Source organism: Candidatus Palibaumannia cicadellinicola (genome assembly GCF_000754265.1).
Classification (GTDB): domain Bacteria; phylum Pseudomonadota; class Gammaproteobacteria; order Enterobacterales; family Enterobacteriaceae; genus Baumannia; species Baumannia cicadellinicola_B.
Map to the genome: position 1 here is coordinate 1 of NZ_CP008985.1, position 57,671 is coordinate 57,671.

Genomic DNA, 57,671 nt, shown 5'->3' on the forward strand with positions numbered 1-57,671 from the left:
TTGATACTCTTATACTCTATAAGACATTCGATTATTTATTATGATAGTATAATCTATACTATATTATATACAACAAGCTAGATCAGATCTATGCAAAATTAGCCCTAGGTCAGAATCTATTATGTAGGAATTCCGTGTATGCAAACAAATAGTATACTTTGGCAGGATTTAATATGATTCTTATAGATTCAACCAAACCACTTCTAACTAATACTATAGATCATGCAAGAGTGGATATAGTACTAATTGGCGGCGGAGTCATGAGCGCTACGCTTGGTACTTATCTACAAGTTCTTGCACCAAGCTGGACTGTTTATATGTACGAATGCTTAGAAAATACGGCTGAAGAAAGTTCTAATTGCTGGAATAACGCTGGTACTGGACACGCTGCTTTCTGTGAGCTTAACTATACTCCACTACAATTAGATGGTTCAATAAATATATCAAAAGCGATATCTATCAACGAATCTTTTGAAGTTTCACGCCAGTTTTGGGCATATTTAGTAAAAAATCAACTTCTAAACAATCCACCATCTTTTATTAATAATGTGCCGCATATCAGCTTAGTCTGGGGCCATGAAAATATTCACTTTTTGCACAAACGTTTTGATGCACTACAGAGTAGTACTCTATTCCGTGGAATGGAATACTCTGAAGATCATCAACAAATTCGTCAATGGGCGCCACTAGTTATGGATGGCCGTGATAAATGCCAAAAAGTAGCAGCGACACGTATGGTAATGGGTACAGATGTAAATTTTGGCGAAATTACCAAACAACTATTAACCTCATTACAGCGTAATCCTAATTTTCATCTATATCTCAAACAAAATGTAATAGATATTAAACGTAACAGAGATAATACCTGGACCATATACGTTGCTCATGGTAACGATCGTAGTTATCAAACAACGGTTGACGCTAATTATGTTTTTATTGGATGTGGAGGAGCATCATTAAATCTATTACAAAAATCTGGCATTGCTGAAGTGAATGGTTATGCTGGTTTTCCAGTGGGAGGAAAATTTCTAGTATCTACTAACCCTACTATAGTTAGAAGTTATAAAGCAAAAGTATATGGCAAAGCTTCCGTAGGAGCACCACCGATATCAGTTCCACATCTAGATACTCGTATTATTAATGGTAATTTAATGCTTTTTTTTGGCCCATTTGCTACTTTTAGTAGTAAATTTATGAATCATGGTTCATGGCTAGATTTATTTCATTCACTAACTCGCAAGAACATGTTACCAATGTTACATGTTGGCATCAATAATTTTCAGCTAGTGAAATACCTAATCGAACAGCTCATAATGTCAGAAAAAAATAGACTAAGTGCCTTACGTGAATATTATCCGCAAGCTCAGTTAAAAGACTGGACCTTGATCCAAGCAGGTAAGCGAGTTCAAATAATACAAAAAGATACTAAAAACGGTGGTATTCTACAATTTGGTACCAAAGTTATTAGCACTCAAGATAGAACGCTATCGGCATTATTAGGAGCATCACCTGGAGCCTCTACCGCAGCATATATTATGCTAGACTTGTTAAGTCTTATGTTTAAAAAACAAGCGAATAGTCAGGACTGGCAACGAAAACTTAAGGAGATCATTCCATCTTATGGTCAAGCATTAAATGGTAATATCAGATTAACAAATTATATCCACCGCTATACCTCTGAAGTTCTTAAACTTACCTATATTCAAACATAAATATTATAATTTTATAAAAATAAATAATATAAATAGATATTCGACTACAGCTGACAGCCAGTGAAAAATATTCTTTTAACAGGAAGGTAACTTTCGCATTAGTACTACAATGATAATAAATCAGCTTCAATCTCAAATTTTATTAATTGTATTTGAGATGATTTATCTTAGTAATCAGTCAATACAAATAATATATTCAACAGATTTTAGTCTGATTAAATTGAATTTTTTAATACATGTCGATGAATTATAAAGATAGTGATAAATTATGGATGTACCGTGCTCTAGAGCTTGCAGAACGTGCCGAAGCTCAAGGCGAAGTACCAGTAGGCGCAGTACTAGTTTTACAAGGTAAAAAAATAGGTGAAGGTTATAATAGTTCTATAACTTATCAAGATCCTACTGCTCATGCGGAAATAATAGCACTACGGGAAGGTGGTCGAACAATAGGCAATTACCGTCTTTCTAATGTAGTCATGTATGTTACTCTAGAGCCTTGTATAATGTGCGCTGGCGCAATAATTCACGCACGTGTTAGTAGGGTAGTTTTTGGTGCACAAGATGCTAAAAATAGCATAGGTATCACAGGATCTAGTATTCTCAACAACCGCATTAAACTTTGCTCAGGTGTGCTCGAAGAAGCTTGTTCCTTACAATTAAAAGATTTTTTTCATAGTAAACGAGCACAAAATTAAAGATAAATATATATCTAATTTAATACTTAGTATTAACTTACATTAAATGAGTAGACTACTTTATATTAAAAGTAGTCGTGATTTTCGACTGAGTTTTCTTTTTTTTATATTATACAATAGTAGAAACTAGATAGTTACCTATTAAAAAAAAGAGAGAGCTTTTGTTATGGAAATCTTACGTGGTTTACCTGCTTTATCAAGATTTCGTATTAATCAGCTGCTATCGAGCTGCAAAACAAACAGCTTACTAGTAGATGATATTTATACTGAATATATTTACTTTGCTGACTTTCACAAGACTTTAAATCCAGACGAGTATCATCTTTTACAAAAAATATTAAAATGTATTCCTTATGTAACTTCTATATATTATCAACAAAAGCATCTTATATTAGTTACACCGCGTATTGGTACTATTTCTCCATGGTCTTCGAAAGCAACTGAAATTGTCCATAATTGTGGATTACAGCAGGTAAAACGTATTGAACGTGGTCTAGCATTTTGGATCAAAGCACCACAACTAAATGATGAGCAATGGCAACAATTAAGAATACTGCTACATGATCGTATGATAGAAACTGTGTTTGAAACGATGGAACAGACAGAACAGTTATTTGCTCAGCATAAATTAGAGCAGTTTCAGCTTATAGACATACTTGGCGTTGGCCAGGCGGCTTTAGAAGAAGCAAATAACATATTTGGCCTTGCTCTAGCGCAAGAAACTATTAACTATCTATTTCAGACATTTACTCGTATAGGACGTAATATCAGCGATGTAGAGCTTTATATGTTTGCACAGGCTAATTCAGAACACTGTCGACACAATATTTTTAATGCTAAATGGGTGATTGATGGTCAGCAGCAACAAAAGTCACTCTTTGAGATGATAAAGTTTACTTTGACTAAAACTCCAGATTATGTGCTATCTGCTTATAAAGATAATGCAGCAGTTATAGAAGGATCTATGATCGGTCGTTTCTTCACTGATGTGCGAACAAGGTTCTATACTTATCATCAGGAAGTAACACACCTTATAATGAAGGTGGAAACCCATAATCATCCTACGGCTATTTCACCATGGCCAGGAGCAGCAACCGGTATAGGAGGGGAAATACGTGATGAAGGTGCTACTGGACGCGGCGCCAAACCAAAAGCTGGCTTAGTAGGATTTTCTGTCTCTAACTTACGAATACCAGGATTTGAACAACCGTGGGAAGGTAATTTTCAGCGCCCAGACCATATCGTGAACGCACTAGAAATAATAATAGATGCACCATTAGGGGGTGCAGCATTCAATAATGAATTCGGTCGGCCAGTAATTACAGGTTATTTCCGTACCTATGAAGAGTTAGTTGATAGTCATAACGGCGTTGAGCTACGTGGTTATCACAAACCAATTATGCTAGCCGGAGGAATCGGTAATATACGTAACCAACATGTACATAAAAGTAAGATTAATGTCAACGCAAAGTTAATTGTGCTAGGTGGTGCCGCGATGAATATTGGTTTAGGCGGCAGTGCAGCGTCATCTATGGTCTTAGGTCAGTCTGATTCCTATCTGGATTTTGCTTCGGTACAGCGTGATAATCCAGAAATGCAGCGTAGATGCCAGGAAGTCATCGATCATTGTTGGCAACTAGGAGATCAAAATCCGATATTATTTATCCATGATGTTGGCGCTGGGGGTCTTGCTAATGCTATGTTAGAACTCATTAAAGATGGTAAGTGCGGTGGTAATTTTCAGTTACGTGCTATCCCTAACGATGAGTTAAGTATGAGCCCGCTAAAAATCTGGTGTAATGAATCCCAAGAACGCTATGTGATAGCAGTAGTGCCAGAGCAGTTAGCAATCTTAGAAGCTATCTGCCGCCGTGAACGGGCACCTTTCGCTGTGATTGGTGAGGCTACAGATACTTTACATTTAAGTCTTCATGACGACTATTTTAGTATGAGACTTATCGATCTACCGCTAGACATATTGCTTGGTAAAATGCCAAAGATGATACGTAATGTGATTAGCCAACAAGCAAATGGACATGTACTAGACCGTAACAAAATCACACTAGTAGAAGCAGTCAAACGTGTGTTACATCTACCGGTAGTTGCAGAAAAAACTTTCCTAATTACTATTTGCGATCGTAGCATTACAGGTATGGTCGCGCGCGATCAAATGGTAGGACCATGGCAAATTCCTGTTGCTGATTGTGCAGTTACTACCGCGAGTTTTGATAGCTATTATGGTGAGGTTATGTCCATAGGAGAACGCGCGCCAGTAGCTTTATTAAACTTTACTGCTTCCGCTAAGCTAGCGGTAGCAGAAGCACTAACTAATTTAGCCGCTACTTATATCGGTGATATTAAACGAGTCAAACTATCTGCTAACTGGATGGCAGCTGCTGGTCATCCAGGTGAAGATGCCGGCCTATACGCAGCCGTCAAAACGATCAGTGAAGAACTTTGTCCTGCGCTAGGGCTAACTATTCCAGTTGGTAAAGATTCTATGTCTATGAAAACTCGTTGGCAACATGGTGCTAAATTATATGAGATGACAGCACCGCTATCGCTTGTGATTACTGCTTTTGCTAAGGTTGAAGATGTTCGTGCTACCGTTACACCACAGTTGCAAATAGATCACGATAATCTTTTGCTACTAATAGATTTAGGTGCAGGTCATCAAGCTTTAGGTGCAACTGCGTTAACGCAGGTTTATCGTAAACTGGGCAATGATACTGCTGATGTTCGTAACATTAAACAATTAGCTAATTTTTTCCAATGTATACAGCAATTAGTAGCTACTGGTAATTTACTAGCCTATCACGATCGATCAGATGGCGGTTTGTTAGTTACGCTAGCAGAAATGGCGTTTGCTGGGCACTGCGGTATTGACGTAGATATTGCTGCACTCGGTGAAGATCACCTAGCAGCACTTTTCAACGAAGAGCTAGGTGCTGTAATCCAGATCGCTGTTGCAAATTTAGATACAGTGGTTCAAATTTTCGCGCAGCAAGGGCTTTCGGAATGTTTGTATATTCTCGGTGCCGCAAGTTCTGGAAATAGTTTTATTATTAGAAATAGTACCAGCATATTATATAGCGAAAAACGGACTATGCTACGTACTTGGTGGGGAGAAACAAGTTGGCAGATACAACGTTTACGAGATAATCCAGAGAGTGCAGATCAAGAGCACGTTGCACGTCAAGATCAGAATGATCCTGGTCTCAACATTAAACTTAGCTTTAATCCGGACGAAGACATCGCTGCACCTTATATTGCTAAAGGAGTACTACCGCAAATTGCAGTACTACGTGAACAGGGTGTAAACTCTCATGTCGAAATGGCTGCAGCATTCCATCGCGCTGGCTTTCATGCTATAGACGTACATATGAGTGATTTAATGTCACGATCCCTAAATTTACAGGGTTTTCATATGTTAGTAGCATGTGGTGGTTTTTCGTACGGTGATGTACTAGGCTCCGGAGAAGGATGGGCTAATTCTATTTTGTTCAACTCTTGGTTGCGCGATGAATTTGAAGCATTTTTTTATCGTCCGCATACCCTTGCGCTTGGAGTATGTAACGGATGTCAAATGATGTCTCATCTCCGTGAATTAATCCCAGGGGTAAAACTTTGGCCACATTTTATTCGTAATAAATCCGAACGTTTCGAATCTCGTTTTAGTTTAGTTGAAGTAACTAATAGTCCATCTCTTTTATTACAAGATATGGTTGGTTCTCGTCTCCCAATTGCTATTTCACACGGCGAAGGACTAGTAAAAGTACATAATCATGAACATTTAACGAAAATAGAACAAATGAAATTAGTAGCATTACGTTATGTTAATAATTATGGTAAGGTCACAGAGAATTATCCTGCTAATCCTAATGGTTCGCCGAATGGTATTACTGCGATTACAAGTATAAGTGGTCGTGTCACACTAATGATGCCGCACCCAGAACGTGTATTTCGTACTGTAAGTAACTCTTGGCATCCTTATGAGTGGGGCGAAGATAGTCCTTGGATGCGTCTTTTCCGCAATGCACGTAAGCAAATAGGATAATAAAACTCAAGTAGACCCTATTCGGCAGAAATATGTTATATATGTATTACTAGTACTAATATTACGATATTTGATTACCATAGTTGTGAGGAGAACAAATGTTAAAACGTGATATAAAGATTGCTAATTACGATGCAGATTTATGGTGGGCAATGGAGCAAGAAGTTATACGTCAGGAAGAACATATCGAATTGATTGCATCTGAAAACTATACTAGCCCGCGGGTAATGCAAGCACAAGGTTCCTTACTAACTAATAAATACGCTGAAGGTTATCCTAGTAAGCGTTACTACGGTGGTTGTGCATTCGTGGATATAGTAGAAAAATTAGCTATAGAACGTGCTAAAGCATTATTTAGTGCTGATTATGCTAATGTACAACCACATTCTGGTTCACAAGCTAATTTTGCTGTCTATACAACATTATTACAGCCGGGCGATACAGTACTAGGGATGAATCTTTCCCACGGCGGTCACTTAACTCACGGCTCACCTGTAAACTTTTCCGGAAAAATGTATAACGTTATCTCTTATGGTGTTGATAAAAATGGTTATATTAACTACGATCAGCTAACTGAACTAGCGATGACACATAAGCCCAAAATGATTATCGGCGGTTTTTCTGCTTATTCTCGTGTGGTTAATTGGGCTAGAATGCGACAAATTGCTGATAGTATTAGTGCTTTTTTCTTTGTTGATATGGCGCATGTTGCCGGCCTTGTAGCTGCTGGTGTTTATCCTAATCCAGTGCCTTATGCCGATGTAGTAACTACTACAACACATAAAACCCTAGCTGGTCCCCGCGGCGGATTGATTATCGCTCAAGGCGGTAGTGAGGAAATGTATAATAAGCTTAATTCAGCAGTGTTCCCTGGTGCGCAAGGCGGTCCAATGATGCATGTAATAGCAGGAAAAGCAGTCGCACTAAAAGAAGCTATGGAGCCAGAATTTAAAAAATATCAGCAACAGGTAATAATAAATGCCAAAGTAATGGTTAATATTTTTTTGAATCGTGGTTTTAACGTAGTATCTGGTGGTACGGATAACCACCTCTTTTTACTAAATTTAGTTGATAAAAATATCACCGGTAAAGAGGCTGATTTAGCTCTAGGTCGTGCTAATATTACTGTTAATAAGAACAGTGTTCCAAATGATCCAAAAAGCCCATTTATAACATCTGGTATTCGTATTGGGACTCCGGCTGTGACCCGCCGTGGTTTAAATGAAACAGATGTACATAATTTAGCTAGCTGGATATGTGATGTGCTAGAAAATATTAATAACGAATCTGTGATTCAGTCTACTAAGAAAAAAGTGCTGGATATCTGCGCTCGCTATCCAGTCTATGCGTAAGCGTAGCTTAATTTTACATTAGGGATTAAGCATAGATTTTACTACACGCGGATTACCAGCAACAACATTCCCAGAAAGTAGATGATTATTTTCACCTGTGAAGTCGGTCACTAAGCCGCCTGCTTCTCGCACCAGCAACTCACCGCTGGTGACATCCCACTGCTTTAAGCCTATTTGAAAGCAGCCATCTACTCTACCGGCAGCAATATAAGCTAGATCTAGTGCCGCTGATCCTGTACATCGAAAATCTACGGACTGTACGAATAATTTACTTAGTAAAGTCATATAATTCATAAAATGTTGTTTTTGTTTTAAAGGAAAATTAATAGCTAGAATAGTATTCTCTAGATCTTTCATAATACCACAACGTAGGCGATAGCCGTTCATCTGAGAACCTTGCCCACGGGTAGCACTAAATAGTTCATTACGTATCGGATCGTAGACTACGGCTACTTCAGTATGGCTTTTTACACGTACTGCGATGGAAACAGCAATATGAGGAATACGGTTAATAAAGTTATCAATCCCATCCATAGAATGAATAATCCATTGGATATCGTGAGTCGTGCCAAGTAGTGCTCCGTATTTTTGACTGATAACTGTATGCTGAGGATAATACTTACGGATGATTTCAATTATCAAACGTTCTGCTTCGTGGTTAACCTGAATTAAAAAGTCATTCTTACTTTTGTGATTCGCTTCAAAAGTATCAGGTTTTTCATAATTTTTCGCGATAAAATTACCTGCTTTTCGCGCTGCGCGAATAGTGATATTCAGCATAGGATGCATGTTTGTCGTCCAATAAAAATAGTTGAAAACAAACCTAACATATGTAAAAAAATAAAATTATTCAGTATCAGATTTATCATGACAGTAGTAAAATATCTATACTAGTTATTAGTTTGTATTAATATCTAATTACATAGCACAATAAGTATTCAAATTAGGTACCACTCATACGCTAGCAACGCTACTACAGAATAGAGTATTATTTGATGTTGCATAATTAGTAAACAACAAATAATAAATATTACTGATAAAAATCATAGGAATATGATACTCCCTATTTGTAATTTTTATAGTACTTGGAGTTAATTAATCATGAAATTACCGGTCTATCTAGACTATGCTGCCACTACTCCGGTCGACCAAAGAGTGGCAGAAAAGATGATATCTTATCTCACTATAGACGGTATTTTCGGCAACCCTGCTTCTCGCTCTCATCGCTATGGTTGGTTAGCTGAAGAAGCCGTTGATATTGCTCGTAATCATATTGCAGCTATGATTGGAGCTGATTCTCGCGAAATTATTTTTACTTCTGGTGCTACTGAGTCAAATAATCTAGCTATAAAAGGAGTTGCCCAAGCTAGCCATGATAAAGGTCGTCATATTATTACTAGTTTGACTGAACACAAAGCGGTTCTAGATACTTGCAAGTATCTAGAACAACATGGATACAGTGTAACCTGGTTGTTACCTGATAAACATGGCTTAATTTCGCTACAACAACTTAGTGATGCTCTACGAGATGATACTATCCTAGTGTCCCTAATGCATGTTAATAATGAAATAGGTATTATTCAGAATATCGCTGCGTTTGGACAAATATGCCAAAATAATGATATTATATTCCATGTAGATGCTACCCAGAGTATAGGTAAACTACCGATAGATGTGACAGTACTTCCTGTCGATTTAATGTCATTCAGTAGTCATAAACTATATGGTCCTAAAGGTATTGGTTGCTTATATATTAGTCGTAAACGCAGGGTACGTATTGATGCACAAATTCATGGTGGAGGGCATGAACGTGGAATGCGTTCAGGTACTTTACCAGTGCATCAGATTGTTGGTATGGGAGAAGCTTATCGGATTGCGAAAAAAGAAATGGCTAATGATATGTTACGTTTACGAGTATTACGTGACCGCTTATGGGAAGGTTTACAACAGATAGAAGGTGTAACAGTAAACGGAGATTTAGCACACTGTGTTGCTACATTACTTAATGTAAGCATTAGCCATGTAGACGGTGAATCACTAATTATGGTTTTAAATGATCTGGCTGTTTCATCAGGTTCTGCTTGTACTTATTCTAATTTTGAATCATCCTATGTACTACGTGCAATAGGTCTCAATGATGAACTATCCCATAGTTCAATCCGCTTCTCTCTAGGACGTTTTACCACAAAAGAAGAGATAGATTACGCTATTAAAAAAACTCAGCGTGCTATTATTTGTCAGCGTGCCATTGCGCGGAATATCTGATTCAAAAAAAAATAATAAAAATAATTCAGGATAAAAATTATATGACTATAGAACGCACGCTTTCTATCATCAAACCTAATGCTGTTGCTAAGAATATCATAGGTGCCATAATTAATCGCTTTGAAAGCGCCGGTCTAAATATTGTAGGCATGAAAATGCTACAGCTAACCCGCAAGCAGGCCGAAGGTTTTTATAGTCAGCACAAAAATAAACCTTTTTTCGAATGTCTAATTAATTTTATGATTTCTGGTCCTATAGTAGTACAAATACTAGAAGGTAAAAATGCTATACGTTGTAACCGTGATATAATGGGAGCAACTAACCCAGTTGATGCTCTAGCCGGTACTTTACGATCAGACTATGCTGATAGCATCATAGAAAATGCAGTCCATGGTTCTGAAACAGCAGCTGCTGCCATTTGTGAAATCGCTTATTTTTTTACGATAAGTGAAGTTTGTGTACGTATGCTTTAATCAAAGACTCACTTTAATATTTGATTACATTCATAATAATATATTAGTTATTTTGGTTATCATTAAGCCTGATGTGTTTTTAATTTTGACTATTAGTGAATATAAATTATCCTTAACATTTTGTGGCAAATAATATGTTTATGAATAATTATTCTAATATTTAATCTTATTTTAGGCAATACTTTAATTAATATTAGTATTAGTAATAATTTTCAGTTACATACGTTAATACTCTTCAGATAAGTATTGAGTTAAAAGTCATGCATGATTCTATACCTATTCACCGTCGTAAATCGAAACGTATTTATGTTGGTAATGTACCAATAGGCGATGGAGCGCCAATTACGGTACAGTCTATGACGAATACTAATACCATTGACGTTGCAGCTACGGTGAAACAGATTCAAGCCTTAGAACGCGTTGGAGTAGATATTGTTCGTATATCCGTACCGACTATGAATGCTGCAGAAAAAGTGAAACAGATTAAGGAACAAATTAATGTTCCTTTAATTGCAGATATACATTTTGACTATCGTATAGCACTTAAAGTAGCTGAATATGGAGTAGATTGCCTACGTATTAACCCTGGTAATATTGGCAATGAAAATCGTATCCGCTCAGTAGTAGATTGTGCTCGTTACAATAACATTCCTATCCGGATTGGTATTAACGCTGGTTCTATTGAGCGTGATCTACAAGCTAAGTACGGTCAGCCTACTCCAGAAGTACTACTAGAATCAGCTTTACGTAACATAGATATTCTAGATAAACTTAATTTCGACCAATTTAAAGTTAGTGTAAAAGCCTCTGATGTATTCCTTGCAGTACAGTCTTACCGCCTGCTTGCCTCGCAGATTGATCAACCATTGCATCTTGGTATTACTGAAGCTGGTAGTGCGCGTAGCGGCGCAGTTAAATCTGCTATCGGATTAGGATTATTGCTCAGTGAAGGTATAGGTGATACTTTACGTATTTCTTTAGCTACAGATCCTATAGAAGAAGTAAAAGTAGGATTTGACATCCTTAAGTCCCTTAGAATCCGTGCAAGAGGCATTAACTTTATAGCTTGTCCGACCTGTTCTCGTCAGGAATTTGATGTCATCGGTACAGTTAACACCTTAGAACAACGGCTAGAAGATATTGTTACTCCGATGGATGTCTCGATTATTGGTTGCGTAGTCAATGGTCCGGGGGAAGCACTCATGTCAACGATCGGAGTAACTGGAGGACATAATACAAGCGGTTTTTACGAAGACGGTGTTCGACAGCATTATCGTTTGGATAACGAATTCATTATTGATCAGCTTGAAGCTCGTATCCGTGCGAAAGCGATGATACTAAATGATAACAATAAAATTGCAATTAATCTAATTGATAAATAATCTAGGAATATAAATCTTCGATATGGTTAAAAGAATACAAGTCATTCGTGGTATGAACGACTATTTGCCTGAAGAGACTATATTCTGGCAGCATCTCGAAAACTTATTAAAACAAGTGCTCGTCAGTTATGGTTACCGTGAAATTCGTCTGCCAATTATTGAGCAAACTTTGTTATTTAAACGTGCTATCGGTAAAGTAACAGATGTCGTAGAAAAAGAAATGTATAGCTTCGAAGACCGGAATGGCGATCACCTTACCCTACGTCCAGAAGGTACGGCTAGTTGTGTACGCGCTGGTATAGAACATGGTTTATTATACAACAATATAGAACAACGCTTGTGGTATATTGGTCCAATGTTCCGACATGAACGGCCACAGAAAGGCCGCTATCGTCAATTTCATCAGTTGGGCGCTGAGGTATTCGGCCAGCAAGGTCCTGATATTGATGCCGAATTAATTATGCTCACTATGCGATGGTGGCAAACATTAGGTATAAGCGAACACGTAAGACTAGAACTAAATTCTATCGGTTCTTTAGATAATCGTGCTCGTTACCGTAAAGCGCTGGTAACATTTTTAGTACAACATCAGAAACATCTTGATGAAAACTGTCGTAGCCGTATGCATACTAATCCTATGCGTATACTTGATACTAAGAATACTAATATTCAGAGATTGCTTAACGATGCACCTGTTTTAGCCGACTATCTTGACGATAATGCTTGTACACACTTTTCTGGTCTATGTAAATTTTTAGACATAGCAGGAATTAATTATACTATTAATCCGCGTTTAGTACGCGGCTTAGATTACTATAACGACACGGTATTCGAATGGGTTACAAATAATTTAGGTTCCCAGGGAACTCTTTGTGCCGGGGGTCGTTATGATAGATTGGTAGAGCAACTTGGGGGACGTGCTACACCAGCTATTGGAATAGCTATAGGACTTGACCGTTTAGTACTACTAATGCAAGGATTAAATCCTGGCTTTTCAGTAAAATCACGGGTAGATGCTTATCTAGTAGCTGTAGGTGAAAATATACAGTTTGCTGCAATGCTACTAGCAGAAAGAGTGCGTGATGCATTACCTTTCTTACGTCTCATGATAAATTGCGGAGGTGGTAGTTTTAAAAAGCAGTTTGGGCGCGCAGACAAATACGGCGCCCGCATAGCTTTAGTTCTAGGCGAAAGCGAAGCAGCAGCACAGGAAGTCATTCTCAAAGATCTTACGACCGGTAATCAAGAAACCTTAGCACAGAGTGATGTTGCTGCTCGTATAGCCTTTTTTATTCCACACCGTAACTTAATCTAGTAAACCATAATTCAATAGATGGTAACCTAGATGCCCCGCCATCTATATCACATGGTCGTAATAAAACACTATTGATAAGTTCATTACAGTAGTATCTATCTAGTAAATCTAAAATAAGTCAGTCGCTCAAATTTTATTACTTTAGTTATAGCTATTCTAGGAAGTGATAAAATATATATAGACAAGGCAAAAAGAGCATAGTTTATATGTTTGAAACTACTCATGATAAATATGACGAGGAATATGACAATGATACCAGTTGTTGCGTTAGTCGGGCATCCTAATGTAGGTAAATCTACTTTATTTAATCGATTAACACACACGCGTGATGCGCTAGTTGCCAATTTTCCAGGGCTGACGCGTGACCGAAAGTATGGTCATGCTAAATGGCAAGGTTACAAATTTATCGTGATCGATACCGCAGGTATCAGTGGCGCTAAAGAAGGAGTAGCAATCCATATGACTAAACAATCGCTAATAGCGATGGAAGAAGCAGATGTTATACTATTTATAGTAGATGGTAGAATCGGGTTGATACCAGACGATCAAAACATTGTAATGCATCTACGTAAGCGGCAAAAACCAACGTTCGTAGTAGTAAATAAAATTGACGGCATCGATACAATTAAAGCTATAGGAGACTTTTACTCTCTTAATATGGGAAACATTTTTCCCATTGCTGCATTGCATGGACGCGGTATTAATATTTTGTTAAAAGCCGTTATATTGCCCCTAGTGCAAAAAAATCTTCTGACAAAAGATATGATTCTAGCAAAAAGAGAACACATATATTCGCCATTGCTACCAATTAAGCTTGCAATCGTTGGTAGTCCTAATGTTGGTAAATCCACGCTCATTAACCGTATTATCGGTGAAGAGCGTGTGGTGGTATTCAATATACCAGGCACTACCCGTGATAGTATCTATATTCCTATGATTCGTGCTGAGCGTGAATATGTACTGATAGATACCGCTGGGTTACGTAAGCGTAGCAAGGTAACCGAAACAGTAGAAAAATTCTCGGTTATAAAAACTCTGCAGGCTATAGAAGACTCTCATGTAGTACTATTGGTAATAGACGCTTGTAAAGGTATTTCTGATCAAGAATTATCGCTACTAAGTTTTATTATTAATAGTGGCCGCGCGCTAGTAATTGCTGTAAACAAATGGGATGGTTTATCTATTGATCTACGTAATCAAGTAAAAGATACCTTAGATCAGCGCTTGAGCTTTATAGACTTTGCTCGAGTACACTTTATTTCTGCGCTGTATGGTAACAACATCGATAATATATTTAATTCGGTAAACGAAGCCTATCGTTGCTCAACTAAGCGTATCAGTACTGCACAACTGACTCGTATTATGCGCATAGCAGTTAACGAACATCAACCACCTCTGGTACGTGGTCATAGGGTGAAACCTAAGTATGCACACCCTGGTGGGTATAACCCACCAATTGTAGTAATCCATGGTAACCAAGTGACAGATCTGCCTAGCTCATATAAACGTTATCTGATAAATTATTTCCGTCGTTCATTAAAAATTATGGGTACACCTATTCGTATTCAGTTCAATGAGCCAGCTAATCCATTCGTTGATAGTCGTCATCAGTTAGGGCAAAAAAAATTAAATCATCATCTGATTAGTAATCTTAAATCAAACCCATAACTAACCAAATAAAAAATCGATGTTCGTTGGATATAACATACGCTTTTCCACTCTAGAGGTTTTTTGATGAAAAATATCAATCCTAGTAATACCACGGCCTGGAAAGACCTACAACAACATTTCGATAGTATAAAAGAAGTACATATCAGAGATCTATTTGCGCAAGATCCACAACGTTTTACTACTTTCTCAGCTATGTTCGATAATCAAATGTTAGTAGATTACTCAAAAAATCGTATTACAACTGAGACACTATACCTACTACTCGCACTAGCCAAAGAATGCGATTTACAAGGCGCTATTTCTTCGATGTTTCGTGGTGAGAAGATCAATCGTACTGAGGATCGTGCAGTACTACACATTGCGCTACGTAATCGTAGTAAGAAAATCATTCGAATGAATGGTAAGGATGTGATGCCGGAAGTAAATGCGGTATTAACTAAAATGAAACAATTTTGTTGTAAGATTATTAGTGGTGAATGGAAAGGTTATACTGGAAAAGCTATAACCGATATTGTGAATATTGGAATAGGTGGCTCTGATCTAGGTCCATATATGGTAACTGAAGCGCTGCGACCTTATAAAAATCATCTCAATATGCATTTTGTGTCTAATGTTGATGGGACACATATTACGGAAACAGTTAAATTGTTAGATCCCGCAACGACTTTGTTCTTGGTCGCATCTAAAACATTTCTTACCCAAGAAACTATGACAAATGCTCATAGCGCACGCGATTGGTTTCTTAAAAAAACAGGTCATGAGCAGTATATTGCGCAACATTTTGCTGCCTTATCGATCAATGTTAACGCAGTAGCTAAATTTGGTATCGACATTAACAATATGTTTGAATTATGGGACTGGGTAGGTGGGCGCTATTCTTTATGGTCGGCTATTGGTCTTTCTATTGCGTTATCGCTAGGTTTTTCAAATTTTGAACAGCTACTCAGCGGTGCATATGCTATGGACTACCACTTTGAGCAAACTCCGCTGCAGCATAATTTGCCAGTACTACTGGCACTCATCGGTATCTGGTATAATAATTTTTTTGGTACCGAAACAGAAGCAATCCTACCTTATGATCAATATATGCACCGTTTTGCTGCTTATTTCCAGCAAGGAAATATGGAGTCTAATGGAAAATACGTTGATCGTAATGGTCAAGTTGTTAACTATCAGACTGGACCAATCATCTGGGGTGAACCGGGTACAAACGGTCAACATGCTTTTTACCAATTGTTTCACCAAGGTACTAAGATGATTCCCTGCGATTTTATTGCACCAGTCATTAGTCATAATGCATTGGGAGATCATCACTCAAAGTTACTGTCTAATTTTTTCGCACAGACCGAAGCATTAGCTTTTGGTAAATCACGCCAAGCAGTAGAAGAAGAATTACGTACGGTTGGTAAAACTTCAGAACAGATGCGGTATATTACGCCATTTAAGGTATGTGAAGGTAATCGACCAACTAATTCTATTTTACTAAAAAAAATTACTCCTTATAGTATTGGAGCATTAATTGCATTATATGAACACAAGATTTTTACTCAGGGTGCCATACTCAATATTTATACTTTTGATCAATGGGGCGTAGAATTAGGTAAACAACTTGCTAAACGTATTATGTCAGAATTAGAGGATGATAATACAGTGCTATCCCATGATAGTTCTACTAACGGTTTAATAGACTGCTACAAATCTTGGCGCTATTAAATGAAATAAAAATACTGTAACTGTCGCTAGATTTAGTTAACGCTAAATTAATCTAATATTATTACTAACTATTGTAGTTTGAAACGATAGTAAATAATTTTGTACGATCTATTAATAAAGTCTATTCCCAGGCATTATGGTGATAATGCACATCAAAAAAACAAAGTTATACGCAGCTTACTCTAATTAGATTAGATCATTTGATTAGTAATCTACCTTTACAAAATAATATGGTTTTACTGCATGCAAAACTACGAGTTAATAACTATTTGACATGCAGTATGGTCCAGAATCAAGGAGATGACTATGCATCTTTATTTACAGCATCATTATCAAATCATTGGGTATGCAAAAGAAATTCCTGCAATATTTCTTCACAAAATGTTCTCACTAGGTATGTTACCAGGTAGTTCGTTCCAGGTAATACGTTTTGCACCGTTAGGAGATCCCGTACAGATTAAATTACAACGAGTACAATTAATATTACGCCAAAAAGATTTAGCACTACTATTACTAAATCATACTAATAATTAGTTTAATTTGCATATATTTTTTATTCATTACAGGTGTTATTGAATGATCACACAACGCACTGTGGCCTTAATCGGAAATCCTAACTCTGGTAAAACCACTCTCTTCAATCAACTCACTGGTGCCCACCAACGTGTCGGAAACTGGCCAGGAGTCACTGTGGAACGTAAAGAAGATTATTTTTACACTGCATCGCATCGTATTATTCTAGTTGATTTACCAGGAGTATATTCTATTACAACACTATCGCTACAAAGTTCACTAGACGAACAAATAGCCTGTAGTTATATTTTTGATGGTCAACCAGACGTACTAATTAACGTAGTAGATGCCGCTTATTTAGAGCGTAACCTATTTCTGACTCTACAATTAAGAGAGTTAGGAGTACCCTGTATCGTGGCGCTCAAGATGTTAGATATAGCTTATCGCCAAAATATTACTATTGACATTCCAAAGCTAGAACAGCAGCTTGGTTGCCAGGTTGTATCACTAATCTCCAACTGTAATGATGGCATCACTAAACTAAAAACATTGTTAGAGAATCCTATTATAACTGCACCCATTTTAGCTATAGAGTATCCAGAGGCTATTTGTCAAGCAATTCATAAGATAGAATCACTATTACCAGCTGCAAGTTCCTTGCCTCATCCGCCGCGCTGGCTAGCGCTGCATATATTGGAAGGTGATATATATAGTTCCGCTCTAATCAAAGCTCCTAAATTGATTGATAGTTTACATGTCACACTACAGCAAGAAGCTCCGCTACTCATTGCAGATGCTCGATATGGCGTTGTTATTACTATCTGCGAACAAGTTAGTAACGGTCACCTTATTACTACGAATAATCGTGTTACTACTAGCTTAGATGCAATATTGCTCAATCGTTGGTTAGGAATACCACTGTTTTTTTTAGTAATATATCTAATGTTTATACTCACAATAAAACTAGGTGGTTCACTACAGCCACTATTTGAGGCGGTGTCAAAGATTATTGTGATAGAAAGTACTCAATTGCTTAGTTATCAGTTGCATGCACCACGATGGCTAACACTATTACTGATACAGGGTATTGGTGGTGGTATCAACACCTTGCTACCTTTGATTCCGCAGATCAGTCTGATGTATTTTTGCCTATCGTTTTTAGAAAATTCGGGCTACATGGCTCGTACTGCTTTTGTGATAGATAAGCTAATGCAATATCTAGGCCTACCAGGAAAATCTTTTGTACCTCTAATTATTGGTTTTGGCTGTAATATACCAGCAGTTATGGGGGCACGTACCCTAAATGTTCACCGAGATCGTCTTATGACAATAATGATGGCACCTTTTATGTCATGTGGCGCTAGACTTACTATTTTTACTATTTTCGCATCAATATTTTTTAGCAATAATGGTGCAACTCTAGTCTTCTCTCTCTATATGCTAGGCATTATAGTAGCGATATTTACCGGACTTATGCTGAAATATGTTTTCATGTACGATGAGAGAATTCCATTTATTATGGAACTACCAGTTTATCACATGCCTCATATGAAACATCTATTACTACAAACTTGGCAACTATTGAAAAATTTTATGCGGCGCACTAGTAAAGTTATTGTACTAGCTAGTGTGATTATTAGTCCCCTAGATAGCTTTACACTACATGGGCATCTAGCGGATAATGTTCATAATTCAATACTAGCTTCGATTAGTAAAAAAATTACGCCTCTACTGAAACCGATTGGTGTACAGGAAGAAAACTGGCAGGCGACTATTGCTCTTATGAGTGGAGCAATAGCTAAAGAGATGGTGGTAAGTACGCTTAATACCCTCTACACTTTCGAGCAAATGACACTGGTACATACACCATTTGAGTTTAATAAGTTTAATTTCTTGGCAACTTTATCCAACGGTTTAGCAGATACTTGGCAAAACATACAAGATACTTTTTGTATAAATAGTTTATATCACCAGATAGAAGTAAAAACTAGTAAAAACGACCAAAAAATAATGATGAACTACAACTCAATGAGTATGATGAGTCGCAAGTTTGGTAGCGCTACCGCAGCCTACAGTTACCTAATTTTTGTTTTGTTATATGTACCTTGCGTCTCGGTTCTAGGAGTAATAGCCCATGAGAGCAATATAAGCTGGATGATATTAGCTGCATTATGGGGGTGTAATATAGCTTACTCTTTAGCTACATTATTTTACCAAATCGCTACGTTTAGCTATCATTATTTTTACAGTATGATAGCAATCATGTTAGTTTTAAGCATGAATTGCTTATTAATAATAGTACTTTATAATTTACGTCATCATTTTAATAAATCATAAATGTTATGTCAAAATTATTACAAATTCGTGACACGCTAGTCTTACTCGACCAAGCAGATGCGCGTACTTTAAGCTTGCTACTAAATATTCCTAAAACCATGACCCAAGCAATATTAGAAATATTAGAAATAAGAGGACAAATCGAGAAAGTAAGCAATAACACTATTAAAACTTGTGAGGATTGTAGTCATAATTGTAATTTGCCTTATTATCGGTTACGGTCACCAAAAAGTTAATCAAGTTAAAGCTGTGGTCCAGCGCTATGTAATCCCTGTACTTGTACTGCAAACATTTTAGTTAATTGATTAAAATTATCGATAAAACTTTGAGCGAGATCGCTCGCTTTTTTCTGCCATTCAGCTTGATTGACATAAGTCATACGTGGATCGAGAAGAGTACTATTGATACCAACTAGATTTTGAGGTATAGTTAGATTAAAAATTGGTAGGTTTATTTTTGGCGCCTCATTAATCTTTCTGCTTAATATCGCATTGATAATTATCCGGGTATCTGTAATAGATATACGATTACCACTGCCATTCCAACCCGTATTTACTAAGTAAGCACTAGTACCAACAGCCTCCATCCTCTTAGCTAGCATAGCCGCATATATCGTCGGATGCAGTGATAAAAAAGCTGCTGCAAAACAAGCGGAGAATGTGGGAATCGGTGCCATTACACCACGTTCAGTACCAGATAACTTTGCGGTAAAACCAGATAAGAAATAATATTGTGCTTGTTCTGCCGTTAAAGTTGCTACTGGTGGTAACACACCGAAGGCGTCGGCTGTCAGAAAAATTACCGTCGAAGCATGGCTAGCATACGATACTGGTTTGACAATATTTTCGATATGATAAATTGGGTAGGATACACGTGTATTTTCAGTTTTACTACTGTCATTGTAATCTACTGAACCATCAATTCGTACTACTACGTTTTCTAACAGCGCATCACGTCGGATGGCCTGAAAAATATCTGGCTCTGCCTCTGCATTTAAGTGCATAGTTTTAGCATAGCAGCCACCTTCTAAATTAAAAATACCATTATCGTCCCAACCATGTTCATCGTCGCCAATAAGGCGTCGTTTAGAATCATGAGAGAGTGTAGTTTTGCCTGTGCCTGATAGGCCGAAGAAAAGTGCTACATCATCATTTGCACCAACATTAGCCGAACAATGCATCGATGCTATGCCTTTCAGTGGCAATTTATAGTTCATCACCGAAAATATGCCTTTTTTCATTTCGCCTCCGTACCAAGTACCACCAATCAGCTGCATTCCTTCGGTTAAATTAAAAGCAATAAAATTTTCTGAATGCATACCTTGTTCGCGCCAATTAGGGTTAGTACATTTGGCCCCGTTTAGTACCACAAAGTCAGGTTCAAAAACTTTGAGATCTGTTTCATTTGGACGGATAAACATATTTTTTACGAAATGTGCCTGCCAAGCAACTTCAGTGATGAAGCGCACCCGTAATCTATTGTCTTCCTTAGCGCCGCAAAATACATCAATAATAAATAAACGCTTGCTGCTTAGCTGCTTACCTACCAATATCTTGAGATGTTCCCAGGTATCTTGGCTAATAGGATGATTATCATTATCGTTCTGATCATCTGACCACCATAATTTATGGCTGGTATTTTTATCCCGTACTAAATATTTATCAAACGGTGATCGACCAGTAAAAATACCAGTATTTACCGCTACTGCGCCTGAGCTAGTAACAGTACAGCGCTCAAAACCAGTTAAGTACTGGTTAGTCTCTTCGACAAATAACTGCTCAAAACTAGGATTATATATTATTTCACAGCAGTCTGTAATTCCATAACTAATTAAGTTTAACTGCTGTAGATTCATCTTTTTACTTACCATATTAATATTGTTTTTAAGATACTAGAATTTTTTTCTGAACTAAATTACCTGAATGTTTCTAACAAGGTAATTTTTAGAGAAGTAGTTAATTATAAACCGTGCTGATGCAACTAGCATCTAGCTTGGTACGACCTATAATAAGCTTATTCTATAATAAATTATTGTTCTATTTTGTTTTTTTCCACTTGAAATAAGCCGCTGCTTTATTAGTTATTAATAATAGATTGTGCTGATAGCTTGCAGCACAATCTATTATTAACGCACAATGTAGAGAAACTCTATTTGGTAACTCTATTCTATTTTACGGAACTTTTATGGATAACATATTGCACAAACCAAAAATCAACTATGTAGAGACCGTAGCTAGGTCACGTCTATTTACTATTGAATCAGTTAATTTGGAGTTTAGTAATGGTGTTTGTAGAGTATACGAACGAATGCAGCCATCAGATCGTGAATCGGTAATGATAGTACCAGTCATAGATGATCACCTTTTGCTAATTCGTGAGTATGGTGTTGGTATTGAGGACTATGAGCTTAGCTTTCCAAAAGGACTCATCGATGCCGGCGAAGAAATTATGGAAGCTGCAAATCGTGAACTTATGGAAGAAGCTGGCTACGGTGCACAGAATTTCACATTTCTCCATAGCTTAACTATAGCGCCTTCTTATTTATCTAGTAAAATGAATATTGTGGTAGCCCAAAAGCTTTATCCACAAAAGCGGCAAGGCGATGAGCCAGAAACGTTGCCACTAGTTCGCTGGCCAGTATCACATATGTTAGCATTACTAAATGAAATAGATTTTTGTGAGGCACGTAATATCAGCGCGCTGTTTCTTGCCCACGCTTGGTTAAGATAGATGACGAGCCAATCAAAAATACAATAGTATAATTTTATATTAGAAATAGAGTTAGCTATCCTTATCTTTTGCATAATTTATGTAACTATAGCCTATAAACTATATCAAATTATTTATAGTTCATATACTATGTTTTTAATACGTTTGATTTGTTTTACATCAGCTGATCTATTGCAGCAATAAAAATTACTAGTAATTCTGGCAATCCTTAATTTAAGATAGCCATCTAGAAGTTAATACATCTATAACTGTGGCTCGGGTAGATAACATGATGCGTATTATCATTATCAAAGTATCGGTAAATAACTGATACTATCCCCAGCGCTATGCCGTCATAATCTCTATCTCAACCGTCTCTAAAGGTAAAAAGATCAATGGCTAAGCACTTATTTACATCGGAATCTGTTTCCGAAGGGCATCCTGATAAAATAGCGGATCAGATTTCTGACGCAGTGTTAGACGCTATCTTAGCACAAGATTTGAAAGCACGCGTTGCTTGTGAAACTTATGTTAAAACCGGTATGGTGCTGGTTGGTGGCGAAATAACCACCAGTGCTTGGATTGATATCGAAGAACTAACCCGCAATACCATCCGTGAGATTGGTTACACTCATTCAGATATGAAATTTGACGCTAACTCCTGCGCGGTTTTGAGTCTAATTAGTAAACAGTCGCCAGATATTAATCAGGGTATTGATCGTACTGATCCAATAGAACAGGGAGCGGGGGACCAGGGTTTGATGTTTGGTTACGCTACTAATGAAACAGATGTACTGATGCCAGCACCTATTACCTACGCTCATCGTCTTGTAGCGCGTCAGTCTCAGGTCCGTAAAAATGGTACCCTACCTTGGCTACGTCCAGATGCTAAAAGCCAAGTTACTTTTGCTTATGACAAAGGTAAAGTTATTGGTATCGATACCGTAGTACTTTCCACCCAACACGTAGAAAATATTGCGTTACCAAACTTACAAGAAGCGGTCATGGAAGAGATAATCAAACCTGTATTACCAGCTGAGTGGCTTTCTGCACAAACAAAATTTTTTATCAACCCAACTGGCCGTTTTGTCATCGGTGGCCCAATGGGTGATTGTGGCCTGACTGGTCGTAAAATTATCGTAGATACCTACGGTGGTATGGCTCGTCACGGTGGAGGCGCATTTTCCGGCAAAGATCCATCTAAAGTAGACCGTTCTGCCGCCTATGCAGCGCGTTATGTGGCAAAAAATATTGTGGCAGCAGGACTTGCAGAAAAATGTGAAATTCAGGTATCTTATGCAATTGGCGTCGCAGAACCTACTTCTCTTACCATCGAGACGTTCGGTACTGAAAAAATTCCAGCTAATAATCTAACTGCCTTAGTACATGAGTTTTTTGATTTGCGTCCTTATAGCTTAATCAGGATGCTTAATTTATTACAACCTATCTACCGTGAAACTGCAACTTATGGTCATTTTGGTCGTGAGCATTTTCCGTGGGAAAAGACTGACAAAGCAATACTATTGCGCGATGCAGCAACTTAAATAAGAAATAGTTGTAACTTTGTATTACGATTAACATCGAAATATTAAATAATAAATGTACGAGCCCGTACATATGGTAAATGTGCATAAGCATGTTGACGAGCTGACTTAATAAATGCTTCGGTCATTGGTTGATGCTGTTCACCATCACGTACTGCGGCATAGAGACGACTCCATAATCCTTCCCCCAGTGAGATAGTATCAATAAGACCTTGGCGCTCAAAACTTTCTACCACCCAGTGGGGTAATGCAGCAATACCCATATGTGCGGATACCATTTGAATTAATAGTAGAGTATTATCAACGGTTTTAAAGACTGGACTTATACCAGCGGGCTGCAGAAACTTACGCCAAATATCCATACGGCTACGCTGCACCGGATAAATAAGAAGTGTTTCCTCGCATAAATCATGGGGAGTAATAGCTAATTTATGAGCTAAATAATGAGTAGGTGCCAATACCAATCGAACTTCGTAATCAAATATTGGCGCGTAGTACAAACCACTGCGTGCTAAAATATCTGATGTTAGCACTAAATCTAATTTACCTTGTTGTAGCGCTGGTTGTGGATCAAAGGTAACGCCGGAGCGAAAATCCATTAGTACTTGTGGCCATTTTTCGTTAAATTTTGCTAGAGCTGGAGTAAGCCACTGAATACAGCTATGACACTCAATCGCCAAACGTATTGTGGTCTGATGTGGCTGCTGACAAGTCTGCAGCGCCTGTTGTACTTGTGGTAATATTTGTTCTGCAAGCTGCAGTAATATGTCACCCTGTGTAGTAAAACGTAGCGGCTGGCTTTTACGCACGAACAAACGAAAACCTAGGCGATGTTCGAGATCGCTAAATTGATGTGATAACGCTGATTGAGTTTGGTGAATTTGCGCTGCCGCAGCAGCCAACGAACCGCTATTACGCAACACCTGCAGAGTTCGAAGATGTTTTAGTTCGATCATGAGAGTGTTTCATCTAGAAGTGAATAATTTGCGCTTGTACACTCTACAGTACACCGTAATTATAGGAGTGTAAACATCTGGACGTCTTAATTGGAGAAGCTAATGGTAATTTTGAGTCATACACTAGGTTTTCCTCGCATCGGCTTGCACCGTGAATTAAAAAAAGCGCAGGAAAGTTATTGGAATGGTCATATAAATCAGCAACAGTTGCTTAACATAGGTCAAGAGCTTCGTGCACGTCACTGGCAACAGCAGAAAGATGCCGGGATAGATATACTACCAGTAGGTGATTTCGCCTGGTATGATCATGTGCTAACTACTAGCTTAATGCTAGATAATGTACCAGTACGTCACCGTAACGGCGATGAGCCAAATGATATTGATACCTTGTACCGCATTGGTCGTGGTAGCGCACCAACTGGGAAACCAGCAGTAGCTGCTGAAATGACTAAATGGTTTAATACTAACTATCATTATATAGTGCCAGAATTTACTGTGGGTCAAACATTTAACCTGGGTTGGACTCAGTTGCTAGAAGAAGTTGATGAGGCTCTAGCATTAGGCTACCGCGTTAAGCCAGTACTCCTTGGGCCAGTTAGTTACTTATGGTTAGGTAAAGTAAAAGGAACAAATTTTGACCGCCTATCGCTACTATCGGCACTATTACCAGTTTATCAGCAAGTATTAGTCGAACTTGCTAAACGTGGCGTAGACTGGGTACAGATCGACGAGCCAGCGTTAATACTAGAACTACCACCAGCATGGTGCTACGCTTACCATAGTGCCTATGAACATCTACAAGGATATACGAAACTATTACTAACTACTTATTTCGACAGCATCGCGCATCATCTGGAGATCATCACTACGCTATCGGTACAGGGGCTGCATGTTGATCTGATTGCTGGTGGCGATGACCTTAAAGCTTTACATCACCATCTACCATTAGACTGGGTGCTATCAGCTGGAGTAATAAACGGTCGCAATGTATGGCGTGCTAATCTACAAAGCTGGTTTGAGCAACTACGTTCATTAGTTGGTCAGCGAGAACTCTGGGTTAGCTCTTCTTGCTCACTTTTGCATAGTCCAATAGATTTAAGCATTGAGACTTCTATGGATAAGGAAGTTAAAAGTTGGTTTGCCTTTGCAATACAAAAATGTGCGGAACTAGGCTTACTACGTAGTGCGCTAAATCAGCAGGATCAGATTGAACAGCAAACTAAATTAGCTAATTACAGCGCGCCGATCCGCGCGCGTCAGGAATCAAAACAAGTTACAAATCCGCAAGTTCAAGCTAGGCTGGAGCAAATCACCAACGCTGATAGTCAGCGCCAGCAGCATTATGCTGACCGTATAAAAGTTCAGCGTACGCGATTTAACTTACCGATATTACCTACAACAACTATCGGTTCTTTCCCGCAAACCTCCGCAATCCGTAACTTACGTCTTAATTTTAAGAATGGACGCTTAGATGATGATAGTTATCGAATAGGTATTCGTGATCATATTAAGCAAGCTATTACTGAGCAGGATTTATTAGGTCTCGATGTTTTAGTACACGGAGAGGCCGAGCGTAACGATATGGTAGAATATTTTGGTGAGCATTTAGATGGCTTTATTTTTACCCAGAATGGTTGGGTCCAGAGTTACGGCTCCCGTTGTGTTAAGCCACCGATTATTGTCGGTGATATTAGTCGTCCACAGCCAATGACAGTAGAATGGGCGAGCTATGCTCAATCTTTAACTAAGAAACCTGTAAAAGGTATGCTAACTGGACCAGTCACGATTCTATGTTGGTCGTTTCCGCGCGAGGATATTAGTCGTCAAACTATAGCTAGACAGATAGCTTTAGCGTTGCGTGACGAAGTCATAGATCTCGAGCAGGCTGGAATAGGCATCATTCAAATTGATGAGCCAGCTTTACGCGAAGGATTGCCATTGAAACATTCTACCTGGCACGAGTATCTTAAATGGGCCGTAGAAGCATTCCGTCTGACCGCTGCAGTTGCTAAAAATCATACTCAGATCCATACCCATATGTGCTATAGCGAATTTAACGATATCATGGATTCTATTGCGGCGCTGGATGCTGATGTCATAACGATTGAAACCTCTCGTTCAGATATGGAGTTGCTTAAAATATTTAATAAGTTTCATTATCCTAATGATATTGGACCTGGGGTATATGATATTCATTCGCCTAACATACCAAGCGATGCTTCGATAATTAAGCTGTTGCGCAAAGCAGTAGAAAGTATACCAGTAGAACGTTTATGGGTTAACCCAGACTGTGGCTTAAAAACCCGCACTTGGTCAGAAACCCGTCAAGCTCTAGCAAATATGGTAACTGCAGCACGTAAACTGCGCGAAGAAAAGCTGTAACAATGCAAACGTACTACAAGTATACAGGTAATATACTAGTATTTTTTGGTAGATTAGGTTTGGTTTAATCTCTTACTAGTTTTTATTTTAGTTATATAATAGATGCTAAACAGGTAGCTAGTCTATAGATGAACATAGCTAGTTATCTGTTACTAGCACTGTAGTTTTGTTTCATACCCAATTATCAACTATAATAGTTTTAACCCGCAAGGTTAATAGCTTCTTTCATTTTTCGCATCTTCTTAATTAGTGCCTAACGAATTATAACCCACTACTAGAAACAAAGGTCTTAAGTAAACGCGGAATCAGCATATGATCACGTAAACGGTTATGGTAGGTGCGGTGCATACAATATTAACCCAAAATACTTGCTGGGAAAAACTCATGTATTTAATAATATTTTACAACGTGGGGAGCGCCCTGCTAGGCATGCTTAGCGGCTGGTTAATCACTCGTATTCAATATGATAAAAAACATCTCAAACGCCAGGCTGAATGGTCTCATCTGGCACAGACGTTACAGATGACTCATCAACAACAGGCACTAGAGCTTCGTGCACGTGAGCAGCTTGAGCAAAAGTTATACAACGGCGAACGAACTTTACATCAATTATATAGCAAGCTTGCAGCCGCAGAAGAACGTCTTAGCTCCTTAGATCATTTTCGTAATGATTGTACACAACTCAGTCAGGAACTACGTGTGCTGCAGGAAAAAAATAGTATTCTGAAAGCAGAGCTACGGGAAGTCACTATTCGTTTGGAAGAAACTCAGTTAGCAGCTGAAGATAAGCAACGTCTGCTTATTAATAGCGAACAACGGCTATCATCACAGTTCGAAAATCTAGCTCACCGTATTTTTGAACAAAACGGACGCCAAGTTAATGAACAGAACCGGCAAAGTCTTGACCAACTGCTGATTCCTCTGCGCGAACAATTAGATGGTTTCCGCCGACAAATGCAGGACAGCTTTAGCAATGAAGCGCGGGAACGCCATACTTTAGCCCATGAGATTAGTAATTTGCAGCAACTACATATACATATGACTCAAGAAGCAGTAAACCTAACCAAAGCTCTAAAAGGCGATAATAGAGTACAGGGAAATTGGGGAGAAATAGTTCTAAGTAGGGTTTTGGAAGCGTCTGGTCTTCGGGAAGGACACGAATTTCATACTCAAGTCAATATTCAGCACGGCGATGAACAACGATTACAGCCAGATGTGGTAGTACGACTACCACAGGGTAAGGATGTTGTCATTGACGCGAAAATGTCGTTAGTGGCTTATGAACGCTATTTTAATAGCGACAATGAAGCAGATCGTAAGTTAGCACTTACTGATCATGTAAATTCATTACGCACCCATATGAAACGGCTAGGCCGAAAAGATTATCAACGATTGCTTGGTTTACGATCGTTAGATTATGTTTTGATGTTTATACCAGTTGAGCCTGCTTTTATGGTCGCTATTAATCAGCATCCTGAACTTATTAGCGAAGCTTTAGCGCATAATATTATGCTAGTTAGTCCTACTACGTTATTAGTAGCACTGCGTACCATAAATAATTTATGGCGTTACGAACACCAAAGCAGGAATGCCCAGCATATTGCAGATCGCGCTACACGACTATACGATAAATTTCGTCTTTTTGTCGATGATATGAATACTATAGGCCAAAGTTTAGAGAAAGCACAAGCAAGTTATCGGCTCGCGATGAAAAAATTAGCTTATGGTCGTGGTAATATGATCAGTCAAGCAGAAGGATTTCGTACTCTAGGGGTTGAGATTCAGCGTCCTATAGCACCAGTATCAGCCTCTATCCTAGATGGACATATTATTTTCACTGAACAACCAGACGATACTACATTGCACGATGAACTACCATTAAGAGAGTAGCACTCTACCATAGGACTTTGACTACGTATCTGTTACACTTATCGCCTAAAATCATTAGGGAGTAAGACTGACTAGGACTAAAAACATGGTAAATGAAAATAAGGGTGAAACTACCCATTTTGGTTTCCGTACCGTAACCAAAAAACAAAAAACGTTGATGGTTGCAGATGTTTTTAACTCAGTAGCGACAAACTATGACTTGATGAACGATTTAATGTCGTTTGGTATTCACCGTCTCTGGAAACGGTTCGCCATAGAATGTAGCGGTATACGTCGCAGACAAAAAGTCTTAGATCTTGCTGGCGGTACTGGCGATATCACTGCTAAGTTTTCTCGTTTGGTCGGGGACCAAGGTAAAGTAGTATTAGTTGATATTAATGATTCTATGCTTAAAGCTGCACGAGATAAGTTACGTAATCATGGTGTGCTCGGTAATATCAGCTATATACAAGCTAATGCTGAATTATTACCTTTTAGTAACAATATATTCGACTGTATCACGATATCGTTTGGACTACGTAACGTAACGGAAAAAGAACAGGCTCTACGCTCAATGTACCGAGTACTAAAACCAGGCGGATGCTTATTAATCCTAGAATTCTCTAGACCTCTATTCAAGCCACTAAAAAAAGTGTATGATTTTTACTCTTTTCATATTCTGCCTAAGATAGGCCAGTTAATAACCAGCGATGCTAGTAGCTATCGCTATCTAGTGGAATCTATCCGTATGCATCCCGATCAAGAAAAACTAAAATCTATGATGCATAATGCCGGTTTCGATAATATCGAGTACTTTAATATGACTGGTGGGATTGTAGCGCTACACCGCGGTTATAAATTCTAATTTTTAACTAAATATGCTTTTAAAACAATTCATAAGTGCGGTGCTAGAAACCTTGCTTAAGCACTTACTTTTTCTGTTCCAAAATCAGCCTATGTCAGCCAAATATCAGTGTCTGAAAGGAAAAGTTTTGAGACTTCAATTAGCCGAATTAGATACACCGATTATTTTAATATTTAGTGAACAACAAGTTGATGTTCTCAACGCTTGGAATGATATAGCTGACTGTACGATCGATACTAATATAACTACGTTACTGTTTTTAGATTATAGTAATCATCAGCATGTAACGCAGTTTCTGAAACTTACACAAGGCGATCAGCAAATATTGCAGCAATTCGTTACATTACTAAAAATAGTAGGATGGGATCCTGCTGAGCTTTTAGTGCCCTGGCTAGGCGATATTGTTACAGAAGTTATTCTACGTTATTTCATACATCAGGTCTATGGTATCAAGCAACAACTGCGTACTTTCCAAGACCGAATCACTTTTGCAATTACTGATGAGTGGCGTATAGCACCCTCGTCGCTAGAATTAACGTTTTTTAACCAAAAAGTTAATGAGGTGACTCTAGCAGTAGAGCAATTAGCAGCTTGTTTGGACAAACTATAGGGAGTCTAGCCTATGCTTTTAGGAGAGATTTACCGCCTTTATTTTATTATCAGAGTAATGCTTAGCTACGGACTAGATGAGCTCATGCCAGTAACTAGGTTAACTTTACCACTACGAATCGGACGCCGATTATTCTTTTGGATACCTAACTTGCATGTTGAACGGGCGCTAGGTGAACGCCTGCGTCTTGCTCTACAAGAGCTTGGGCCAGTATGGATTAAGTTAGGGCAAATGCTCTCTACCCGTCGTGATTTTTTGGCACCATCAATCGCAGATCAGCTAGCTATGTTACAAGATAGGGTGCAGCCTTTTCATGGTGCATTAGCGCGTAAGCATATCGAATGTTCCATGGGAGAATCGTTAGAAATGTGGTTCGAAGACTTTGAACCAGATCCGCTTGCTTCGGCTTCTATAGCGCAGGTACATACAGCTAAGTTGAAAAACAATGGTAAAGAGGTGGTCATCAAAGTAATTCGCCCGGACATTATGCCAATTATTCAAGCTGACGTGCGTCTCATGTACAGATTAGCACGTTGGGTGCCACGTTTATTACCAGGAAGTAGACGTTTGCGTCCGATGGAAGTTGTGTTGGAGTACGAGAAAAAGTTATTAGATGAACTAAATTTACTACGCGAAGCAGCTAACTCCATTCAATTACGGCGTAACTTCGCTAAAAGTTCAATGTTGTATATACCAGAAGTATATCCTGATTATTGTAGTGAAAATATAATGGTCATGGAGCGTATTTATGGCATACCAGTCAACGATATAGTGGCTTTGAAAAAGCAAGGTACTAACATGAAGCTTTTAGCGGAGCGAGGAGTACAAATATTTTTTACCCAAGTATTTCGTGATAGTTTTTTTCACGGCGATATGCATCCAGGTAATATTTTCGTCAGTTATGAGCATCCGGAAAATCCCCAATATATCGGTATCGACTGTGGTATCGTTGGTTCACTAAACAAAAAAGATCAACGTTATTTAGCAGAAAACTTTCTTGCCTTTTTTAACCGTGATTACCGTAAGGTTGCTGAACTACACGTCGATTCAGGCTGGGTACCACCTGAGACTAGTATTGAAGACTTTGAGTTTGCTATCCGCGCTGTTTGCGAGCTAATGTTCGAAAAACCACTAGCAGAAATATCCTTCGGTCATGTACTACTGAATTTATTTCATACGGCACGGCGTTTTAATATGGAAGTACAACCACAACTAGTGCTATTGCAAAAGACGTTGTTGTATATTGAGGGAGTAGGGCGGCAGCTTTATCCACAGCTAGATTTATGGAACACAGCCAAGCCTTTTTTAGAAGAGTGGATAGAAAATCAGGTTGGCTTATCTGCTCTATTTCGCGCTATTAAAGAGAAAGCTCCTTATTGGGTAGAGAAGTTACCTGAATTGCCAGAACTAGTTTATGATAGTTTTAAGCAGAACATAATGTTACAAAAAAGCGTCGATCGACTAACAGCAGAGCTACAAAAACAGCGCCTAAGACAAGGGCAGGCCTATTTTTTATTTAGTATGGGCGCTACCTTATTACTTATCGGTACGTTTTTACTTGCATATGATGCTAATATCGCATTAGTATCTGTCTGGCTAGTGATTTTTGGCATAGTAAGCTGGTTTTTAGGTTGGAAGCGTACCGTATAAATGAGAGATATAAATACTATCGTATCATGTATATATAGTACTATTATATCTAACTAGATAATAGTTGACTGGCAGAGCGGTATTTAAGCCTTTTTTACAATCACGGTAATACTCATTAGCGAGAGTTGATGTCCAGTGACAAATACTAGTCTTGTATCCGGACTAGTAAATAAGCACCTACCTCGTCAGATTCAATGAGTATCTCTAGATCTGTTCTTTGTCTAATAACATCAGTAGGAAAATCTACGTAGCGTGAGTGTGGCCCCAAAAAAGTTGGATCAAATCCCCTCGTTAACAACGAATATGGTCTCTGTGTGTAATACTAATAGACTCACGATAGTTTTGGTTGTCTGGTCATTTTGGGAATATTATAAAGAATCTTTATATTTAAAATGATAATAAAAATTATTCATATGTTCGGCAGTAGTGTTTTGTGATTAACGGTTATCAATCCGCAGCAACTTAATATTAAGTTGCTGCGGATAGTTAGATAATAAACGTAAGAAATAATTTTCTGTTTCTATTTTATTTTGCATAGAAAACTTTAATCGATTTTATTTTTATTGTCTAAGTATTGGCATACGAGAAAGTCATGACAAAAATATTTTCATTCCGTAATAAATTAACTGCTGGTAAATTTTGAGACACCATAATTGGCATAAATTTTTTATCTATAAATAGATATAAATTTATCAATAGATTTACATATAGTGATATTAGCGATTAAATATAAAATTTATAGTTTCCATCAGTTTGTTAAGGTTAATAACGATTAATGATAACTCAATATAAAAATCAATTGATATCTTAATTATTGTTGATCTGTTTATAAAAATATTTGTACTACAATTCATAATTGATTACTGGGCTACTAAAGTAATCTTTTTTCTGACCTATGAGACTAATGTTATGTTAGATCAACCTATAAAACAATGGTGCCAGTTAATGCGCATAGATAAACCTATCGGCTTATTATTATTATTGTGGCCAACGCTATGGGCACTGTGGTTAGCTAGTAATGGTTTCCCTCATCTTAGTACTCTCACGGTTTTTATCTTAGGGGTATTTTTTATGCGGTCTGCTGGCTGTGTGATTAATGATTTTGCCGATCGTCAGATAGACGGTTATGTAAAACGTACCCGCTGTAGACCGCTACCCAGCGGAACTGTTAGAGAAAGAGAAGCCAAACTATTATTCGTAGCATTAATTAGTGTTTCCTTGGCCCTGGTACTCACATTGAATACAATGACTATTGCCTTATCTGTAGTAGCACTAGCATTAGCATTTATTTACCCATTCATGAAACGTTATACCTACCTACCACAATTAGTGTTAGGTATAGCATTTAGTTGGTCTATTCCAATGGCGTTCATATCAGTACGTCATTGCTTACCGGTATGTTGTTGGCTGTTGTTTCTTGCAAATATTACCTGGACCATTGCCTATGATACTCAATACGCTATGGTAGATAGAGATGATGATTTACGCATCGGTGTGAAATCTACTGCTATTTTTTTTGGTCGTTTCGATAGGCTGATGATTGGGCTCTCACAAACTATTACACTATTTTTATTAGGTATAATAGGTTGGCAAATGGCGTTAGGATATCTTTTTTATATAGCATTAGTTGGGGTATCAGTGCTATTTGCTTGGCAACAAAAGTTAATGAATTGTCGTAATAGGCAGGCATATTTTCAGGCTTTTTTGAATAATAACTATGTAGGTATGCTAATATTTATCGGTATTTTACTAAGCTAACTATTACTCACTAGATGGATTTAGCGCGCTAGCAATAGTGATCCGTATATCAGGAGTAATGAGTGTATTTAATAAGCCCGCTGTCTCTTCAACTTTACCATAGCTTAAACTGACATCTCCACTATAACTAATATAACCCTCATGACGTAACGTAGTTATAAGGGTAGAAAATATAGTTTTGTCAAAAAACTCTGGTGCATTAATACTATGTGCTATCGATAACTGCTGGGCAATTATCCAACTTTTTTTTTCTAGTGTACCTCGATTGATTTGCGGATGAGCGCATAATAGCGAGAAAGTTATGGCATAACGCTGTAGTGTATCTAGCCCAATTGCTGCTAGCAATTGTAGTGTATGCGTGCACTCTGGAGCAGGATGTAGCTGTTTTTTTTGTACGTCGAATAGTCTCTGCCTATACAACTCCGCAATTAGAAGGTCGATAAAAAGTAGTAACTCCTGGTTGCTAAATCGCATAAATAGTTCTGCCTTCAACATTGGATATAAGCATAAGATATAATAATATAGTTTCTTACGACTGATACCAGGTTGGCTATTGACAATAGTTGCAACTAAAGACGGTAAAATCAATAGATGCTGAATATTATTACGATAATAAGTCATCAGTGCAGCTTGATCACTTGAGAACACAATCATATCGCTTATAATAGTAAAATTATTGAGTGCAAGTGTATGCTCTAATAGAGCTTTAGACGTAATATTTGGTACCGTCACTTCAGGTGCATAGGGAACATTACGTAATAACTCAAGATAGCACGTCAGCTGCGATAGTAATTGTGTCCGCGTTAGTGAGTATGAGCACTGACGTGAAGCTAGCAGCACGCTGGAACATAGATTCATAGCATTAACCGCTGCTGCGTTATTAATTCGTATCATGATAGTTATCGCGATATTGTCCACCGTTGGCGCTAACCAATCTGGTCTATGAGTTGATTCTATGGGATTGATATTTTCGCGCCACTGCGGAACTTTATGATTGAGCCAAGTGACTAATGACAAAGGTTCACCAAAATTTACATATCCGAGACCAAGATTGCGTAATTTACGGAATCCACATACCATCTGTATGAGTCCCTCTTTTTCTTTGACCGCCCCGTATAACTCCTTAGCGTATGTAGCTACTTCCGTTACATGCTCATAGCCAACATAGATAGGCACTAGAGTGATAGGCCGTTTACCGGCGCGTAGCATGGCTTGGAGAGTCATCGTCAGAGTACCCTTTTTGGGTTCCAGTAGTCTGCCAGTACGTGAACGACCACCTTCTAAAAAATATTCAACAGAATAACCGCGGATGAACAGCTCACCGAGATATTCGCGGAATATAGCAGAGTAAAGCTTATTACCCTTAAAAGTACGGCGGATAAAAAATGCTCCTAGCCTACGGAAGATAGGACCGACCGGCCAGAAATTTAGATTGATGCCAGCTGCGATGTGTGGTGGAACTAAACCTTGATGATACAAAACGTAGGATAGTAGCAGATAGTCCATATGACTACGGTGACAGGGTACATAAACAATTTCATGTCCTTTTTCTGCTAATTGACGAACTCGATCTACGTGATGCACATGTAAACCCTGATAAAGAAGATTCCAGGTCCAACCTAACACTCGGTCCGATAAACGTATTGCTTCATAAGAAAAGTCTGCTACTATTTCTTTGATCAATGCGCTCGCTTTTTGCTGTGCCTGCTTTACTGATATGTTTTTACTACGCGCTTCATCTTTCACTGCCTTTTGAATTGCTTGAGAAGCGAGTAACTGATTAAACAAATGATTACGAACCGGTAGGCGCGGACCCATAGCGACTAGCCGCTGACGAGCGAAGTAAATACGCGCGGCCCGCGCTAGTTTTTGGACTAGGATTTTATCCATACCATTTGTTGCGGTAGCTGTATAGCGTATTGGTATTGATAAAGGCCTAGAAAAATGAATAAAACTATCACGACCTAACCACAGCACCGTCATGAATTTCTTAAAACCATTGAACCGTAGATTTTTATGTCCTTCACGACCGGGTGAACGTCCAAACATTACTAAAACTAGAACGATTTGCACATTTAACCAAGGATTTTTGCGGTATAATTTCAGATATTCATAAAATAATGAACACACACGTGGGCTATGATGAATAAAAACATAACGCGGAAGTTTTACACCCGCTATATACAATGGTTCTAGCGGGTCTGGCAACATTTTTTTGAAACATTGCATGCGTAGAGTAAGTAGATCTACTTTTGAATTATAAGGTAACACATATATCATAGGCTGCTGTGGATCTAAGCCGGCTTCTACGAGTGAATCTGCCGGAAGAACGTGACTTCTTACTAAGAACTTAAGTAATAAATATAACAAAGTGTCGTAAATTATACGCCAATTAGACATCTTTATATTAAGCCTCTTGCTAAGGTAAAAAAAATAAAACAAAATGATAATTACCTTTAGTCATGTGTTAAAGTAGTTACTTTGGCGTCTTATCTACTCTTTCATAACGAATTAATAAACTAGATAATAAAATTATAAGTTTATTAGGTTACTGACTAGTAGTACTTATATAGACTTAATAGTTAATCAAAAAACCTACGGCATGATAGGCTTTCGCTAGAGTTATGCTAGCATTATTACGAGCTTTTTCCGCTCCTTCGCGTAGTACCTGACTCAGGTAGGTTTCGTCTGCTCGTAGCATATAATAACGTTTCTGTAATGACTCCAGCATATCTAATACTGCACTAGCTACTGCAGTTTTTAAATGTCCGTACATTTTACCTTCAAAAATCTGTTCTAATTCCGCTAAAGGAGTACTACTAACGCAGGATAGAATATTGAGTAAGTTGGAAACGCCGGGTTTTTTTATTGGATCAAAGTAGACTCTAGGTGGATTGTAAGAGTCAGTCACTGCATTATGAATCTTTTGAACTATTAATTTAGGATCTTCCAACAAGGTTATTACGTGATTGCTGTTCTCATATGATTTAGACATTTTTTTAGTAGGCTCTAGCAATGACATGATACGAGCACCTAAATTAGAAATTAATGGCTCTGGCACGGTAAAAATTTCGCTATATAAAGTGTTAAAACGCTTAGCAAGATTGCGAATCAGTTCAATATGCTGTTTTTGATCTTCACCTACCGGTACTTTATTAGCTTGATATAAAAGAATATCAGAGGCCATAAGTACGGGATAGGTAAATAGCCCGGTGTTGATATTATCCGCATAACGAGTAGATTTCTCTTTAAACTGCGTCATACGGCTAAGTTCTCCAAAATAAGTATAGCAGTTCAATAGCCAGCTTAACTGGCTATGTTCTGGTACATGGGATTGAAGAAATACCGTACTTTTATTCGGATCAATACCACAAGCTAGATATAGTGCAAGAAAATCAAGCGATATTTTACGTAGTTGTTGTGCATCCTGTCGGACCGTAATCGCGTGTAAATCTACGATACAATAAAAGCATTCGTAATCATCTTGTATACTCACCCACTGACGTAAGGCACCAATATAGTTACCAATAGTCAACTCTCCTGACGGCTGCGCACCGCTAAAGACAATTGGCTTAATTATTTTACGCTTAATTATCATAGGTATGCGAATGGCTTCTTAGCCTCAATTCATATCGTATCATTTAATACTTCCTGACATATCAGCTTATAAAATCATCAAAGATATCAATTAACTCCTCACGACCAACGCTATCTCCTGACGCATCGCGTGAATTACTGCCTGGTAATCATGCTGGCTAAAAATAGCTGAACCAACTACAAAAATATCTGCACCTGCAGTAGCAATGGTACCTATGTTTTCTACCTTAACGCCACCATCTACCTCTAGGCGAATATTTCGATGAATTTGATCAATAATTTTACGTGCTTGTCGTATTTTTGCTAGTGTAGAGGGAAGAAAAGATTGACCACCGAAACCTGGATTTACTGCCATTAACAAGATTATGTCAATTTTATCCAGTACATATTCTAAATAATGAAGTGATGTGGCAGGATTGAATACAAGTCCAGCTTTACAACCTTGCTCTTTAATTAGCTGTAAAGAGCGATCGATATGTTCAGATGCTTCTGGATGGAAAGTTATATAGTTAGCGCCGGCAGCAGCAAAATCAGTAATTAAGCCATCAACTGGTTTTACCATTAAATGCACATCAATTGGTACTGTAATACCATATTGACGTAATGCTTTCAGCACCATCGGTCCCATAGTAAGGTTAGGTACATAGTGATTGTCCATAACGTCAAAATGTATCACGTCCGCACCGGCGGAGATTACTCGTGTAGTCTCCTCTCCTAAACGTGCAAAATCCGCTGAAAAAATTGATGGTGCTATCAAAAAATTTTTCATCCACATGTTACTTTATGTTATACTTATTAGTTTAAGGTAAAGTAATGCTTGCTATTTATAATTTATACTAGTACCTAGTCTAGTTTAAATTTATTAAATCTTCTGTTAATCTCTAGTAACTTAAGTGAAATTAGGTAATTCATTTGCTACGTAGGTACGTACTTCTGCACTACCAAGTGTCAACGGCAGTATTAAGCGTAATTGTCCAGCTATCACTTTCTTATCGCGTATGATGTATGGGAGATAATCCTCTAGCGACATCTCAGTCGGACCTTGGATCGGTAAACCAGCACGTAATAACAACATTCTAACTCGTTCAGCATCAGTGTTAGTCAAATAGCCGAGACTACAAGAGGTTTGTACTGCTATCATCATGCCGGCAGCTACTGCTTCACCATGCAGCCAATTGCCATAACCCATATTAGTTTCAATAGCGTGACCATAAGTATGGCCAAAATTCAGCAACACTCGTTGCCCTTTTTCGCACTCATCAGAAGCTATGATCTCTGCTTTCAACTCGCAGCATCGGCGTATACACCAAGCCAGAGTATGTTGCTCTAGCGCTCGTAACGCATCAATATTTAATTCTAGCCAAGCGAAGAGATTCGCATCAAAAACAATACCATACTTAATAACTTCTGCTAGTCCAGAAGAAAACTCTCGTCGCGGCAGTGTAGTTAAGCAATTAATATCGATTACCACAGAATTTGGCTGATAGATTGCACCGATCATATTCTTACCAAGCGGATGATTGATTGCCGTTTTACCACCGATTGATGAGTCTACCTGAGAAAGAAGAGTGGTAGGTACTTGGATTAAGCGCACGCCACGTTGATAGCTAGCTGCTGCGAAACCGGCGATATCACCTATTACACCACCGCCTAAAGCGATAATAGTGGTGTCACGATTATGATTTTTTTGCAACAATGTAGTGAAGATTTTATCTAGCATAGCTAACGATTTATACTGCTCACCGTCTGGTAGAATACACTGATCTACAATCACACCTAGTTCAGTTAATAGTTCATATAAAATACCTAGATATAGCGAAGCAAGGCAGTCACTAGTGACTACCATAGCCTTATCGCCGCGCGATAGTGGCCAGAACGATGTAGGATCATGTAATAATCCGTTAGCAATAATAATAGGATAACTACGCTCTCCTAATGTAACGCTAATTTTATCCATAGGAATATAATGATTTTTAGTGAATTAATCATTAGTTACGTTCTAGAATACTAATGATTTGGTAAGCAACAACCTTGGCACTTTGTTCATTGGTGCGAATAGTTACATCTGCAATCTCTTCGTATAAAGGATTACGTTCACGAGCTAGTGCTTCTAGTACTTCACGTGGAGGTATTTTTACTTGCAACAGTGGACGCTTCTTATCACGCTGCGTACGGAATAGTTGTTTTTCAATAGTAGTCTCTAGATAAATCACCACACCACGGGCAGAAAGGCGGTTACGTGTATCACGTGATTTGATCGATCCTCCTCCGGTAGCAAGCACGATCCCCTGTTTTTCGGTGAGTTCGTTGATAACTTTTTCTTCTCGATAACGGAAGCCATCTTCACCTTCTACGTCAAAAACCCAGCCGACATCAGCACCAGTACGTCGCTCAATTTCTTGATCAGAATCGAAAAACTCCATATTAAGCTGTTGAGCCAACTGACGACCAATAGTACTTTTACCAGCACCCATAGGCCCAACCAGAAATATATTGCGTTTCTCTACCATGTTTTTTCTTACTATTATGGTGAATTACAATCCCGCCAATCATATTAGCGGCGATACCTAAATTGAAATAAGTATGATAATAATACTCAAATTATCTCAACACTATGAATAGTTTGGCAACAGATTAAATTGCTCTTTAAATTGCTCTATTTAGTGTTATAAAGTCTATTATACTGTTAGTATTTCGATGTTGGTGACTCTTTGGTGATTACTTTAGCATGCTTCCGTTACTGGTATACTCATTTTTAATCATAGTATTTGGCTAATCAGGCGGTCAATTAGGATAGGGCGTAAACGACGAATAAGTTTACGCACCTTAACTGGATAGTCGGCGATACTTTGTAATTCTGTAAAATGAAACACTACTTGAGTGTCAGTTCGGATAAACGCTAATTCCTGTTCACGTTGGTCATACAATTGATGCTGCGGATCGTGAATTAACAGTGCATTTTCTAAATCTAATCGCCAAGAACGTGGATTAAAATTATTACCTGTTAATAACAGCCACTCATCATCTACCCACATACCCTTTACATGATAGCTATTTTCACCCTTTTTCCATAGTCTGACCATTAATTGACCATTATCTATATAGCATTGTAGCCGGTTAAGAAAGTTACGTAAGTTAATTTCATATAAATAGGGTAGCACACCTATTATTTGAAAAGGTTGATCAGCCGGAAGATAAAAATCATTGGCAGTTTTGTCGCCAATTATCACTTCAACCTGCTTACCCTGGCGCAGTTGACTAACTAAATCTCGTACGAGCCGCGCTGGCATATTAAAGTAAGGTGTACATAGTCTAATACTAGTGTTTGCTGCACAAATAAGGTTGTGAATAGTGTTATTTAATATGTTATTTTTACCTAATCCGACCAACGGTGTAATAGCTAGTTCATTTAGCGCAGCTTTGCCTTCATAGCGATAACCGGCCTCACGTAGAGACTGACGAAATAATTTCGTATAATGTTTAATTTGAAACCTTTTAGGGTGTATTGAATCATCTAGTCGGTTTACTGCTTGCGCAGTAAAAAACTGATTTTGGATATAACTAAGTAAAGACTCAGCCAATAGTGGATTACGTATAATTTGGTAACGATCATACCGATACTTATCTTTCTGATGTAAGTAAACATTATTTAGGCTAGCACCGCTATAAATAACATTATCATCGATGATAAAACCTTTCAAATGCAGTACTCCGAGCGCCTCACGCGTATTAACCGGTACTCCATACACTGGTACTTCAACACCTTGATATAATTTAGCCATATGACAATACCAGTCCGCATTAGTATAGTTAGTGTTGCTGCCAATCCGGCTACGTTGTGCCCGGTGCCAATCGACTAATACAGCTACTTCTAGATGAGGATTGATCTGCCTAGCTTGATATAGAGCATCAAGAATAACTTGACCTCCTTGGTCTTGCTCCAAATAAAGCGCTACGAGGTATATCCGATGTTTAGCTCCTGAGATAGCGTTGAGTAACGCGTTACGAAACGCTGTAGGGCTATAAAGCGTTTGTATATCGGCAGCTCTCTGAATAATTTTCGGCAGTTGTGCAAGGTATAGTTGTGCAAGGTATTGTTGATGTTTACTACTTTTAAAGTTTGAGAACATTACAGTACGTGTTTTTAATAGTATTACTTTTTATGTCGAGATATTACTGTAGATCGCTAAAATCACTCAAAGCTTTTCAATCTGATTAAAGATTAACTAGGCGGGCTTCCTTCATGTGCATTATCTTTTATTCGAAGATTCAGCTCTTTTCCCCGCCATATAATTGCCAACGAACTGACCAGTCCGATGGTGAGTAACGTCAATGGTAATAACATCAAGCATAGCATTAGTTCTTCTTCATAGTGTTGAAAAAACTTCGTTTGACCAAGCACAAAACCTAGTAATGTTAATAGCAAAACCCAGATAAAAGCGCTGATCCAGTTAAAAACTTGAAAGCGTGAGCTACTAAGGCCAGATAGTCCAGCTATGGTTGGTAGCAAAGTTCGCACAAAAGCAATGAAGCGACCTACTAACAATGCCGACAACCCATGACGATGAAACATCTGGTGGGCCCGTAAATGGTATTGTTCGGGTAGATGGGCTAGCCAGTTTTTCACGACACGATTATTTTCTAACCATGTGCCCTGTAGGTAGCTTACCCAGCTACCCAAGCTTACTGCCATCGTTAGTAGTAGTAGGGTTATGGGAAAAGTTAACGTTCCTTTAGCAATTAATACGCCTATTAAGATCAATAGACTATCACCGGGTAGAAAAGCAGCCGGTAGAATTCCGTTTTCCAAAAACAGAATGACAAATACTAGTAAATAAGTGGTCCAGACCAAGTTTGGGTCGGAAAGTGTTTTAAAATCCTGTTGCCATAATGCATGCAACAATTCCTGTATGATGTGCATTTTGCATTCTCAAAAATAATCGCATATTGTGCCGCGAACGAAACTGCAGAGATTATATTACAGAACACTGATAAACCAACTTGCATAAACTATACTTTACTATTCTACACTGGATCTCCTACCCTATGCTTTTTTTCGGTCAAAATGATTTAAATTTATGAAAAAAACGAATCAAAATTCGATACTACTAAACGACTGCACAAAAATATAATGTTATGTGTCTATGAGATGATTAATCTTATTAGTTAGGATTAAAAATCATGATAACTACTGAGATAAACCAAATTTATTTATGATCTGGTTATGCTTTATAGTAAATAGTATCAACTAGTTTGAAGTTAGTATAGCTATATTGAGATAAAAAAATATACAAGGAATATAAACATATATATGCAACCCATAAAACTAAATCTTCTATTAACAGAACAAATTAGTTCTATCTCTCTTACTAAATATCATAAGTATTTGATTTGTATTTTTATTATTGGAAACATTTTGGTATATTTTGATTTTTTTTTATTTAATTTTATTATAATTTTGTTAATGAAAGATCCAACATGGTCATTAAGCACAACACAGTGTGGATTTATTTTCTCAAGCGCTGGAGTAGGAATAATTATAGGCGCAATAGTTTTAGGTTGGTTTGCTGATAAGCATGGTAGCAAAAATTCATTTATATTATGTCTTATGATGTTAGTAACATGTACTGGATTTTCTGCTCTAACACCAGTAAATAACTGGATATATTTATCTTTTTTACGTATTTGTGTTGGTATAGCAGTTGGTGGTTTTAATGTTATTGCTATACCTTATATTCAAGAATTTTTACCGGATAAAAAACGAGGTCTATTTACTGGTATTTGTTTAGCTTTTGTACCATTAGGATTATTTGGGGGAGCTCTTACAACCCGTTATCTAGCTGATATTTTGAGCTGGAGAGAAATGTTTTCTATTAGTTATTTGCCAGTGTTATTGCTTGCTTGGATAAAGTTCATTCCTGAATCACCACGATATTTAGTTTGCAAAGGACGCTTTCAGGATGCTAGAAAAGCCTATGCATGGGTCATGAATATTCCAGAATGTAACGTGATTAATTTACCGGAATATGAATATATTCACAAATTATCTTATAAAAATATCATTAAATCTTACCCTAGAGAAATTATTATTGTTGCAGTGGGATCTTTCTGTTTTATCCTAGGATGTTTTGTTATTCAATCATGGGGGCAAATACTTCTTAATCAATGCTTTAATTTTTCAATTAATATGGTCAATACTTTATTTATGATACTTTCTTTTGGCAGTATTGTAGGCAGATTAATATCTTCATGGATTTCAGATTATATTGGACGACGTTGGACACTATTTGCTTGTGGTTTTATAGGTGCAATGGGCTGCATTATTGCAGCACTATATCAACATATTACTACCATAATGCATATTTGGGATATAAATATTATTTCTCCAGATTGGATTTTCTTTATTGGTATCTTTATAGTAATGATGTTTGGTGATGGTGCCTTTAGTATTCTCAATGTTTTTGGTGGTGAACTTTTTCCTCATCAGATACGTTCTACTTGTCTAGGGTTAGGTTATGGAGTAGGTGCTACTGCTAAAATTATTGGCCCTATTTTATTAAGCACTCTCATCGGTAGAAGTTCTGAAGATATAGTTTTACTCCCATTCCTAATATTTGCTTTTATTTTTATGCTAGGTTCTATTGTTTACTTGTTTGCTCGTGAAACTAGTAATCAATGCAATTGAATTGATTCATTAATGTATTTAATGCTTTCTATAAAATTAGAATATGCTTATGCTTTTATCAGAATCATAGTGAAGTTGACCGTTAAGCCGGGTTCTGTCGTAGACAGTCATTCATCTAGGCCAGTGCTCACGCGCTGGCTCAAGCAGCCTACCCTGGTTTGAGTACGGGCCGCACTTTTTAAACCTTTTTTTAGCCTTGCTCCAGGTGGAGTTTACCGTGCCGTGAACTGTTACCAGCCGCGCGGTGCGCTTTTACCACACCCTTTCACCCTTACCTGATCCTATATTCTATATTTCGTATAAAATATGGGCCATCGGCGGTTTGCTTTCTGTTGCACTAGTCGTGGGTTTACACCCCCCAGGCATTACCTGGCACCTTGCCCTATGGAGCCCGGACTTTCCTCTCCCCCGCTTGTTTCTCCAAAAAGCGAAGCAGCGACTGTCTGGTCAACTTCGTAACGCAGTATAAAAAGTTTTTTTGCACTTGTCATCTACGATATGTAATAACGTGGCATGATAGGAGCCTTAAGAATTTAAATTTAGATAAGTATGATCTTAGCTTATTTATATTAGCTGATATGTTATGCTCCATACCGTATCTAGTATCAGTTTCTACTGAATTAAAAATAATTTGGCCTAGATCTATAATGGGGCGCCTGTTTCGAAACATTCGCTATATAATATCATTTGATTGATTAGGTGATGAAACGTGCTAGAAAAAATCAAACTTTGTTTCACCGAAAGTATCCAAACCCATATTGCATCTGCGGAGGTATTACCCGATGTTATTGCCCACGCGGCAACTATATTAGTACAAGCATTACTTAACGGAAATAAAATATTATGCTGTGGCAACGGAACCTCAGCCGCTAACGCACAAAATTTTGCTGCGAGCATGATTAACCGTTTTGAAACTGAACGGCCTAGCCTACCTGCAATAGCGCTTAACGCGGATAATATTGTGTTGACAGCGATTGCAAATGATGGTTTATCCCAGGAAATTTACGCGAAGCAGGTTCGAGCACTAGGCCAGGCCGGGGATATTCTACTAGCTATTTCAACCGATGGTAATAGCTATGATATTATGAAAGCAGTCGAGGCTGCTGTCACTAGAGATATGACTATTGTTATTTTAACAGGCTTTGATGGCGGTGAGCTAGGAAGGCTAATTAGTAAAAAAGACATTGAAATACGCATGCCGTCACATCGCAGTGCACGTATCCACGAGATGCACATGTTGACAGTGAACTGTTTATGCGACTTGATAGATCACGCGTTATTTTCCTACCAGGACGATTAATGTTAATTAATCATATTTTACTACTATTGTGTACTTGCCTAATATTGCCTGGATGTGTAGGTACCGTTGTGGTGAGTACAGCTGCCGTTGCTACAAAAATGGCTATTGATCCACGCACCTTAGGTACGCAGGTTGATGATTCTACTCTTAAAGTACGGGTTACTCATGCACTAGGTAAAGACAAGCATTTGAAAAAAGAGGCTAGAGTTATTAATACTACTTATGAAGGCAAGGTTCTGTTAACAGGACAAGCACCGACTACTACGCTCGCTGCGCGTGCTAAGGAAATTACGACAGAAGTAGATGGCACAACAGTGATTTATAACGAAATACGTAAAGGTAAGCCAGTTTCGTTAATACGTGCTTCAATGGATATTTGGATCACAATAAAAATTAACTTACAACTACTGGCTCACGAAGCAGTAAAATTTTCTACCGTTAAGGTTACAACAGAAAATGGTGAAGTTTTTCTCTTTGGTCTAGTGACTCATGCAGAAGGTAAGGTTGCTACAGAAGTCGCGAGTCAGGTCAGCGGCGTTAAGCATGTCATTATAGCTTTTACCTATATCTAAATCACCTTACCTATAGTAAGGATAGATAACTATTAGTCTATATTAATAAGATCACCTCTTAACAAAGAAAATATGATGAAAATAAATGAAATAAAAGATTTGCTAATGTCAGCTCTAGCATTAGACGAAGCATATGTAAGCGGTGATGGCAATCACGTTCAGGTGATTGCTATTAGTAAACAGTTTTCTGGTATGAGCATGGTCAAAAAACAGCAAACTATTTATGCGCCACTAATAAAACATATAGCAAATAATAGTATTCATTCTCTATCGATCAAAACCTATACTCCAGAAGAATGGCGAAGCAATCGTAAGCTATACAGCTTTTTAGAGCAATAGCAATGTAATGGATAAATTTCGTATCCAGGGTCCTACCCCATTGATCGGAAACGTAACGATTTCAGGTGCTAAAAACGCAGCTTTACCAATTTTATTTGCTGCATTATTAGCTGAAGAGCCTGTAGAAATCCAAAACGTTCCAAACCTTAAAGATATCGAAACGACTATGAAACTACTTAGTCAACTTGGTGCTCGGGTCGAACGCAATGAATCAGTTTATGTAGATGCTAGTAGAGTCGATGTCTATTGCGCACCATATGATTTAGTAAAAACAATGCGTGCTTCTATTTGGGCACTGGGCCCACTAGTAGCACGTTTTGGACAAGGTCAGGTTTCTTTACCTGGAGGCTGCGCTATTGGGGCACGGCCAGTTGATATGCATCTTCGTGGCTTAGAAAAGCTAGGAACTACTATTAAGTTAGAAGAAGGATATGTTAAAGCCTCGGTTAAAGGAAGGCTACGAGGTGCTCATATCATTATGGATAAAGTCAGTGTAGGCGCGACGGTAACTATTATGAGCGCTGCTACATTAGCGAAAGGTACTACTATTATCGATAATGCAGCACTAGAACCGGAGATTGTAGATACAGCTCATTTCCTCACCACTCTTGGTGCTAAGATTCGTGGTGCTGGTAGCGATAAAATTATCATTGAGGGTGTTTCGTATCTAGGTGGTGGGGTTTATCGCGTGCTACCAGATCGTATTGAAACTGGCACATTCCTAGTAGCGGCTGCTATTTCTCGGGGACATGTTTTGTGTCAAGCAACGCGCCCTGATATACTAGATGCGGTCCTAGATAAATTACGTGAAACAGGTGCTAATATCGAAACAGGAGAAGATTGGATAAGCTTAAATATACACGGACAACGACCTAAGGCCATTACGGTATGCACAGCACCGTATCCTGGATTTCCCACTGATATGCAAGCACAGTTTAGCTTACTAAACTTAGTAGCTAAGGGAACTGGTATGGTCACGGAAACTATTTTCGAAAATCGTTTTATGCATGTACCAGAACTCATACGTATGGGTGTGCATGCAGAGATCGAAAGCAATACAATTATCTGCCATGGCGTAGATAAACTTTCAGGGGCACAGGTTATGGCTACAGATTTACGCGCCTCTGCTAGTTTAGTATTAGCTGGCTGTATTGCAGAAGGTATGACAGTAGTAGATCGTATTTATCATATCGATCGTGGTTATGATGGCATCGAAGATAAATTACGAAATTTAGGCGCTAATATTGAACGTATTAGCTAAGCATTGTCTCAGTCATAAAACTAACACCGCTACAAAAACTACGGTGTCAGTTTTGAACTAAGAAATAATTTATCTTAATAAGATAAAAATACGAGTATCACCACGAATTATATTTAATGCCATAACTGCTGGTTTACCATTTAAAACCTTACGTAATTGAATTATATTCTGTACATGTTCAAGATTTAGACCGATAATAATATCGTTTTTTTGCAGACCAATTGCTGCAGCTGGTGAATCTTTTATAACATACTCTACCCGTACACCTTTCGTGCCGTCTTTTAGCTTTCCATTACTAAGAGAGGCACCTTGCAGCGCCGGTGTTAACACCTCTTCGCTAGAGGTCACAGAAGCACTATCATCTAGTACCACGGATATATCCAACGGTTTACCGTTACGTAGTAGCCCAAGTTTGATAGTTTTACCTGGTGTAGTTGTACCTACTTTAACACGCAGTTCATCAAAACTTTGAATAGGTTTTCCCTCTACCGATACGATAATATCGCCGGCTTTTATCTTAGCTTTAGCAGCCGCTGATCCTACTAGAACTTCGCTAACAAAGGCGCCGCGCTGAGCTTCGATATGAAAAGCCTTCGCGATATCAGCAGTTAATTCTGTACCTTTTATTCCAAGCTGACCGCGTTTAACTTCGCCAAATTCAATCAGTTGCTGGCTTAAATTTTTTACGATATTGCTGGGAATAGCGAAACCAATGCCAATATTACCGCCTCCTGGTGCAAGAATAGCTGTGTTGATACCTATGAGTTCACCGTTGAGGTTAACTAGCGCACCGCCTGAGTTACCACGGTTGATAGAAGCATCAGTTTGAATGAAATTTTCTAATCCTTCCAAATTAAGCCCACTGCGACCTAGCGCTGAAACGATACCGGAGGTGACGGTTTGGTCAAGACCGAATGGATTGCCTACTGCTACGGCAAAATCCCCTACTTTCAAGGTATCTGAGTCCGCCATCTTCACTTCTGTTAGGTTCTTTGGCACAGGCAGTTGTAACAAAGCTAGATCAGTTTGTTCGTCGTGACCAACAAGTTTAGCATCGAATTTACGGCCATCGTTGAGCTGTATTTTAATTTTATCGGCACCATTAATAACATGATTATTGGTAATCACATAACCTTTATAGGCATTAATAATCACTCCTGATCCCAATCCTTCGAACGGCCTGATACTCTGATTACCACCAGGGATATCTGGACCAAAAAAATATCTAAACTCCTTTGGTAAAGTAGGTCGCTGTATTGACTGTGTACCTTCTACATGAACGCTGACTACTGCGGGTAGTACTTTTGCTAGCATAGGAGCTAGACTTGGCATAGTTTGTCCGGGAACTTCGGCGGGAAGCGCCGCTAGAAGCGCAGAAAATGGTACAAAACTCAGCCCAAGGCTTAGGATCCATACGCGAAAGAAAAGTTTTGTTTTCATTTCAATATAAACTCGCTTGTGATTCATCACACGTGATAGCAACTAGACGAAAGTTTAGGAACCGTGTAATCTTACTTATTCTCATAACTTATTACGCGAAACATAAGTGGAACATGGTATCTCGCTGGAGCTTTCAGAAGAGTCATCCCACGGTTGTATTTCAGCAGGAATTTGATCATTGTCTGCTTCAGTAAGGCGATAACGAAACGGATTGTCTTCTTTAGACTGAGCAGGTAACAAGTTATTAGAACTTTTAGCCATATGTTGATAAAGCTGCCGATAGCTATTAGCCATATTGTCAAGTAATTCGGCACTACGAGCAAAATGGCTATTTAGTTCCTTCCGACACTTATTGAGTTCAGTTTTACTCTTCTCTAACTCATTCTGTAGAGTTTGTTGTTGGCGTAACTTACGATTACCGAACCGCATTGCAATCGCACCGATAATTATTCCTACTAAGAATCCAATGAGCGTAGGTTTCCAAGTCATAATAACTCCTATTTTTAGTGATACTACGGGGGTTATGACATGGTTAGCCACAATGTAGTATCAATTAATAGTGATACTACATTGTGGCTAGACCACTGTATAACATGTAGAAATAAGTATTTTACATGTTATTTTGAGAACATCCGCTCGCTACATAAATAAAGTAAATCGATTCACTCAGAACTTTTGGCTAGCTATATGAGTTACCTGCATGCTATCACGCTAAAAAGCGAGGTTTATTCATAGTACGTAAAACTAAGAAATAGCATATATTAACTCTGAATTAATAAAAAATAGTCGACTTTTGTCGTCTATTCTATTAAGCTCAAACATATCGTTCCATCTTTAAGAATATTTTTTTCCGAAAAAGCTTAGTAGCTCAGCATAATAGCCTCCGCTTAAGACACTATTTAATTAATTTTTTTGAAATAACGTGATACTTAAAAATAGGGTCAGTTTGATAATGAAAACTTTTACAGCAAAGCTACAAACTATAAGACGTCATTGGTATATGATTGATGCTAGTGGTAAGACATTGGGTCGTCTTGCTACCGAACTTGCTCTTCGTCTGCGTGGTAAACATAAAGTGATTTATACTCCACACGTAGATACTGGTGATTATTTAATTGTTTTAAACGCTAATAAAATAAAAGTCACTGGTAATAAATATAATGATAAAAAATACTATCATTACACCGGCTTTGTCGGTGGTATCAAAGAAAATAATTTTAAAGAAATGATTGCCCGTCGTCCTGAGCATATCATTGAAATAGCCGTTAAAGGTATGTTGCCAAAAGGACCCCTAGGTAGGGCAATGCTGAGAAAACTTAAAGTTTACGCGGGTGCTACACATCGCCATGCAGCACAGCAACCGCAAGTTCTGAAAATTTAGTTGGGATTATAAGTAATGGCTGCTGAAAATCAATACTATGGTACTGGTCGTCGTAAAAGTTCTTCCGCCCGTGTTTTTGTTAATAAAGTAGGTAATGGTAAAATTATAATCAACCGACGTAGTTTAGATGAGTATTTTGGTCGAGAAACCTCCCGCATGGTAGTACTTCAACCATTAGAATTAGTCGATATGGTGAGTAAAGTAGATCTCTACGTTACTGTTAAAGGTGGTGGTATCTCGGGGCAAGCTGGCGCGATACGCCATGGTATTACCTGTGCACTAATTCAGTATGACGAAACCCTGCGCGCAGATCTACGTAAAGCTGGTTTTCTTACCCGTGATGCTCGTAAGGTTGAACGTAAGAAAGTTGGACTACGTAAAGCTCGCCGTCGTCCGCAGTTCTCCAAACGTTAATGAATGACCGAACAATATCAAGACTAAGGTTAGTTAACACTATAGAAAAAAATATTAGCTACTGCTTTGATATTTAATATCTTTCTGGATATTTGATCGTACTATTATTAATATATAAACAATAATTGCCAGCATACCTGCTAAGCTATGTTTTACTAGAGCAGTAATGAGTATAGGTAAATTAGGTGAGTATAGATAAATTAGGATGGATGGTATCGCCACAGGATCATGATAAGGTACTTTACCTATATAGTCATATTCGAGCAAATCACCTAATCGAAACTTCGTAGCTCAAATGTCTGACTACAAAGAATGCAGTGATTAATCTGATTACACAAAATATCCTATCGGATGAAGAGACTTCTTTATATGGTACTAATTTTTATTCTACTGGCATGAAGATGTGGGTCAATCTACGTAAAAAAACAGCTGAGTTGATTGATCAGGTAAAAACTTCTGATGAAATCAATCGCTCACCACACACTTTATACTATACTCATAGTACTAATAAGTGTGCAAGTAGCATTAGCGCTCATAAATAATAACAAACAGCCAATCTATATGTGCTCTACCTATCAATCGATAGATATGACTACCAACACCGTAACGCTTACAGGTAAAGTTATGGTAAAATAGGGCTCCATCAAGATCGACGCTAATAAAATAGTAATCACGCGTCCTGATGGTCAAGAGGGACGTGAGGTGGTCGGAGAGTATGCTAATCCCATTATATCCTATCAACTACAAAAAGATGGTAAACGAGTGCGTGGGCATGCCCTAAAAGTACGTTATGAAACTACTTACGATCTCATTAGCTTTATTGATGAAGCCTATTTAGAACACAGTTCTAATAACATCAAACATCAAAAGTGATCATATTACCTATCGAATTCAAATACAGCAGATGGAAGCTGTTAGTAACAAAGGTAAACAAATTACTACTGTTCTGGTACCGGTGCTACTACCAGCAGGTAGGTAATCAATAATCTGATGGCAACATTAATCGCAGAACATCTAGCTAAAACCTATCAAGGTAGAAGATGTCAGTTTGAAGGTAAACGTTGTTGGCATTATCCAGAGCGACTCTCGATAATGATGATATAAGCATTTTACCACTACATAGATCTTCCGCCGCTTGATGGTCTTCGATAATTTGATGGCCGTATTACAAATTAGGAATGATCTAACCAAAGAGCAACGTCACAATAGTGCTCATGAGTTGATGGAAGAGTTTTATATCAGCTACTTGCGCTATAATATTGGTTAGTCACTATCTGGTGGTGAACACCGCTGAGTAGAAATAGCTCGTGGGTTAGCAGCTAATCCAAAATTTATCTTACTTGACGAACCTTTTGCTGGTGTCGATCCTATTTCTATTATCGAGATCAAGCAGATCATTTAACATCTCCGCAACCGTGGATTAGGTGTTCTGATCACTGACCATAACGTGTGGGATACGCTCGATGTGTGCCAAATTGTAAACTAAGAAAAACTAATAGCCGATGGTACCCCTACCGATATCCTGCGTAATGAACAGGTAAACCGGGTTTATTTGGGCGAAAAATTTCACCTTAAATTTTAGGATCTGATTAAATCATAATAGCTGATCCTCTCACTATACCTGTAAATTATGTTAACATTACCAATACTTTTCAATTGGGGTAAGTACCAGCATAAGTATGACTATTAGGTAAAATCAAACCATTGGCAAACAAAACAGTGTAAGCAAGCCACAAGCCAGAGGGGTTTATCGTCATGGTGCTGATGATTGTCAGCGGTCGATCTGGTTCGGGAAAATCTGTTGCGTTGCGTGCGCTGGAAGATATGGGTTTTTATTGTGTCGATAATCTACCAGTGATGTTGCTACCGCAACTAGCTAGTACCTTCGCGGAAGGTCATATTTCCGCCGCAGTAAGTCTTGATGTGCGTAATATGCCCTCTTCGTCGGAAATGTTTGAAAATACTATGACAAATTTATTTCTATTGCAGGCGTTTATTCCACAAATTTTGTTCCTAGATGCAGAACGTCATACTCTCATTCGTCGCTATAGTGATACTAGAAGGCGGCACCCTCTCTCCAATCGCAACCTTTCGTTAGAAAATGCTATTGATGAAGAGAAGAAGCTGCTAGAGCCGTTACGCTCGCGCGCAGATTTGTTTATAGATACCTCTGATATGTCGGTACATGAACTAGCTGAAATGTTACGTACCCGTATTTTAGGTAAACGGGAACGAGAGCTCACTATGGTATTTGAATCGTTTGGTTACAAACACGGTATTCCTATTGATGCTGACTACGTTTTCGACGTACGTTTTCTACCAAATCCGCACTGGGATCCAAAACTCAGACAAATGATAGGTTTGGACCAACCAGTAGTTGCATTTCTTGACCGACATACTGAAGTACATAATTTTATTTCCCAAACTAGTAGCTATTTAGAACTTTGGCTACCCATGCTAGAAACTAATAACCGCAGTTATCTGACGGTCGCAATAGGCTGTACTGGTGGTAAACATCGTTCGGTATATATCGCCGAACAGTTAGCTGATTATTTTCGTTCACGTGGCAAAAATGTCCAGTCCCGTCACAGGACTCTAGAAAAATGTTCATGATGATTATTACGTAAACATAACATAGTTTGTCATCACGCTTTCGTCCTGCATATTTCGCTTGATTTAAATCTTTACTCAAAGTAATACTATCTTATACATTAGAATTAATGTGACAATAACAAACTTAGTCTACATGCAATGACAGGTCATTTTCCATGCAACCACCACTTCTTATTTCTATTCGTAGCGCTTTGCTTAGTGTTTCGGATAAAACAGATCTGTTGGCATTCGCACAATCGTTATCTACACGAGGTGTAAAGCTACTCTCTACTGGCGGAACTGCGCGCCAGTTAACACAAGCTGGACTGCAGGTTACGGAAGTTTCTGACTATACTGGTTTTCCAGAAATGATGGACGGGCGAGTCAAAACATTGCATCCCAAAGTACATGGTGGCATCCTAGCCCGCCGTAATATCGATGATGCGATGATGTCCAAGCATGGTATAGAGCCGATTGACATGGTAGTGGTAAACCTCTATCCCTTCGCCGAAAAAGTTGCCTGCGCAACATGTAACCGTGAAGAAGCAATGGAAAATATTGATATCGGTGGTACAACTCTTTTACGCTCCGCAGCTAAAAACTATATGAATGTAGCAGTAGTTGTTAACATCAACGACTACGTTACTATTATTGCAGAGATGGATCGTAATAAGAATGCTCTTACCCTAAAAACACGTTTTAATCTTGCTATTAAGGCGTTTGAACATACTGCCGCCTACGATTGTCAGATTGCTAACTATTTAAATCGTGAAGTACAGGCAGATTATAGCGATCGCAATAAATTATCCAGTAAGTTCCCACGCACCTTGAATCTCAATTTCATTAAGAAACAAGATATGCGTTATGGCGAAAATAACCATCAATTAGCGGCGTTCTATATTGATACCGGGCGTCAATATGTCTCAGTAGCTACCGCACAACAATGGCAAGGCAAAGCCCTTTCTTATAATAATATAGCAGATACTGACGTAGCCTTAGAGTGTGTAAGAGAGTTTAGTGAACCAGCTTGCGTCATTGTTAAACACGTTAATCCATGCAGTGTTGCTACCGGAGAAACACTTTTAGCAGCCTATGAACGTGCTTATCAAACCGATCCTACCTCCGCCTTTGGCAGCGTTATCGCTTTTAACCAGTCACTAGACGCTAGTACTGCTAGGGAGATTATGTTCCGCCAGTTCGTGGAAGTCATTATTGCACCAACAGTAGACAAAGATGCTCTAGCAATACTCGCTACTAAAAATAATGTACGAATTTTAACTAGTGGTCAATGGAATGAGCAGGTACCGAGTCTAGATTTTAAACGGGTCAATGGGGGACTGCTGGTACAGGAACGTGATTTAAGCATGGTGAAGCAGCAAGATTTACTTGTCGTCAGCGAACGTCAACCAACGAAGTCGGAAATACGCGATGCACTTTTTTCCTGGAAAGTTGCTAAATTCGTCAAATCAAACGCTATCGTTTATGCTAGAGATCATCGCACTATTGGTATTGGTGCTGGTCAGATGAGCCGGGTTTACTCTGCAAAAATTGCGGGTATAAAAGCAGCGGAAGAAGGTCTAGATCTACGTGGATCAACCATGGCATCCGATGCCTTCTTCCCATTCCGTGATGGTATTGACTCTGCCGCTGCAGTTGGTATCAGTTGTGTTATCCAGCCTGGTGGATCTATTCGCGATCAAGAAGTGATCACCGCTGCAAATGAACATGGTATAGCTATGATTTTTACCCATATGCGTCATTTTCGCCACTAAACATAGGAGCTCATTCATAAACATTTTAATTATTGGTAACGGTGGACGTGAACATGCCTTAGCATGGAAAGCAGCAAGCTCACCTTTAGCACAAAAAGTATTCGTCGCTCCTGGTAATGCAGGTACAGCTCTTGAGCCATTACTGAACAATATTAATATCGTTGCTACTGATATCCCAGCGCTGGTTGCTTTTGCCAAACGACAAAATATTGGTTTAACTATCGTCGGTCCAGAAGTTTCGCTAGTAAAAGGTATCGTGGATGTTTTTAATGCTGCTGGGCTGCGGGTATTTGGCCCCACCCAAGCAGCGGCACAGTTGGAAAGTTCTAAGACTTTCACTAAAGATTTTCTAGCTCGTCACCATATCCCCACTGGCTTTTCACAAAATTTTACTGAACTTGGACCAGCTATGGATTATGTGCAACAACAAGGCGTACCTATTGTAATTAAGGCGGATGGATTGGCAGCTGGCAAAGGAGTGATAGTAGCAATCACCTTAGCTGAAGCAAAATCAGCAATTAAAAATATACTAGCTGGTAATATTTTTGGCGAAGCGGGTCGTAGCATTGTCATTGAAGAATTCCTCAGTGGTGAAGAAGTAAGTTTTATCGTTATGGTGGATGGCAAGCATGTTTTGCCGATGGCTACGAGCCAAGATCATAAGCGAGTCGGTGATGGGGATACTGGCCCTAATACTGGTGGTATGGGTGCCTATTCTCCCGCACCGGTAGTTACTGATGAGTTGTATCATAAAATATTAGATCAGATAATTTTGCCAACAGTAAAAGGTATGGCGTGGGAAGATAATCTCTATACTGGTTTTCTTTATGCTGGTCTTATGATAACGCCAGAAGGACAGCCGAAAGTTCTTGAGTTTAATTGTCGTTTGGGAGATCCAGAAACCCAGCCGATAATATTCCGTATGCGCTCCGACTTAGTAGCCCATTGTCTAGCAGCAACAGAAGGTTCTTTAGATCAAGAAATCTCAGAGTGGGACGAAAAATTTGCACTTAGCGTGGTACTAGCGTCAGGTGGTTATCCGGGCGATTATCGTATTGGTGATGAAATTAGTGGCCTGCCTACGAGAGAGAGCAACGAAGAGAAAGTTTTTCATGCTGGAACACGCTTGGAGCAAGGTAAGATTTTGACACAGAGCGGTCGCGTCTTATGCGTTACCGCGCTAGGCAATACGGTCGCCGAAGCGCAAGCACGCGTTTACCAAACCGTAGACTTAATACATTGGCAGGATAGTTTTTGCCGACGTGATATCGGCTATAGGGCAAGACTATTACCAGATTAAGCGGAAAATTAAATAAGCTCTTCATCTTAAGATTGTGAGTGTTGTACAAAAGAGGGGTATTTTTCCCCTCAACTTTAACCACATACACATTATGTTGACTTTACTGCTGTTTTTAAAGCTTTACCAGAAATAAATGTAGGCACGTTAATAGCAGCTATTTTTATTTCTTGACCAGTCTGTGGATTACGGCCAATACGCTCGCTACGATGATTAATTTTAAAAGTGCCGAAACCAACCAATTGTACGGCATTACCCTTTTTAAGAGACTCCGTAATTGCTGCTAAGGTGGATTCTAATGCTAACTTAGCCTGTGCTTTAGAGAGATCTGCTTTATCCGCAATTACATCAATTAGTTGAGTTTTGTTCATATATTATCCTTACAGTGTTTTATCGCTTGCTAAGCATTGAGTACGATGTATTTTCATGCCCCTCAAATGTAGACGAGACAGGAGATCATGTGAAGCCTTATAGCAAAGTAAAACAACAGTTAAATTCTTAAATAGAACATCTTGCTGACTCTATCGTATCAATAGATCACTCAATTACATATCAAAATAAAATAGGGATAATTAGCGATCATAGGCCCAGCTTAGTCTTAGCCTAGAAAATGGAATCATCATACATTATTTGATTGATTTTTAAACAAGATTGCTATGACCAACGCAACGAATTTATTCGATCATACAGCTCGCTTATGTAATGTTTACTAGTAAGTAAATATGATATATCATATTATATTTGTGTTGTACTATTACTGATTCACTAGTAATCTAGAAAATACTAGCTTTAGTATGTTGCTAGTAATAAAATACTAACATAATATCATCTTAATTTTGAGCGCAGATATATTAGATGCTTTTTATCATTATTAATAATTACTCTAAATTACTATATATGAATAATTATTAATAGCGTTATATCATGGTAAAGACTGATCTCCGGGACTGAGATGCTCATAAGTTGATATAGTACTAAAAATAGTACTTAAGATAGGTTAATCCCGGTAATGATAATTAATACAGAGGAATGTTTTATGTCAACATCATCTACACATACTTCACGTCGTGTGAGCCGTACTCAGGCGCAAGCTTTCATTGATAGCTTAACCGGTAGTAGTGCTTTTCCAAACTCCCGACGGATTTATCTACAGGGTACTACTCCTTCAGTCCGGGTACCAATGCGTGAAATTA

Annotated in this window: 47 protein-coding genes, 1 other RNA gene and 2 pseudogenes (1 of these 50 running past the window's edge); 35 read left to right on the forward strand and 15 right to left on the reverse strand. The window is 38.4% G+C overall.

What is annotated here, in order from left to right; all coding sequences use genetic code 11:
* Positions 1 to 173: 173 nt before the first annotated feature.
* The 4 genes from mqo to glyA all read left to right on the forward strand — a co-directional run bounded on the left by mqo (position 174) and on the right by glyA (position 7,816).
* Positions 174 to 1,712, forward strand: a complete 1,539-nt coding sequence (mqo, locus tag IM45_RS00005) for a malate dehydrogenase (quinone) (RefSeq protein ID WP_038497662.1) — start codon at positions 174 to 176, stop codon at positions 1,710 to 1,712.
* A gap of 236 nt (positions 1,713 to 1,948) precedes the next feature.
* Complete coding sequence (gene tadA, locus IM45_RS00010; RefSeq protein ID WP_420021799.1) at positions 1,949 to 2,407, forward strand: tRNA adenosine(34) deaminase TadA; 459 nt, start codon at positions 1,949 to 1,951, stop codon at positions 2,405 to 2,407.
* A gap of 166 nt (positions 2,408 to 2,573) precedes the next feature.
* Positions 2,574 to 6,464, forward strand: coding sequence for a phosphoribosylformylglycinamidine synthase (gene purL / locus IM45_RS00015; RefSeq protein ID WP_038497665.1), 3,891 nt, complete (start codon positions 2,574 to 2,576; stop codon positions 6,462 to 6,464).
* A gap of 98 nt (positions 6,465 to 6,562) precedes the next feature.
* Positions 6,563 to 7,816, forward strand: a complete 1,254-nt coding sequence (glyA, locus tag IM45_RS00020) for a serine hydroxymethyltransferase (protein ID WP_038497667.1) — start codon at positions 6,563 to 6,565, stop codon at positions 7,814 to 7,816.
* An 18-nt stretch (positions 7,817 to 7,834) separates the two neighbouring features.
* Here glyA and suhB read toward each other — a convergent pair whose 3' ends face one another.
* Positions 7,835 to 8,605 (reverse strand): inositol-1-monophosphatase, encoded by a 771-nt coding sequence (suhB, locus tag IM45_RS00025; protein WP_038497669.1) that lies wholly within the window; start codon positions 8,603 to 8,605, stop codon positions 7,835 to 7,837.
* 312 nt (positions 8,606 to 8,917) lie between these two features.
* On the opposite strand from suhB, the gene IM45_RS00030 reads away from it, so the two are divergent.
* The 9 genes from IM45_RS00030 (at position 8,918) to IM45_RS03805 (ending at position 19,721) form a co-directional block, all read left to right on the forward strand.
* Entirely contained in the window at positions 8,918 to 10,081 is a 1,164-nt protein-coding gene (locus IM45_RS00030) for an IscS subfamily cysteine desulfurase (RefSeq protein ID WP_038497671.1), read from the forward strand.
* A gap of 41 nt (positions 10,082 to 10,122) precedes the next feature.
* The gene (gene ndk / locus IM45_RS00035) at positions 10,123 to 10,554 is read left to right on the forward strand and encodes a nucleoside-diphosphate kinase (protein ID WP_038497673.1); all 432 of its coding nucleotides are present in this window, start codon (positions 10,123 to 10,125) and stop codon (positions 10,552 to 10,554) included.
* 260 nt (positions 10,555 to 10,814) lie between these two features.
* On the forward strand, positions 10,815 to 11,936 hold the full coding sequence (gene ispG / locus IM45_RS00040) for a flavodoxin-dependent (E)-4-hydroxy-3-methylbut-2-enyl-diphosphate synthase (RefSeq protein WP_038497675.1): 1,122 nt from the start codon (positions 10,815 to 10,817) through the stop codon (positions 11,934 to 11,936).
* A 22-nt stretch (positions 11,937 to 11,958) separates the two neighbouring features.
* Complete coding sequence (hisS, locus tag IM45_RS00045; protein ID WP_038497677.1) at positions 11,959 to 13,251, forward strand: histidine--tRNA ligase; 1,293 nt, start codon at positions 11,959 to 11,961, stop codon at positions 13,249 to 13,251.
* A gap of 249 nt (positions 13,252 to 13,500) precedes the next feature.
* Positions 13,501 to 14,919 carry a ribosome biogenesis GTPase Der gene (gene der / locus IM45_RS00050; protein WP_038497679.1) on the forward strand — a complete coding sequence of 473 codons (1,419 nt, stop codon included), beginning with the start codon at positions 13,501 to 13,503 and terminating at the stop codon, positions 14,917 to 14,919.
* A 66-nt stretch (positions 14,920 to 14,985) separates the two neighbouring features.
* Positions 14,986 to 16,635 (forward strand): glucose-6-phosphate isomerase, encoded by a 1,650-nt coding sequence (gene pgi, locus IM45_RS00055; RefSeq protein ID WP_038497682.1) that lies wholly within the window; start codon positions 14,986 to 14,988, stop codon positions 16,633 to 16,635.
* 306 nt (positions 16,636 to 16,941) lie between these two features.
* Positions 16,942 to 17,169 (forward strand): ferrous iron transporter A, encoded by a 228-nt coding sequence (gene feoA, locus IM45_RS00060; RefSeq protein ID WP_038497685.1) that lies wholly within the window; start codon positions 16,942 to 16,944, stop codon positions 17,167 to 17,169.
* 42 nt (positions 17,170 to 17,211) lie between these two features.
* Positions 17,212 to 19,485 (forward strand): Fe(2+) transporter permease subunit FeoB, encoded by a 2,274-nt coding sequence (gene feoB, locus IM45_RS00065; protein WP_081901706.1) that lies wholly within the window; start codon positions 17,212 to 17,214, stop codon positions 19,483 to 19,485.
* Between the two features lie 5 nt (positions 19,486 to 19,490).
* The gene (locus tag IM45_RS03805; RefSeq protein ID WP_081901707.1) at positions 19,491 to 19,721 is read left to right on the forward strand and encodes a FeoC-like transcriptional regulator; all 231 of its coding nucleotides are present in this window, start codon (positions 19,491 to 19,493) and stop codon (positions 19,719 to 19,721) included.
* A gap of 5 nt (positions 19,722 to 19,726) precedes the next feature.
* On the opposite strand, the gene pckA is transcribed toward IM45_RS03805, so the two are convergent.
* Positions 19,727 to 21,355: a phosphoenolpyruvate carboxykinase (ATP) gene (gene pckA, locus IM45_RS00070; RefSeq protein ID WP_051984584.1), complete on the reverse strand. Its 1,629-nt coding sequence runs from the start codon at positions 21,353 to 21,355 to the stop codon at positions 19,727 to 19,729.
* Positions 21,356 to 21,669: 314 nt separating this feature from the next.
* Between pckA and nudE the strand changes: the two genes are divergently transcribed.
* Both nudE and metK read left to right on the forward strand, forming a co-directional pair.
* On the forward strand, positions 21,670 to 22,215 hold the full coding sequence (gene nudE, locus IM45_RS00075; RefSeq protein WP_038497691.1) for an ADP compounds hydrolase NudE: 546 nt from the start codon (positions 21,670 to 21,672) through the stop codon (positions 22,213 to 22,215).
* 374 nt (positions 22,216 to 22,589) lie between these two features.
* On the forward strand, positions 22,590 to 23,738 hold the full coding sequence (gene metK / locus IM45_RS00080) for a methionine adenosyltransferase (RefSeq protein WP_038497694.1): 1,149 nt from the start codon (positions 22,590 to 22,592) through the stop codon (positions 23,736 to 23,738).
* Positions 23,739 to 23,782: 44 nt separating this feature from the next.
* Here the strand turns inward: metK and metR are convergent, their stop codons facing one another.
* The gene (gene metR, locus IM45_RS00085) at positions 23,783 to 24,694 is read right to left on the reverse strand and encodes an HTH-type transcriptional regulator MetR (RefSeq protein ID WP_038497697.1); all 912 of its coding nucleotides are present in this window, start codon (positions 24,692 to 24,694) and stop codon (positions 23,783 to 23,785) included.
* 102 nt (positions 24,695 to 24,796) lie between these two features.
* Between metR and metE the strand changes: the two genes are divergently transcribed.
* From metE to ubiB, 5 genes are all read left to right on the forward strand, one after another.
* Positions 24,797 to 27,076 (forward strand): 5-methyltetrahydropteroyltriglutamate--homocysteine S-methyltransferase, encoded by a 2,280-nt coding sequence (gene metE / locus IM45_RS00090; protein WP_038497700.1) that lies wholly within the window; start codon positions 24,797 to 24,799, stop codon positions 27,074 to 27,076.
* A gap of 384 nt (positions 27,077 to 27,460) precedes the next feature.
* Positions 27,461 to 28,966, forward strand: a complete 1,506-nt coding sequence (gene rmuC, locus IM45_RS00095; protein WP_038499424.1) for a DNA recombination protein RmuC — start codon at positions 27,461 to 27,463, stop codon at positions 28,964 to 28,966.
* Between the two features lie 85 nt (positions 28,967 to 29,051).
* Complete coding sequence (gene ubiE / locus IM45_RS00100; protein WP_038497702.1) at positions 29,052 to 29,810, forward strand: bifunctional demethylmenaquinone methyltransferase/2-methoxy-6-polyprenyl-1,4-benzoquinol methylase UbiE; 759 nt, start codon at positions 29,052 to 29,054, stop codon at positions 29,808 to 29,810.
* Positions 29,811 to 29,823: 13 nt separating this feature from the next.
* On the forward strand, positions 29,824 to 30,420 hold the full coding sequence (locus IM45_RS00105) for a ubiquinone biosynthesis accessory factor UbiJ (protein WP_038497705.1): 597 nt from the start codon (positions 29,824 to 29,826) through the stop codon (positions 30,418 to 30,420).
* A 12-nt stretch (positions 30,421 to 30,432) separates the two neighbouring features.
* Positions 30,433 to 32,070: a ubiquinone biosynthesis regulatory protein kinase UbiB gene (ubiB, locus tag IM45_RS00110; RefSeq protein WP_038497708.1), complete on the forward strand. Its 1,638-nt coding sequence runs from the start codon at positions 30,433 to 30,435 to the stop codon at positions 32,068 to 32,070.
* 57 nt (positions 32,071 to 32,127) lie between these two features.
* Here ubiB and IM45_RS03655 read toward each other — a convergent pair.
* Positions 32,128 to 32,730 (reverse strand): annotated as a pseudogene (locus IM45_RS03655) (homoserine O-acetyltransferase/O-succinyltransferase family protein); the annotation flags it as partial.
* Positions 32,731 to 32,979: 249 nt separating this feature from the next.
* Between IM45_RS03655 and ubiA the strand changes: the two are divergent.
* Positions 32,980 to 33,828, forward strand: a complete 849-nt coding sequence (gene ubiA, locus IM45_RS00115) for a 4-hydroxybenzoate octaprenyltransferase (RefSeq protein ID WP_038497711.1) — start codon at positions 32,980 to 32,982, stop codon at positions 33,826 to 33,828.
* A gap of 3 nt (positions 33,829 to 33,831) precedes the next feature.
* On the opposite strand, the gene plsB is transcribed toward ubiA, so the two are convergent.
* The 7 genes from plsB to IM45_RS00150 all read right to left on the reverse strand — a co-directional run bounded on the left by plsB (position 33,832) and on the right by IM45_RS00150 (position 42,346).
* The gene (gene plsB / locus IM45_RS00120; protein ID WP_038497714.1) at positions 33,832 to 36,228 is read right to left on the reverse strand and encodes a glycerol-3-phosphate 1-O-acyltransferase PlsB; all 2,397 of its coding nucleotides are present in this window, start codon (positions 36,226 to 36,228) and stop codon (positions 33,832 to 33,834) included.
* Positions 36,229 to 36,403: 175 nt separating this feature from the next.
* A complete protein-coding gene (gene trpS, locus IM45_RS00125; RefSeq protein ID WP_038499427.1) occupies positions 36,404 to 37,408 on the reverse strand; it encodes a tryptophan--tRNA ligase in 1,005 nt (334 codons plus the stop codon).
* A gap of 108 nt (positions 37,409 to 37,516) precedes the next feature.
* Positions 37,517 to 38,194, reverse strand: a complete 678-nt coding sequence (gene rpe / locus IM45_RS00130; RefSeq protein ID WP_038497717.1) for a ribulose-phosphate 3-epimerase — start codon at positions 38,192 to 38,194, stop codon at positions 37,517 to 37,519.
* Between the two features lie 120 nt (positions 38,195 to 38,314).
* Entirely contained in the window at positions 38,315 to 39,382 is a 1,068-nt protein-coding gene (gene aroB / locus IM45_RS00135; protein ID WP_038497720.1) for a 3-dehydroquinate synthase, read from the reverse strand.
* A 31-nt stretch (positions 39,383 to 39,413) separates the two neighbouring features.
* Positions 39,414 to 39,935, reverse strand: coding sequence for a shikimate kinase AroK (gene aroK / locus IM45_RS00140; protein ID WP_038497723.1), 522 nt, complete (start codon positions 39,933 to 39,935; stop codon positions 39,414 to 39,416).
* 249 nt (positions 39,936 to 40,184) lie between these two features.
* Complete coding sequence (gene pssA, locus IM45_RS00145; protein ID WP_038497726.1) at positions 40,185 to 41,555, reverse strand: CDP-diacylglycerol--serine O-phosphatidyltransferase; 1,371 nt, start codon at positions 41,553 to 41,555, stop codon at positions 40,185 to 40,187.
* Positions 41,556 to 41,647: 92 nt separating this feature from the next.
* A complete protein-coding gene (locus IM45_RS00150) occupies positions 41,648 to 42,346 on the reverse strand; it encodes a DedA family protein (RefSeq protein WP_038497729.1) in 699 nt (232 codons plus the stop codon).
* A gap of 390 nt (positions 42,347 to 42,736) precedes the next feature.
* Here IM45_RS00150 and IM45_RS00155 point away from each other — a divergent pair, with 390 nt between their 5' ends.
* Positions 42,737 to 44,110 carry an MFS transporter gene (locus IM45_RS00155; protein WP_038497732.1) on the forward strand — a complete coding sequence of 458 codons (1,374 nt, stop codon included), beginning with the start codon at positions 42,737 to 42,739 and terminating at the stop codon, positions 44,108 to 44,110.
* A gap of 67 nt (positions 44,111 to 44,177) precedes the next feature.
* On the opposite strand, the gene rnpB is transcribed toward IM45_RS00155, so the two are convergent.
* Positions 44,178 to 44,565, reverse strand: an RNA gene (gene rnpB / locus IM45_RS03645) — RNase P RNA component class A.
* Positions 44,566 to 44,819: 254 nt separating this feature from the next.
* Between rnpB and diaA the strand changes: the two genes are divergently transcribed.
* From diaA to murA, 4 genes are all read left to right on the forward strand, one after another.
* Positions 44,820 to 45,410, forward strand: coding sequence for a DnaA initiator-associating protein DiaA (gene diaA, locus IM45_RS00160; RefSeq protein WP_038497734.1), 591 nt, complete (start codon positions 44,820 to 44,822; stop codon positions 45,408 to 45,410).
* Positions 45,410 to 45,982 (forward strand): division/outer membrane stress-associated lipid-binding lipoprotein, encoded by a 573-nt coding sequence (dolP, locus tag IM45_RS00165; RefSeq protein WP_038497737.1) that lies wholly within the window; start codon positions 45,410 to 45,412, stop codon positions 45,980 to 45,982. The genes diaA and dolP overlap by 1 nt, the downstream gene beginning before the upstream one ends.
* A gap of 75 nt (positions 45,983 to 46,057) precedes the next feature.
* Positions 46,058 to 46,321 carry a BolA family protein gene (locus tag IM45_RS00170; protein WP_038497740.1) on the forward strand — a complete coding sequence of 88 codons (264 nt, stop codon included), beginning with the start codon at positions 46,058 to 46,060 and terminating at the stop codon, positions 46,319 to 46,321.
* 7 nt (positions 46,322 to 46,328) lie between these two features.
* Positions 46,329 to 47,582 carry a UDP-N-acetylglucosamine 1-carboxyvinyltransferase gene (gene murA, locus IM45_RS00175; protein WP_038497742.1) on the forward strand — a complete coding sequence of 418 codons (1,254 nt, stop codon included), beginning with the start codon at positions 46,329 to 46,331 and terminating at the stop codon, positions 47,580 to 47,582.
* A gap of 69 nt (positions 47,583 to 47,651) precedes the next feature.
* Here the strand turns inward: murA and degQ are convergent, their stop codons facing one another.
* Positions 47,652 to 49,022, reverse strand: coding sequence for a serine endoprotease DegQ (gene degQ / locus IM45_RS00180; RefSeq protein ID WP_038497745.1), 1,371 nt, complete (start codon positions 49,020 to 49,022; stop codon positions 47,652 to 47,654).
* An 81-nt stretch (positions 49,023 to 49,103) separates the two neighbouring features.
* Complete coding sequence (gene zapG, locus IM45_RS00185; protein ID WP_038497748.1) at positions 49,104 to 49,511, reverse strand: Z-ring associated protein ZapG; 408 nt, start codon at positions 49,509 to 49,511, stop codon at positions 49,104 to 49,106.
* Positions 49,512 to 49,974: 463 nt separating this feature from the next.
* Between zapG and rplM the strand changes: the two genes are divergently transcribed.
* From rplM to purD, 8 genes and pseudogenes are all read left to right on the forward strand, one after another.
* Positions 49,975 to 50,403, forward strand: a complete 429-nt coding sequence (gene rplM / locus IM45_RS00190; protein WP_038497751.1) for a 50S ribosomal protein L13 — start codon at positions 49,975 to 49,977, stop codon at positions 50,401 to 50,403.
* Between the two features lie 15 nt (positions 50,404 to 50,418).
* Positions 50,419 to 50,817 carry a 30S ribosomal protein S9 gene (gene rpsI, locus IM45_RS00195; protein WP_038497754.1) on the forward strand — a complete coding sequence of 133 codons (399 nt, stop codon included), beginning with the start codon at positions 50,419 to 50,421 and terminating at the stop codon, positions 50,815 to 50,817.
* Between the two features lie 317 nt (positions 50,818 to 51,134).
* Positions 51,135 to 51,359: an LPS export ABC transporter periplasmic protein LptC gene (lptC, locus tag IM45_RS03660; RefSeq protein WP_158384638.1), complete on the forward strand. Its 225-nt coding sequence runs from the start codon at positions 51,135 to 51,137 to the stop codon at positions 51,357 to 51,359.
* Positions 51,360 to 51,486: 127 nt separating this feature from the next.
* Positions 51,487 to 51,690: an LptA/OstA family protein gene (locus IM45_RS03760; RefSeq protein ID WP_320408707.1), complete on the forward strand. Its 204-nt coding sequence runs from the start codon at positions 51,487 to 51,489 to the stop codon at positions 51,688 to 51,690.
* Between the two features lie 117 nt (positions 51,691 to 51,807).
* Positions 51,808 to 52,399, forward strand: a pseudogene (locus tag IM45_RS00210) (ATP-binding cassette domain-containing protein).
* A 173-nt stretch (positions 52,400 to 52,572) separates the two neighbouring features.
* On the forward strand, positions 52,573 to 53,430 hold the full coding sequence (rapZ, locus tag IM45_RS00215; protein WP_038497756.1) for an RNase adapter RapZ: 858 nt from the start codon (positions 52,573 to 52,575) through the stop codon (positions 53,428 to 53,430).
* A gap of 155 nt (positions 53,431 to 53,585) precedes the next feature.
* The gene (gene purH, locus IM45_RS00220; RefSeq protein WP_038497759.1) at positions 53,586 to 55,181 is read left to right on the forward strand and encodes a bifunctional phosphoribosylaminoimidazolecarboxamide formyltransferase/IMP cyclohydrolase; all 1,596 of its coding nucleotides are present in this window, start codon (positions 53,586 to 53,588) and stop codon (positions 55,179 to 55,181) included.
* A 16-nt stretch (positions 55,182 to 55,197) separates the two neighbouring features.
* Entirely contained in the window at positions 55,198 to 56,481 is a 1,284-nt protein-coding gene (gene purD, locus IM45_RS00225) for a phosphoribosylamine--glycine ligase (RefSeq protein WP_038497762.1), read from the forward strand.
* Positions 56,482 to 56,570: 89 nt separating this feature from the next.
* On the opposite strand, the gene hupA is transcribed toward purD, so the two are convergent.
* A complete protein-coding gene (gene hupA / locus IM45_RS00230) occupies positions 56,571 to 56,849 on the reverse strand; it encodes a nucleoid-associated protein HU-alpha (protein WP_038497765.1) in 279 nt (92 codons plus the stop codon).
* Between the two features lie 665 nt (positions 56,850 to 57,514).
* Here hupA and thiC point away from each other — a divergent pair.
* Positions 57,515 to 57,671, forward strand: the 5' end (the start) of a protein-coding gene (gene thiC / locus IM45_RS00235; RefSeq protein WP_051984586.1) for a phosphomethylpyrimidine synthase ThiC. The gene runs 1,697 nt beyond the window's last position; the window shows 157 of its 1,854 coding nt (coding positions 1–157); the start codon lies at positions 57,515 to 57,517; its stop codon lies beyond the right edge, outside the window.

Coding starts and splice junctions, on each gene's coding strand:
- mqo (WP_038497662.1), top strand. CDS start 174: ATGATTCTTATAGATTCAACCAAACCACTTCTAACTAATACTATAGAT.
- tadA (WP_420021799.1), top strand. CDS start 1,949: ATGTCGATGAATTATAAAGATAGTGATAAATTATGGATGTACCGTGCT.
- purL (WP_038497665.1), top strand. CDS start 2,574: ATGGAAATCTTACGTGGTTTACCTGCTTTATCAAGATTTCGTATTAAT.
- glyA (WP_038497667.1), top strand. CDS start 6,563: ATGTTAAAACGTGATATAAAGATTGCTAATTACGATGCAGATTTATGG.
- suhB (WP_038497669.1), bottom strand. CDS start 8,605: ATGCATCCTATGCTGAATATCACTATTCGCGCAGCGCGAAAAGCAGGT.
- IM45_RS00030 (WP_038497671.1), top strand. CDS start 8,918: ATGAAATTACCGGTCTATCTAGACTATGCTGCCACTACTCCGGTCGAC.
- ndk (WP_038497673.1), top strand. CDS start 10,123: ATGACTATAGAACGCACGCTTTCTATCATCAAACCTAATGCTGTTGCT.
- ispG (WP_038497675.1), top strand. CDS start 10,815: ATGCATGATTCTATACCTATTCACCGTCGTAAATCGAAACGTATTTAT.
- hisS (WP_038497677.1), top strand. CDS start 11,959: ATGGTTAAAAGAATACAAGTCATTCGTGGTATGAACGACTATTTGCCT.
- der (WP_038497679.1), top strand. CDS start 13,501: ATGATACCAGTTGTTGCGTTAGTCGGGCATCCTAATGTAGGTAAATCT.
- pgi (WP_038497682.1), top strand. CDS start 14,986: ATGAAAAATATCAATCCTAGTAATACCACGGCCTGGAAAGACCTACAA.
- feoA (WP_038497685.1), top strand. CDS start 16,942: ATGCATCTTTATTTACAGCATCATTATCAAATCATTGGGTATGCAAAA.
- feoB (WP_081901706.1), top strand. CDS start 17,212: ATGATCACACAACGCACTGTGGCCTTAATCGGAAATCCTAACTCTGGT.
- IM45_RS03805 (WP_081901707.1), top strand. CDS start 19,491: ATGTCAAAATTATTACAAATTCGTGACACGCTAGTCTTACTCGACCAA.
- pckA (WP_051984584.1), bottom strand. CDS start 21,355: ATGGTAAGTAAAAAGATGAATCTACAGCAGTTAAACTTAATTAGTTAT.
- nudE (WP_038497691.1), top strand. CDS start 21,670: ATGGATAACATATTGCACAAACCAAAAATCAACTATGTAGAGACCGTA.
- metK (WP_038497694.1), top strand. CDS start 22,590: ATGGCTAAGCACTTATTTACATCGGAATCTGTTTCCGAAGGGCATCCT.
- metR (WP_038497697.1), bottom strand. CDS start 24,694: ATGATCGAACTAAAACATCTTCGAACTCTGCAGGTGTTGCGTAATAGC.
- metE (WP_038497700.1), top strand. CDS start 24,797: ATGGTAATTTTGAGTCATACACTAGGTTTTCCTCGCATCGGCTTGCAC.
- rmuC (WP_038499424.1), top strand. CDS start 27,461: ATGTATTTAATAATATTTTACAACGTGGGGAGCGCCCTGCTAGGCATG.
- ubiE (WP_038497702.1), top strand. CDS start 29,052: ATGGTAAATGAAAATAAGGGTGAAACTACCCATTTTGGTTTCCGTACC.
- IM45_RS00105 (WP_038497705.1), top strand. CDS start 29,824: ATGCTTTTAAAACAATTCATAAGTGCGGTGCTAGAAACCTTGCTTAAG.
- ubiB (WP_038497708.1), top strand. CDS start 30,433: ATGCTTTTAGGAGAGATTTACCGCCTTTATTTTATTATCAGAGTAATG.
- ubiA (WP_038497711.1), top strand. CDS start 32,980: ATGTTAGATCAACCTATAAAACAATGGTGCCAGTTAATGCGCATAGAT.
- plsB (WP_038497714.1), bottom strand. CDS start 36,228: ATGTCTAATTGGCGTATAATTTACGACACTTTGTTATATTTATTACTT.
- rpe (WP_038497717.1), bottom strand. CDS start 38,194: ATGAAAAATTTTTTGATAGCACCATCAATTTTTTCAGCGGATTTTGCA.
- aroB (WP_038497720.1), bottom strand. CDS start 39,382: ATGGATAAAATTAGCGTTACATTAGGAGAGCGTAGTTATCCTATTATT.
- aroK (WP_038497723.1), bottom strand. CDS start 39,935: ATGGTAGAGAAACGCAATATATTTCTGGTTGGGCCTATGGGTGCTGGT.
- pssA (WP_038497726.1), bottom strand. CDS start 41,555: ATGTTCTCAAACTTTAAAAGTAGTAAACATCAACAATACCTTGCACAA.
- IM45_RS00150 (WP_038497729.1), bottom strand. CDS start 42,346: ATGCACATCATACAGGAATTGTTGCATGCATTATGGCAACAGGATTTT.
- IM45_RS00155 (WP_038497732.1), top strand. CDS start 42,737: ATGCAACCCATAAAACTAAATCTTCTATTAACAGAACAAATTAGTTCT.
- dolP (WP_038497737.1), top strand. CDS start 45,410: ATGTTAATTAATCATATTTTACTACTATTGTGTACTTGCCTAATATTG.
- IM45_RS00170 (WP_038497740.1), top strand. CDS start 46,058: ATGAAAATAAATGAAATAAAAGATTTGCTAATGTCAGCTCTAGCATTA.
- murA (WP_038497742.1), top strand. CDS start 46,329: ATGGATAAATTTCGTATCCAGGGTCCTACCCCATTGATCGGAAACGTA.
- degQ (WP_038497745.1), bottom strand. CDS start 49,022: ATGAAAACAAAACTTTTCTTTCGCGTATGGATCCTAAGCCTTGGGCTG.
- zapG (WP_038497748.1), bottom strand. CDS start 49,511: ATGACTTGGAAACCTACGCTCATTGGATTCTTAGTAGGAATAATTATC.
- rplM (WP_038497751.1), top strand. CDS start 49,975: ATGAAAACTTTTACAGCAAAGCTACAAACTATAAGACGTCATTGGTAT.
- rpsI (WP_038497754.1), top strand. CDS start 50,419: ATGGCTGCTGAAAATCAATACTATGGTACTGGTCGTCGTAAAAGTTCT.
- rapZ (WP_038497756.1), top strand. CDS start 52,573: ATGGTGCTGATGATTGTCAGCGGTCGATCTGGTTCGGGAAAATCTGTT.
- purH (WP_038497759.1), top strand. CDS start 53,586: ATGCAACCACCACTTCTTATTTCTATTCGTAGCGCTTTGCTTAGTGTT.
- hupA (WP_038497765.1), bottom strand. CDS start 56,849: ATGAACAAAACTCAACTAATTGATGTAATTGCGGATAAAGCAGATCTC.